Annotated in this window: 44 protein-coding genes and 1 pseudogene (2 of these 45 only partly in view); 28 read left to right on the plus strand and 17 right to left on the minus strand. The window is 56.7% G+C overall.

Features of this window, described 5'->3' with window-relative positions:
• Both AC0V60_RS01785 and AC0V60_RS01790 read right to left on the minus strand, forming a co-directional pair.
• Positions 1-2,267: the 5' portion of a M16 family metallopeptidase gene (locus tag AC0V60_RS01785; RefSeq protein ID WP_486176841.1), read on the minus strand. It extends 601 nt beyond the left edge of the window; only the first 2,267 of its 2,868 coding nucleotides appear in the window; its start codon is at positions 2,265-2,267; its stop codon lies off the left edge, out of view.
• A 110-nt stretch (positions 2,268-2,377) separates the two neighbouring features.
• Positions 2,378-4,591, minus strand: coding sequence for an acylase (locus AC0V60_RS01790; protein WP_486176842.1), 2,214 nt, complete (start codon positions 4,589-4,591; stop codon positions 2,378-2,380).
• A gap of 167 nt (positions 4,592-4,758) precedes the next feature.
• Between AC0V60_RS01790 and clpB the strand changes: the two genes are divergently transcribed.
• On the plus strand, positions 4,759-7,335 hold the full coding sequence (gene clpB / locus AC0V60_RS01795; RefSeq protein ID WP_486176843.1) for an ATP-dependent chaperone ClpB: 2,577 nt from the start codon (positions 4,759-4,761) through the stop codon (positions 7,333-7,335).
• A 107-nt stretch (positions 7,336-7,442) separates the two neighbouring features.
• Here the strand turns inward: clpB and AC0V60_RS01800 are convergent, their stop codons facing one another.
• Positions 7,443-10,523: a TonB-dependent receptor domain-containing protein gene (locus AC0V60_RS01800; RefSeq protein WP_486176844.1), complete on the minus strand. Its 3,081-nt coding sequence runs from the start codon at positions 10,521-10,523 to the stop codon at positions 7,443-7,445.
• Positions 10,524-10,967: 444 nt separating this feature from the next.
• A complete protein-coding gene (locus AC0V60_RS01805) occupies positions 10,968-13,991 on the minus strand; it encodes a TonB-dependent receptor domain-containing protein (protein ID WP_486176845.1) in 3,024 nt (1,007 codons plus the stop codon).
• A gap of 540 nt (positions 13,992-14,531) precedes the next feature.
• Here AC0V60_RS01805 and AC0V60_RS01810 point away from each other — a divergent pair.
• The 7 genes and pseudogenes from AC0V60_RS01810 to AC0V60_RS01840 all read left to right on the plus strand — a co-directional run bounded on the left by AC0V60_RS01810 (position 14,532) and on the right by AC0V60_RS01840 (position 22,375).
• Positions 14,532-15,704 (plus strand): acetyl-CoA C-acetyltransferase, encoded by a 1,173-nt coding sequence (locus tag AC0V60_RS01810; RefSeq protein ID WP_486176846.1) that lies wholly within the window; start codon positions 14,532-14,534, stop codon positions 15,702-15,704.
• Between the two features lie 27 nt (positions 15,705-15,731).
• Positions 15,732-16,517 carry an SDR family NAD(P)-dependent oxidoreductase gene (locus AC0V60_RS01815; protein ID WP_486176847.1) on the plus strand — a complete coding sequence of 262 codons (786 nt, stop codon included), beginning with the start codon at positions 15,732-15,734 and terminating at the stop codon, positions 16,515-16,517.
• 92 nt (positions 16,518-16,609) lie between these two features.
• A complete protein-coding gene (locus AC0V60_RS01820; RefSeq protein WP_486176848.1) occupies positions 16,610-17,548 on the plus strand; it encodes an energy transducer TonB in 939 nt (312 codons plus the stop codon).
• A gap of 61 nt (positions 17,549-17,609) precedes the next feature.
• A complete protein-coding gene (locus AC0V60_RS01825; RefSeq protein ID WP_486176849.1) occupies positions 17,610-18,347 on the plus strand; it encodes an enoyl-CoA hydratase/isomerase family protein in 738 nt (245 codons plus the stop codon).
• 159 nt (positions 18,348-18,506) lie between these two features.
• Complete coding sequence (locus AC0V60_RS01830) at positions 18,507-20,771, plus strand: M3 family metallopeptidase (RefSeq protein WP_486176850.1); 2,265 nt, start codon at positions 18,507-18,509, stop codon at positions 20,769-20,771.
• A gap of 201 nt (positions 20,772-20,972) precedes the next feature.
• A pseudogene (locus AC0V60_RS01835) lies at positions 20,973-21,844 on the plus strand (crotonase/enoyl-CoA hydratase family protein).
• A gap of 54 nt (positions 21,845-21,898) precedes the next feature.
• Positions 21,899-22,375: a MarR family winged helix-turn-helix transcriptional regulator gene (locus AC0V60_RS01840; protein WP_486176851.1), complete on the plus strand. Its 477-nt coding sequence runs from the start codon at positions 21,899-21,901 to the stop codon at positions 22,373-22,375.
• A 65-nt stretch (positions 22,376-22,440) separates the two neighbouring features.
• Here the strand turns inward: AC0V60_RS01840 and AC0V60_RS01845 are convergent, their stop codons facing one another.
• The 7 genes from AC0V60_RS01845 to AC0V60_RS01875 all read right to left on the minus strand — a co-directional run bounded on the left by AC0V60_RS01845 (position 22,441) and on the right by AC0V60_RS01875 (position 29,984).
• Entirely contained in the window at positions 22,441-23,457 is a 1,017-nt protein-coding gene (locus AC0V60_RS01845) for a type II secretion system F family protein (protein ID WP_486176852.1), read from the minus strand.
• Between the two features lie 18 nt (positions 23,458-23,475).
• Complete coding sequence (locus AC0V60_RS01850; protein WP_486176853.1) at positions 23,476-24,447, minus strand: type II secretion system F family protein; 972 nt, start codon at positions 24,445-24,447, stop codon at positions 23,476-23,478.
• A 107-nt stretch (positions 24,448-24,554) separates the two neighbouring features.
• On the minus strand, positions 24,555-25,841 hold the full coding sequence (locus AC0V60_RS01855) for a pilus assembly protein CpaE (RefSeq protein ID WP_486176854.1): 1,287 nt from the start codon (positions 25,839-25,841) through the stop codon (positions 24,555-24,557).
• 3 nt (positions 25,842-25,844) lie between these two features.
• A complete protein-coding gene (locus AC0V60_RS01860) occupies positions 25,845-26,504 on the minus strand; it encodes a CpaD family pilus assembly protein (protein ID WP_486176855.1) in 660 nt (219 codons plus the stop codon).
• Between the two features lie 24 nt (positions 26,505-26,528).
• Complete coding sequence (locus tag AC0V60_RS01865; protein ID WP_486176856.1) at positions 26,529-28,256, minus strand: type II and III secretion system protein family protein; 1,728 nt, start codon at positions 28,254-28,256, stop codon at positions 26,529-26,531.
• Between the two features lie 23 nt (positions 28,257-28,279).
• Positions 28,280-29,395 (minus strand): Flp pilus assembly protein CpaB, encoded by a 1,116-nt coding sequence (gene cpaB / locus AC0V60_RS01870; RefSeq protein WP_486176857.1) that lies wholly within the window; start codon positions 29,393-29,395, stop codon positions 28,280-28,282.
• A gap of 109 nt (positions 29,396-29,504) precedes the next feature.
• Positions 29,505-29,984: an A24 family peptidase gene (locus AC0V60_RS01875; protein WP_486176858.1), complete on the minus strand. Its 480-nt coding sequence runs from the start codon at positions 29,982-29,984 to the stop codon at positions 29,505-29,507.
• 136 nt (positions 29,985-30,120) lie between these two features.
• On the opposite strand from AC0V60_RS01875, the gene AC0V60_RS01880 reads away from it, so the two are divergent.
• From AC0V60_RS01880 to AC0V60_RS01890, 3 genes are all read left to right on the plus strand, one after another.
• Positions 30,121-31,119 (plus strand): alpha/beta fold hydrolase, encoded by a 999-nt coding sequence (locus tag AC0V60_RS01880; RefSeq protein WP_486176859.1) that lies wholly within the window; start codon positions 30,121-30,123, stop codon positions 31,117-31,119.
• Positions 31,116-32,243 carry an NAD(P)/FAD-dependent oxidoreductase gene (locus AC0V60_RS01885; RefSeq protein ID WP_486176860.1) on the plus strand — a complete coding sequence of 376 codons (1,128 nt, stop codon included), beginning with the start codon at positions 31,116-31,118 and terminating at the stop codon, positions 32,241-32,243. The genes AC0V60_RS01880 and AC0V60_RS01885 overlap by 4 nt, the downstream gene beginning before the upstream one ends.
• A 67-nt stretch (positions 32,244-32,310) precedes the next feature.
• Positions 32,311-32,487, plus strand: a complete 177-nt coding sequence (locus AC0V60_RS01890) for a YegP family protein (RefSeq protein WP_486176861.1) — start codon at positions 32,311-32,313, stop codon at positions 32,485-32,487.
• A gap of 66 nt (positions 32,488-32,553) precedes the next feature.
• Here AC0V60_RS01890 and rnhA read toward each other — a convergent pair whose 3' ends face one another.
• Genes rnhA through ispH form a run of 3 tightly spaced genes read right to left on the minus strand, consistent with a single transcriptional unit; the run spans position 32,554 to position 35,012 of the window.
• On the minus strand, positions 32,554-33,015 hold the full coding sequence (gene rnhA, locus AC0V60_RS01895; RefSeq protein ID WP_486176862.1) for a ribonuclease HI: 462 nt from the start codon (positions 33,013-33,015) through the stop codon (positions 32,554-32,556).
• 30 nt (positions 33,016-33,045) lie between these two features.
• Positions 33,046-34,014 carry a homoserine kinase gene (locus tag AC0V60_RS01900; RefSeq protein ID WP_486176863.1) on the minus strand — a complete coding sequence of 323 codons (969 nt, stop codon included), beginning with the start codon at positions 34,012-34,014 and terminating at the stop codon, positions 33,046-33,048.
• A gap of 11 nt (positions 34,015-34,025) precedes the next feature.
• On the minus strand, positions 34,026-35,012 hold the full coding sequence (gene ispH / locus AC0V60_RS01905) for a 4-hydroxy-3-methylbut-2-enyl diphosphate reductase (protein WP_486176864.1): 987 nt from the start codon (positions 35,010-35,012) through the stop codon (positions 34,026-34,028).
• A 107-nt stretch (positions 35,013-35,119) separates the two neighbouring features.
• Between ispH and AC0V60_RS01910 the strand changes: the two genes are divergently transcribed.
• The 9 genes from AC0V60_RS01910 to tatC all read left to right on the plus strand — a co-directional run bounded on the left by AC0V60_RS01910 (position 35,120) and on the right by tatC (position 42,827).
• Positions 35,120-35,770, plus strand: a complete 651-nt coding sequence (locus AC0V60_RS01910) for a hypothetical protein (protein ID WP_486176865.1) — start codon at positions 35,120-35,122, stop codon at positions 35,768-35,770.
• A gap of 187 nt (positions 35,771-35,957) precedes the next feature.
• The gene (argS, locus tag AC0V60_RS01915; RefSeq protein WP_486176866.1) at positions 35,958-37,706 is read left to right on the plus strand and encodes an arginine--tRNA ligase; all 1,749 of its coding nucleotides are present in this window, start codon (positions 35,958-35,960) and stop codon (positions 37,704-37,706) included.
• Positions 37,707-37,755: 49 nt separating this feature from the next.
• Positions 37,756-38,496 (plus strand): SPOR domain-containing protein, encoded by a 741-nt coding sequence (locus tag AC0V60_RS01920; protein ID WP_486176867.1) that lies wholly within the window; start codon positions 37,756-37,758, stop codon positions 38,494-38,496.
• A gap of 118 nt (positions 38,497-38,614) precedes the next feature.
• A complete protein-coding gene (nagZ, locus tag AC0V60_RS01925; RefSeq protein ID WP_486179411.1) occupies positions 38,615-39,637 on the plus strand; it encodes a beta-N-acetylhexosaminidase in 1,023 nt (340 codons plus the stop codon).
• 53 nt (positions 39,638-39,690) lie between these two features.
• Positions 39,691-40,503 (plus strand): segregation and condensation protein A, encoded by an 813-nt coding sequence (locus AC0V60_RS01930; protein ID WP_486179412.1) that lies wholly within the window; start codon positions 39,691-39,693, stop codon positions 40,501-40,503.
• A complete protein-coding gene (scpB, locus tag AC0V60_RS01935) occupies positions 40,500-41,201 on the plus strand; it encodes an SMC-Scp complex subunit ScpB (protein WP_486176868.1) in 702 nt (233 codons plus the stop codon). Before AC0V60_RS01930 ends, scpB begins: the two co-directional genes overlap by 4 nt.
• Positions 41,202-41,314: 113 nt before the next feature.
• Positions 41,315-41,551, plus strand: coding sequence for a twin-arginine translocase TatA/TatE family subunit (tatA, locus tag AC0V60_RS01940; RefSeq protein ID WP_486176869.1), 237 nt, complete (start codon positions 41,315-41,317; stop codon positions 41,549-41,551).
• Positions 41,552-41,591: 40 nt separating this feature from the next.
• Positions 41,592-41,999, plus strand: a complete 408-nt coding sequence (gene tatB, locus AC0V60_RS01945; RefSeq protein ID WP_486176870.1) for a Sec-independent protein translocase protein TatB — start codon at positions 41,592-41,594, stop codon at positions 41,997-41,999.
• 9 nt (positions 42,000-42,008) lie between these two features.
• Positions 42,009-42,827 (plus strand): twin-arginine translocase subunit TatC, encoded by an 819-nt coding sequence (tatC, locus tag AC0V60_RS01950; protein ID WP_486176871.1) that lies wholly within the window; start codon positions 42,009-42,011, stop codon positions 42,825-42,827.
• A gap of 15 nt (positions 42,828-42,842) precedes the next feature.
• On the opposite strand, the gene AC0V60_RS01955 is transcribed toward tatC, so the two are convergent.
• Both AC0V60_RS01955 and AC0V60_RS01960 read right to left on the minus strand, forming a co-directional pair.
• A complete protein-coding gene (locus AC0V60_RS01955; RefSeq protein WP_486176872.1) occupies positions 42,843-44,513 on the minus strand; it encodes an amidohydrolase in 1,671 nt (556 codons plus the stop codon).
• The gene (locus tag AC0V60_RS01960; RefSeq protein WP_486176873.1) at positions 44,513-45,412 is read right to left on the minus strand and encodes an NAD(P)-dependent oxidoreductase; all 900 of its coding nucleotides are present in this window, start codon (positions 45,410-45,412) and stop codon (positions 44,513-44,515) included. Before AC0V60_RS01960 ends, AC0V60_RS01955 begins: the two co-directional genes overlap by 1 nt.
• A gap of 88 nt (positions 45,413-45,500) precedes the next feature.
• Between AC0V60_RS01960 and AC0V60_RS01965 the strand changes: the two genes are divergently transcribed.
• From AC0V60_RS01965 to AC0V60_RS01990, 6 genes are all read left to right on the plus strand, one after another.
• Entirely contained in the window at positions 45,501-46,754 is a 1,254-nt protein-coding gene (locus tag AC0V60_RS01965) for a threonine ammonia-lyase (RefSeq protein WP_486176874.1), read from the plus strand.
• Between the two features lie 260 nt (positions 46,755-47,014).
• Positions 47,015-47,860: an arginyltransferase gene (locus tag AC0V60_RS01970; RefSeq protein ID WP_486176875.1), complete on the plus strand. Its 846-nt coding sequence runs from the start codon at positions 47,015-47,017 to the stop codon at positions 47,858-47,860.
• Positions 47,861-47,882: 22 nt separating this feature from the next.
• The gene (locus AC0V60_RS01975) at positions 47,883-48,704 is read left to right on the plus strand and encodes a hypothetical protein (RefSeq protein WP_486176876.1); all 822 of its coding nucleotides are present in this window, start codon (positions 47,883-47,885) and stop codon (positions 48,702-48,704) included.
• Positions 48,590-50,101 (plus strand): autotransporter assembly complex protein TamA, encoded by a 1,512-nt coding sequence (locus tag AC0V60_RS01980; protein WP_486176877.1) that lies wholly within the window; start codon positions 48,590-48,592, stop codon positions 50,099-50,101. Before AC0V60_RS01975 ends, AC0V60_RS01980 begins: the two co-directional genes overlap by 115 nt.
• A complete protein-coding gene (locus AC0V60_RS01985) occupies positions 50,101-52,149 on the plus strand; it encodes a translocation/assembly module TamB domain-containing protein (RefSeq protein ID WP_486176878.1) in 2,049 nt (682 codons plus the stop codon). The genes AC0V60_RS01980 and AC0V60_RS01985 overlap by 1 nt, the downstream gene beginning before the upstream one ends.
• Positions 52,106-54,352, plus strand: a complete 2,247-nt coding sequence (locus tag AC0V60_RS01990) for a translocation/assembly module TamB domain-containing protein (protein WP_486176879.1) — start codon at positions 52,106-52,108, stop codon at positions 54,350-54,352. The genes AC0V60_RS01985 and AC0V60_RS01990 overlap by 44 nt, the downstream gene beginning before the upstream one ends.
• 49 nt (positions 54,353-54,401) lie before the next feature.
• Here the strand turns inward: AC0V60_RS01990 and AC0V60_RS01995 are convergent, their stop codons facing one another.
• Positions 54,402-55,037, minus strand: a complete 636-nt coding sequence (locus AC0V60_RS01995) for a lysozyme (RefSeq protein WP_486176880.1) — start codon at positions 55,035-55,037, stop codon at positions 54,402-54,404.
• A 214-nt stretch (positions 55,038-55,251) separates the two neighbouring features.
• Here AC0V60_RS01995 and AC0V60_RS02000 point away from each other — a divergent pair, with 214 nt between their 5' ends.
• Positions 55,252-57,519, plus strand: a complete 2,268-nt coding sequence (locus tag AC0V60_RS02000) for a sensor domain-containing phosphodiesterase (RefSeq protein ID WP_486176881.1) — start codon at positions 55,252-55,254, stop codon at positions 57,517-57,519.
• Between the two features lie 92 nt (positions 57,520-57,611).
• Positions 57,612-57,671, plus strand: partial view of a helix-turn-helix transcriptional regulator gene (locus tag AC0V60_RS02005; RefSeq protein ID WP_486176882.1) — the 5' portion only. Its footprint extends 153 nt past the window's final position; the window shows 60 of its 213 coding nt (coding positions 1-60); the start codon lies at positions 57,612-57,614; its stop codon lies beyond the right edge, outside the window.

The following is a 57,671-nucleotide window of genomic DNA, read 5'->3' on the forward strand; positions in this document are numbered from 1 at the left end:
TGCGGTGAGTTCGGACGGTTGATGAGCACGATGCGCCCGCCGTCAGCCGCCTTTGGCATGGAAGAGAAATCTTTCTCACCCCTCGGGGTCGCCGGAGATTGCCAATCACCAAACGCTTCGTTCAATTGGGCGACAATGGTGTCGAGAGGCAGGCTAGAGATCACAAAGACCTCGCCATTGTCTGGACGGATCCATGTGTCTTTGAATGCCACCAAATCGTCGCGGGTGATGCTCTCAACACTCTCAAGCGTTTCGACACCTCCGTAAGGGCTGTCTGCGCCGAACAATTCGACACCAATCGCGCGGCGCGCAATTCCTTGCGGCGAACGCATTTGCTGACGAATACCAGTGATGGTCTGCGCCTTGACGCGGGCAAGGTCGCTTTCGTTGAAGGCAGGGTTCTGAATGATGTCGCCAAACAGTGTCAGCGATTCAGACAGGTTCGACGACAGCGCGGAAAGCGTGAAGCTTGACCGGTCATCGCCGCCGCCCTGGCCAATGGTGACGCCCAGCTTCTCGCGCTCTTCAGCGATCTGCTGGCTGCTGAGAGTGGCGGTGCCTTCGTCGAAGAGGCCCAACGCGAGGTTTTCGACGCCGCGCTTGTCTGCGCTGTCCGAAGCCGAGCCCGCGTTGAACGACATCGTCACATAGGTCGCAGGGACCGCATCACGCTTGGCGTAAGTGACCTGCATTCCGTTAGCCAGGGTTGCACGCTCGACGTCAGGGAAGTCGAGTGATGGCACCGAGGCGATCTCTGGTGCTGGACGCTCAAGCGACACTGAGATCGTATCAAGGTCGGCTTCACGGTCACGCACGGTCGCTGCACCGCCTGCGGTGACGCTGGAGGCCTCTTGATAAGTCGCATCACGCTCACCCGGTTCAAGAACCAAAGTGAAGGCAGGCTTTGTCATCCATTTCTGCATGGCCGCCTTGATCGTCTCAGGCGTAATCGAGGCAAGCAATTCCAATTGCTGTTTGGCAAAGCCGGGATCGCCAGCAAGAACTTCGCCGCGGGCAAGAGCCACAGCCTTGCCGCCAAAGCCGCCAACCTGCTCAAGCCCGCGAATGGTGCCAGCCAAATTGCTGGTCGCTGCACGGTCTACCTCAGCCTGTGTGGGCCCGGTTTCCACATACCAATCGACAAGCTGCTTCAACCGCGCTTCGAGTTGGCGTGCATCCACACCGTCTTTAAGAGTGGCACTGACATTGATGATGCCGACGCGTTGGAAGTCGAAATTGCCAGCCGAAACACCGACCGCCAATTGCTCATCGCGAACAAGGATCTGGTCAAGCCGGCTTGAAAGCAGACCACCAAAGATCTGTGTACCCATGTTAAGGGCCGCCAAATCTTCAGAGGTGATGCCAGGAGCTGGCCAATACATGCTGATGGAGGTCGCGGCGACCTGGTCTTTCATGACTGTGCGAATTGGTTCTTCGAGGTTAGGGATCGCCGCCGCCGCTGGTGTGTTCACAGCGCCGCGCGGAATTGCGCCAAACCATTTCTCCACCAGAGGGCGCGCCTCGTCAGCGGAGATATCGCCGGCAAGCACGATCGTCGCGTTGTTCGGGCCGTATTTTTCGCGGAACCAATCTTTCACATCGTCAAGCGTTGCCGCCTCGATGTCAGCCATCGAGCCAATGACAGAGTGCTGATAAGGGTGGGCATCAGGGAAGATGGTTTCAAGAATTTCATAGAACACAAGGCCGCCGGGACGGTTATCGTTTTGGCGCTTTTCGTTTTGGACAACGCCGATTTGGTTGTCGAGCTTGCCCTGTGTGACCGCTCCCAGAAGGTATCCCATGCGGTCGCTTTCAAGCCACAATGCTCGATCAAGAGCTGGGCGAGGGACTGTTTGGAAGTAGTTGGTGCGGTCGAAATTGGTCGTGCCGTTGAAATCGGTCGCGCCCATTTCCTGAAGGTATTGGAAGTAATCGTTCGGCGCGTTTTCTGAGCCATTGAACATCAGGTGTTCAAACAGGTGAGCAAAGCCGGTGAGGCCCTTAGGCTCATCCTTGGAGCCGACGTTGTACCAAACAGCCACCCCGACGATTGGCGCTTTGCGGTCTTCGTGAACGATAACGGTGAGGCCGTTTTCAAGTTCAAACTTCTCAAACGGGACCTGAACTTGAGCCACAAGCTCTTGGAGGTCGTTCTTAGGTTCAGCGCTCGCCGCGCTTGTATGGTCATCGGCCAGAACCGGGGTCATTGGGGTTGCAATTGCAACACTGAGCGCAGCGAGACTCGCTGCGGCGTGACGGAGTTTCATATTTTCAGTCCCTTCATATTATCAATGCGCAAAAGATCATGTCTGGTGAGAGCTCATGTTGAGAGCAGCCTGAACAAAGGCAAAAACATGTATTGGCCCCGAAAACCAGATTACTTTGCGTTTGTGATGACCCTCGTGCTTTGCGCATTAGCGCGTACGTCCTCTTCGAAAAAGTGTACAGGCTTCAATTCGTGATCGACGTAGAGCTGCATTTGATCGGTGAAATGCTTTGAATTTGGGCGAGTTGTGGCAGCGCCGAAAGGTTGGACCGAACGAGACGTCACCTTCCCTCCGTCCGCTGGCCATTCGACCCATTGAATAAAGCTGTCGCCGTGTACGAGGCTGAGGCGTCCATCATCGTCCACCCGCCAGATGGTGGAGGCTCGCAAGGTGTCTGAACCGCCATCAAGGGGCAGATCCACATCGCCCTGACGAAGGCGCAACAGCTCACTCATTGGCGGGTCGAGCCGCCCGAAATGCTCCATCAAATGGTCAAAGGCCTCTTGCAGTTTCTCTGCCACATCGGGCACCGGCGTATTGTTGTATTCCGCGCCCATGTAGCTGATGATCATGAGGAGGGCGATGGAATCTGCGGGGCCGTTATTATCAGCGGTAAAGTCCCATTGCAGCATGAGATCGCGCGCTTTGGCGACGTCGCCTTCCGCTTCTAATGCTTCCAACGCATCGTAGAGCAGATCCACATAATCGAGCCGCTCGTAAGCGGTGTCATATTTGATCCGCTCCAAGGTCGCGCGGTCCAGCACTTCCGCCTCGCTCATCAGTTTGTACGCGCGGTGCGAACGGTTGGTCTGTTTGCGCTCTACACCCATCGCCGCAGAGAAGTCGTCCGGCGACAAATCGCTGCCCTCGCCAGCAGCAGTGAAAGGCTCATTGTTTGAGTTGTAGAGCCAGCCAGACGCTGGATTGACGAGCTTGGGAATACGTTCATACTCGACGCTGCCCTCCCAGATCAGATCAGAGCGTGACCCATCCAAAACGCCGCGCCAGTTTGCCCCCACATCCTCGGGCCGGTTCGGGATCGCCGCATTGTAAACATAGGCGATATTACCCTCGCGGTCGGCATAAATGAAATTGGTCGAAGGAATAGCCATTCGCGCAATCTGCGTTTGCCATTGCTCGAAGGTGTCCGCCTTGTTGAGGCGGTAATAGGCGTCTAGCTGTTCTGCCTTTTCCATGCCGCCATACCGGACCGCGAAAAAGCCGTTGTCGTTCTTGATCACTGGACCGTGATGCTGGCTGCGATAGACCGTTCGGCTGATAGGCAGGGTTACCGGCCCCATTTTAACGGGGAGAATAACGTTCTTCTCTTCAAGGTAATACCATTCATCGTCGAGCTTATAACTGTCGCCCGCTGCGTTCATTTCCAGCTTGTAGACATCGGTCATATCCGGGCGATTGACCGTGTTGGTCCAGCCAAGGTTTTCATTGTGACCAAGAAAGGCGAAGGGCGATCCGGGGAAATTTGCGCCGGTAAAGTGCCAGCCTTCGCCCGATTGCACGCCCAGCTCATACCAAGCGACCCCGCCGCGCAGGGGCTGGTGCGAATTGGAAATGAGCGTGGTTGGCCCGCCTGTCTTTTCGGGGCGAACCGCCCAGGCGTTAGAGCCCAGATGGTCTGCATGCTGGCCTGTGGGCAGAACAAGGTTCGGGTGCTCTTTTGCGTCAGCCAAATCTTCGCGCATTTGTTCCGCTGGCGAATTGGGGCGGGGGAAACCGGGAATATCGGGGCCAAACTCTTTGCGTAAAGGTTCGCCCGCCACCAGCGGACCGATAACATTGCCAAGGCCGTAGAAGAACGGCTGGCGCAGCACAAAGCCCGCTGCAATATCCTCGCCGTTCACCGGGAATAGATTGCCAAGCTTCACCTCATCCGCATTCTCTTTAGCGTATTGATTAAGGCCTGCTGCGTAGCCTTCAAGAAGAGCGCGGGTGTCGGCTGGAAGCTTCTGAAATTCGCGGGCTGCGGTCTCGCGTGCGCCGATCAAATGGTAGACGTAATCGACCTGCGCCCCGTCTTGCCCAGCGATCGCGCCATAGCGCCCTTTGGACATGGCAACCACGTCTTGCAGTGTGAAGAAGTCATCTTCTGCATGCGCAATCGCGACCCCGTAAGCGACGTCTGCATCAGTCTTGCCGTAGATCATCGGTACGCCGTATTCGCTGCGGACGATCTCGGCTGAATACTCACGGTATTCAGGCGCTGCACTTTGACGCGCTGCAAAGGGCTCCCATGTGGCCAAGAATACAAATGTCGTGAGCAAAAGTGCGATCACACCGAAGGCGCCGCGCTTGATCCATTTCATGAACTGTATTTTCCCTCTTCTCTCAGGATCGGACAATTGCTGGCGGTTTACAGTTGGTCAAGCGCGCTTGTGGGTCTGAGCGAAAAAACGGGGGCTTGCAAAGATTGGAACAGTCACCCACCTACTCATGTAACACACCTGTGAGCAAATCACTTTAGGGACCTGACATGAACCTCGATAAATTCACTGACCGCGCGAAAGGCTTTCTCCAAAGCGCTCAAACGGTTGCCATTCGTATGAATCATCAACGGATCACGCCGCTGCATCTATTGAAGGCACTCCTCGAAGATGAGGAGGGCATGGCAGCAGGGCTTATTCAGCGTGCTGGAGGAGATGGAAAGCAAGCGGTGAGCGGGGTGGATATTGCGCTGTCCAAAATCCCGATGGTAACGGGATCTGGCGCGCAATCGACGCCCGGGATGGACAATGACCTTGTGCGCGTTCTGGACGCCTCTGAAACCTTGGCGGATAAGGCTGGTGACAGCTTCGTGACGGTGGAACGCATGCTTACCGCGCTCGCCGCGCAGCCAGAGGCGACGGCCAAAGCGATGAAAGCGGCCGGCGTCACTGCGCAGGGCCTCAACACCGCAATTGAAGACCTTCGCGGCGGGAAAAAGGCTGACAGCGCAAACGCTGAGAGCACATATGATGCGATGGATAAGTTCGCCCGCGACCTCACCAAAGCGGCGCGGGACGGTAAGCTTGATCCTGTTATCGGGCGCGATGAGGAAATCCGCCGCACGATCCAAATTTTGGCCCGCCGGACCAAGAATAACCCCGCGATTATTGGTGAACCCGGCACAGGTAAAACCGCGATAGCCGAAGGTTTGGCGCTGCGCATCGCCAATGGTGATGTGCCCGATAGCCTCAAGGGCCGCACGCTGATGAGCCTGGATATGGGCGCGCTTATTGCGGGCGCAAAATATCGCGGCGAATTTGAGGAGCGCCTCAAATCCATCCTTGACGAAGTGCGCCATGCAGATGGGAATATCATCCTCTTCATCGACGAGATGCACACGCTGATCGGGGCAGGGGCCTCGGAAGGGTCGATGGATGCCTCAAACCTCTTGAAGCCTGCTCTGTCGCGCGGCGAGCTCCATTGTATTGGTGCAACCACGCTCGATGAATATCAAAAGTACGTCGAGAAAGACCCCGCGCTCCAGCGCCGGTTCCAACCGGTCTATATCGAAGAGCCCACGGTCGAAGACACCGTGTCGATCCTTCGCGGGATCAAAGACAAATATGAGCTCCACCACGGCGTGCGCATCACCGATGGCGCCATTGTCGCCTCGGCCAAGCTTTCGGACCGCTACATCCAGAACCGCTTCCTTCCCGACAAGGCTATCGACCTTATGGATGAGGCCGCATCGCGCATAAGGATGGAGGTTGAGTCCAAGCCCGAAGAGATTGAGACCCTCGACCGGCGGATTATTCAGCTTAAGATCGAAGAGAGCGCGCTTGCCAAAGAGGATGACAATGCCTCCATAGAGCGGCTTGAGAACCTCCTCAAAGAACTGGCGGAACTGGAGCAGGAGTCTTCCGAGCTCACAACCCGCTGGCAGAATGAACGCGATAAAATCGAGGCAGAAGGCCGCGTGAAAGAAGAGCTCGATGCAGCACGCCTTGAACTGGAACAGGCGGAGCGTTCCGGAGACCTCGCCAAAGCGGGTGAGCTTTCCTACGGAACCATCCCGGCGCTCGAAAAGCAGCTAGCCGAAGCCGGTGACCTCACCGAAAACGCGCTCCTGCGCGAAGAAGTGACCGAAGAGGATATCGCATCCATCGTCAGCCGCTGGACCGGCATTCCTATCGACAAAATGATGGAGGGCGAGCGCGAAAAGCTGCTCGAAATGGAGAGCATCCTTGGCAAGCGTGTGATCGGTCAGGTGCCCGCCATCGAAGCGGTCTCCAAAGCCGTTCGCCGCGCGCGCGCCGGATTACAGGATCCGGGGCGGCCCTTGGGCTCGTTCCTGTTCCTCGGCCCAACCGGTGTGGGTAAAACCGAGCTCACCAAGGCGCTGGCGGAATTCCTTTTCGATGATGATCAAGCGCTGGTCCGCATCGATATGTCAGAGTTTATGGAGAAGCACTCGGTCGCCCGTCTGATCGGCGCGCCTCCGGGCTATGTTGGCTATGATGAGGGCGGGGTGCTCACCGAGGCGGTGCGACGCAGGCCATATCAAGTGGTCCTGTTCGACGAGGTCGAGAAGGCGCACACCGATGTCTTCAACGTGCTCCTGCAAGTGCTCGACGATGGGCACCTGACAGATGGGCAGGGGCGCAAGGTCGATTTCTCGAACACACTCATTATCCTGACCTCGAACCTGGGCTCGCAGCACCTTGCGAACCTGCCCGACGACGGCAAAGTCGCCGATGTTGAGGAGAAGGTGATGGACGTGGTGCGCGGGCACTTCCGGCCGGAGTTCATCAACCGCCTCGATGAGATCATCCTCTTCCACCGCCTTGCGATGGAGCACATGGCGCCCATCGTCAAAATCCAAGTCAAGCGCGTGCAGAAGCTGCTGGATGATCGCAAGATCACCCTTGATTTGAGTGAGGCGGCGCTTCGGTGGCTTGGCCGGGTGGGCTACGATCCCGTTTACGGCGCGAGGCCATTGAAGCGAGCGGTGCAAAAGTACCTGCAAGACCCGCTGGCTGAAATGCTGATCGAGGGCAAAGTCTCAGACGGCGTGACACTCAAGATTGATGAGGGCGACGGTGAGCTTAAGATGGAGGCTGTCTAAGGCTTTCGGCAGCAAGCGTTGGACCTTGCTGCAAATTTCCTAGCGCCAACAAAAAAGGGCCCCGGTCTCCCGGGGCCCTTTCTTTATCGCTATCTAACCTTGTTAGATTAGAATGATTTGGTGACGCTCGCAGAGAAGGTCCGACCGAATGCATCGTTGATGCTTCCGGGATAGCAGAACCCTTGGAAACGCTGACACTGACGGTCGAATGCGTTGGTAACAACAAAGTTGAAACGGAAGTCATCTTGCGTTTCAAAGAACACGTTGAAATCAACAGTCACGAAATCGTCCAGTTCATCGATGAAGCGGACATCAATGCCCTGCTCCTGACGGTCGAAGAATGCCTCGCCGACATAGTTGATGACACTACCGAGACCCCAATTGCCGTTCGTGTACTGAGCACTGAACTGTCCAACCCAGGTTTCGTCGCCAATTTCACCGTCACTGCGTTGCGGAGCAACACCGGTGATGTCGACGACGCGGTCGAGAACAACCTGCAAACTACCCCGGGTCGCCAGGCTACCCGGCAGACCAAGGCCATCAAGCGAAGTGCTGTAGAGCATTTCGGCCTGGATGCCTTCGAAGCTGATGGACTGACCGTTTACGAAGCCGGTTGTCACGCCTGGATTTTCCGGATCTGCGATAACTTCACCGTTCGCGTCACGTTGGATCAGCGAGCAGAAAGAGTTGCCGTTCGCAGGATCGCTTGCGTCAAACACAGGGTTATCGAAGCACGATGCGTTAATCGTCGCAGCAGTCAGGTTCGCGATAGGCGACGAAATTTCGATATTCACGTAGTCAACCGTGAGCGAAAGACCTGGGACGAAGCGTGGACGCAAAATTCCGCCGATGCTGTAGCTTTCCGCAGTCTCGTTGTCGAGGTTCGGGTTACCACCGGTTAGGATCGGAATTGTAGCAATCGCAGCCTGCTGTGGTTCCGAAATGTTCGGGAATGCAGCATCGAATGCAGCGCAGTTTGCTGTCCGGATTGCCGGATCCGGCGCACCTTCGGCATCGCCCGGCTCGCACAAGTCGGCGATCGCTGCGAACGCGTTCCCCTGTGGGGAGAACAGTTCAGTGATCGCAGGTGCACGGAACGAGCGTGTGAAGTTACCGCGGAATTCGATGTCTTCGATAGGAGCGAAGCTACCGCCAGCTGCCCAGGAGAAGAAACCGCCGTTCACAGTGTTATCGACGTAACGACCACGGCCATACACGTTGGCAGAGTGGAAGATGAAGTCGTTTTCAGGAGTAATCAGCGGAACGAAGAGTTCGCCGAAGACTTCGTCGACGTTGAACGACCCTTCAACAACAGGAATTGCAACAGCGCGGCCACGGCCAAGCTGTTCAAATTCCGATGGGAAGAACCCGCCCGATTCATCACGGTGCTCGTACCCGACGTTAATGCCAACATCGTTACCGAACAGTTCGAACAGAACACCGCCGACGTTAGCGTTGAACACTACTTGCTCCAGCGTCGAGCGAGTTGCGTTTTCTTCGATCACGTAAGCGATGGCCTCAGGTGAAGCCTGGAGCCCAAAGAAGTTGAACGGTACACACTGCGCATCCGCAATCGGATTGACAGGGCTACCAGGTTGGACGGGGTTCTCTACGTCGCCCAGGTTGGCCGCGCATACGATGTTGCCTCCACCATCGACAGCAACGTTCGTTGCGTTCACAAAGTTTTGCTGATTGATGTCCTGACGGTTATCGGTGACTTCCGTCTGGCCATAGGTGAACGATGCTTCCCAGTTCCAGCCGTTGCCGAGCAGTTCGAAGTCGCCTTTCGCGCCAAAAACGCCGCGAAGCAACTCGGTTTCAGCAAAGCCGGTAAGGTCGGCAAAGCCAACGTTCGCACGCGAAATTGTGAACGAGTCAACGCCAGCTCCTTCGAGGACACCGCGAGCCTGATCGTTCAGGAACGGGTTGTCGATCGAGAAGGTAAGCGCGCTTGAACCACCACCAAAGAACGGCGAGTTGAAGGTTGGCTGCTGAACGAGTTCATCAGCCCGTGCATCATAATACTGCAATTCGGTGAAGAGGTTGATGTTCTCGGTAATGTCGTAGTTTGCGAAGATATTCGCACCGAAACGACGCAGATCCGATGTCAGCTGACCAAAGTCCACAAACTGGAAGCCGTCACCGCCAAAGGCACGGACACCTGATGTACCGCCAGCCAGTGTGAGCGGACGTTCACCGACCAGGAACGGCACAAGGTCGCCGCTAGGGGCAAATTCAAACGCCTGAGTGCCGCTTGGTGAACCAAAGCCAACACCGATTGGACCACCGAAGATTACGCCGCCATTGGAGAGCGGGAACAGGTTTGTCCCGAAGAACGGAACCTGCGGTGCAACACCGTCATCGCCGCCTGTGTCGAGAGGAGCGCCCGCAGGCTGGATGCGGAAAACGCTGTCGATCGTGTTTGGTTCAAGTTCCACATTGTCGCGGAAGAACTGACGCTGGTTCTGAAGAATACCGTCAGTTTCGGTGTAGAACGACGAAAGCTGAATGTGACCGCGGCCATCGGCAAAGCTTGTACCGTACACGCCTTCAAGACGGTAGGAGAAGCCATCACCCTCTTCAGTGATTGTAGATGTACCGGTCAGTTCAAGGCCTTCATACTCAGAATCGAGCACAAGGTTGACGGTGCCGGCAATCGCGTCCGAACCGTACACAGGAGCACCGGCGGTCGAAGCGATGTCTACGCGCTTAACCAGTGCAGCAGGGATGACGTTAAGGTCGACCTGCAGACCCGGGGCTGCTGGACCGAAAATCGTTGGCGTGTTGGATGAGACCACGCGGCGACCATTAACAAGCGTCAGCGACCGGTTTGTACCGAGACCGAAGATGTTGATGAAGTTCACGCCCTGACCAAAGCCAGCTTGAGCCCCGTCCGGGGTAACAGAACCGCGAATGATTGGGAGATCGTTCAGTGCATCGGCAACGTTGATGAAGTTACGCTGCTCAATGAATTCGTTGGTGATCGTAACGGTTGGCTCAGTCGCCTCAAGGTTCGGCAGACGAATTCGCGAACCGGTAACGGTGATGGCGCCTTGACTTTCAGCTGCCTCGTCAGTGGTGACAATGGCCTCATCGTCGTTGTCCTGAGCGAATGCCGGCGAAGCGGCCAGCGCAAATCCGACCGCAAGTGACCCTGCGCTCAGACGGAGTTTTGTCGAGATTTTCATTTAATGCTTACCCTTAATCAAAGCATACAGACGCAGACGCGCCAGTATCATTTCGCCGATCGAGGTTGGCTTTTGCCGATGTAGGCGAGCATCGCCCCGATCACTCTGACGGGCGTACTGCCAACGGATCGAACGATCCGTTCATAGAATCGTTCGCCACGCGCTAGCCAGTCAGTCCCTGAACTTGGGGTTAAGCTAAGCACAGGGATTTGGAAGGGGAGCGCAAAGTCCGCGCGCAATAAATGCAAAGACGTGTCACTAGAATGCAACAGTGAAATTCACGTCAATGCCGCCACTTTTGACAGGGATTTTGCGGCGGCTTGGGGAAGCCGATCGCCGCGAGAAGGCGGCGTGCGTGTAGGCTTTGTCTGTTTTTCAAAGACAAAAGAAAAACGGCGGGCGTTTTCACACCCGCCGTTCTCAATTTTGGATATCCGCTTTTCTTTACAGTTCAGCGCTGAAGCCGAAGAAGAAGAAGCGGCCGGTGTCGTACACACCTGGGTAGGTGTTGCCGTTACCGTTGGTAGCCGGACCAGCTGAGATCGACACTGGGAAGTTGTCTTCGAACAGGTTGTTGACGCCTGCGCGTGCAACAATGCCGTCGAACACTTCATACCGGACCGCAAGGTCGAAGTAGTTCACAGCGTCGAGCGAAAGCTCAACCGGTGATGGCGTTGCTGAGTCGTTGTCAACACCGCCGAAGTGACGCCACGTTACGTTAGCAGTCAGACCTTCGAGCGGGGTTTCCCAACCCATCAGGACACGGTGACGATATGTCGCCGTTGGCTGACCACATTGCCCTGCAAACTCACCTTCACACTCAATGACATCCGCGCCGGGGAACGGCGTGAAGTCAGATGAGAAGAGGTAGGTTGATGCGTAGTTGATGTCGACAGAGCCGGCACTACCGATGTCGAACCCGTAGTTGACTTGGAAGTCGAGACCATCGGTTGCGATCGATGCAGCGTTGACGTTGGTCAGCGTGAAGCCGATGCCAGGGCCACTTGGGTTAAGTGAACCTGCTGCGTCGCGCTGAATCAGATCACAGAATGTATCTGCGCCAGTTCCAAGGCAGTTGTCGAGGATTGTTTGCGCACCAAGACCAGCAACGATTGCGTCTTCGATATCGATGTCGAAATAGTCAACCGATGCATTGAAGCCAGGCAGGAACGCTGGTTGGAACACAGCACCAACGGTGAACGTGTCCGAGCTTTCCGGATCAAGCTGCGGGTTACCACCGAAGAGACCTTGGGTTTGACCCGAGATCACGTCTGGAACGGAACCGAACTGAGCAGCGGTGACGCCGGTGTTGGCACATGCTGCAGCTGACGCCACAGGCACTGCACCAGAGCACGGATCGAAGATACCGTTACCGTTTACGTCGGTACCGGCTTGAGCAAGGTCAGGAAGACCAGTGCTTTGACCGGTGAACAGCTCAACCACGTTTGGTGCACGAACTGCGCGCTGGAACTGACCGCGGAACGAGAAGTCCGGTGTCGGTGCCCAGGTCAGTTGGAAACCATAGGTGTCGGTTGAGAAGCTGTTCGAGGTGCCGTTACCATCAACCGAGTAGTCAGAGTAACGATACTGCGTGCTGAAGACGAGCTCTTCGAAGAAGGGCTTGCCAGTGACCAGTGGAAGCTGAAGCTCGGCAAAGAACTCGGTGACTTCGACTGCACCAGAGACCGGAAGGGTCGGACCACCAACGCCGGTGAAACCGCCGTCTGGTTGCTGGCTGATTTGGTCAGGTGTCGCGTTCAGAGTGTCTTCGCGGTATTCAACACCAACGAGGAAACCAACGCCAGCATCTTCCGCCCATGGCGATTGAATGCCGAATTCGCTGAGGTCTGTCTGCACAGTTCCGCCAACAACCAGCTGATCGGTTTCACCAGTGGTGATACCGATGCCTTGGATGAAGTCGAGCGACTCTTGAGTCACAAGGCTTTCACCGGCCGGGCCGCGCTGGAAGATGTTGTAAGGCACACAGCCGCCTGATGGATCGATACAAACAGCGTTGCCATCTGCGTCGGTCGTCACACGCAGAGCCTGGTCAAGGTTAGCGATGATGAAGTCGTTGGTTGATGTGTCTTCATCACGAGTTGCTGAGTACTGACCGAAGACTTCGTAGTCGAAGAATTCTGCAAAAGTACCACGAGCACCGCCAACAATACGGAACGCACGGTTTTCAAGACGTGAGTTACGCTCGCCGCCTTCGACGTTACGGTGGGTTGCAGTGATGCCGCTGATGATCTCGTCGTCAGCGATCTGCTGAGCAGAACACTGAAGAACTTCAGTCGCGAACGAACCACCGTTAGCAAACAGCGGATCTTGGATCAGCGGGTTGCCGCAGTTTACGCTACGCTGGAAGAAGCCGAACGAGGCGGTTGGTGCGATTTGCGCATCCGAAACAACGTCGGTGTAGCTCACGTCACCAAACAGTTCGAGACCCTCAGTAACTTCATAAGTCGCTTTGGTGTAGAACTGGAACTTCTCAGAAGGACGCTGGAAGAAGTTTTGCGGGCCAAAGTTAAAGGTCTCTGGCGGGCCACCTTGGAACGGTGTGAACTCACCGGTTTCCTGTTGGAAAACGTCGGTTCCACCGAAATCTGCGACGTTATTAAAGCGGCGGAAGTTCGACGAACCGATACAGCCAAAGCCGTTTGCCGAGAATGCACCGGTTGATGCACCAAGCGCACAGCCCGAAGCGGTACGATCGCCTTGGCTGATTTCATTACGGTTTTGGTAAGCAAAGAAGCCGGTTACGTTACCGCGGCCATCAGCAAGGTTGGCACCGAAGGTGACAGATGCGCTGATTTCTTCGCCGTCGGTTACAGAACCTGGGATCGGTTGCTGTGCAGCTGCGAGGACTTGCTCGAACAGATCACGGCCGTTGCCAGACTGAGCAAAACCGTACTGAGCGTCGATTGCAACGCCTTCGAAGTCGTCTTTAAGGACGAAGTTTACAACACCTGCAACAGCGTCAGAGCCGTAAACAGCCGACGAACCACCGGTGAGAACTTCGACGCGCTCAACCAATTGGGTCGGAACGAGGTCAAGGTTAACCGCGATCGAAGCTGAATCGCCGTATGGCAGGCGGCGGCCATCGATGAGGGTCAAAGTACGCTGTGCACCAAGACCACGAAGGTCAAGCTGTGAAGTACCAGTTGCACCGTTCGACTGGTCAGCGGTTTGAGCTGCAGAAACCTGCGGCAAAGTGTTGGTCAAGTCTTCGATGTCGACCACACCGCGAACGGTAATCTCTTCGGCATCAACAGCCAAAACCGGGCTAACCGATTGAAGGTTAGGATTGACGTTCAGACGTGAACCCGTGACGAGGATTTGATTTTCCTCTTCAGCAGAATCATCTGTCGTCACGTCTGCGTCCTGCGCGAACGCAGGTGACGCAGCCAAAGCAAGACCGATAGCAACGCTACCGGCGCTCAGACGTAGTTGCGTAGATTTTTTCATTTGGTTTTCTACCCCTAATGACAGCCTGTGTCGCTGCTCTTCCAATGAAAGCAACGAACCAGTCCAACACTGACTGAATATGACCCATCATGTTCTTGTTGATTGAGGCATACTCTGTCTTACTTAAGACGGATAATGCATGCGTTAGAGACGGATTTCCCCGTTCACAGCTAAGCTGCCTAGCGTATAACATTACCGTCCCTGAGGCGGATTTGGCTCATACGCAGGCAGAATAAAAGGGTTGTGCCTGCCTGCGCTCAACAAAACATAGCTGTGTAGCGTGATTGCAACACACCATTTTACAAGTCGGCGATGACACGAGTTTCCGGCGCGCTGAGCTGTGAAATGCGAGCGTTCCGGCAACTTTGAATGCACCGCTATGATATGAGCGATCATCTAAGATGTGATCACGCGGGCCGGGAGCTTATGCGGCAAGGCTGGCAAAAACGCTAAGAATGCTTGCTTGATTCCCTGAATGCCCACTGCAATAGACGCGTTGCAAAATACAACGTTTACGTAAACGGGAAGGATACTCTGATCATGGCCACCGCATATATCGTCGATGCCGTTCGCACCGCTGGAGGCCGCCGGGGTGGCCGTCTTGCAGGGGTTCACCCAGTGGACCTGCTGGCCAAAAGCCTTGATGCTGTCGTTGGCCGCAGCGGAATTGACCCGAGCGCAGTCGATGACGTGGTCACAGGCTGTGTCAGTCAAGCTGGCGAGCAGGCTGGTCAAGTGGGCCGCATGGGCGTGCTTGCCTCCAAACTGCTTCCTGAATCGACCCCTGCCGTTTCGATCGACCGTCAGTGCGGCTCTTCACAACAAGCGATCCAGTTCGCTGCTCAAGCGGTCATGTCGGGCACACAAGACGTTGTCATCGCCAGCGGCGTTGAGAGCATGACCCGCGTGCCCATGGGCACGAATATGACGCTCCATATGAAAGAGGGTCTGGGCAATTACATGTCCGACGGCGTGAAGGACAAATATCCGAACGTCCAGTTCAGCCAGTTCATGGGCGCTGAAATGATCGCCAAAAAACACGGCATGACTAAGGAAGAGCTCGACGCGTTCTCTTATAATAGCCACCTCAAAGCCAAAGCAGCCGTAGAGGCAGAGGCCTTTGCCAGTGAAATCGTGCCCGTCGAAATCGAGACGCCAGAAGGCACCGAAATGCACACGGTGGACGAAGGCATCCGCTTTGATGCAACGCTCGAAGGCATTGCAGGCGTCAAGCTGATCGACCCTAACGGCATGGTGACTGCGGCCAGCGCAAGTCAGATTTGCGACGGCTCATCGGCGGTTCTGGTTGTTTCGGAAGAAGCTCTTAAGCGCTACGACCTCACGCCGATGGCGCGCATTCACAACCTGACCGTGACCGCTGGCGATCCGGTGATCATGCTTGAAGAGCCGCTGTTTGCGACCGATAAGGCGCTGGAGCGCGCCGGCCTCAAGATCGACGATATTGACCTTTACGAAGTGAACGAGGCGTTTGCCCCTGTCCCAATGGCTTGGCTTAAGCACACGGGCGCTGATCCTGAGAAACTCAACGTCCACGGCGGCGCGATTGCTTTGGGTCACCCGCTGGGCGCATCGGGCACGAAGCTGATGGCGACGCTGGTCCACGGGCTTAAGCGCCACGGCAAGAAATACGGTCTTCAAACGATGTGTGAAGGCGGCGGCGTTGCCAACGTCACCATCATCGAATCTGTTTAACTTGGATCCCCTAAGAGAGGAATACTAATGGAAGTTTCAGCCAACACTCCCGCCGTCGTCACCGGCGGTGCATCAGGCCTTGGTGCAGCAACCGCCCGCGCGCTCGCTGCTAAAGGCGCAAAAGTCGCCATCTTCGACATGAACGAAGAAAAGGGCGAGGCCATGGCTGCCGAAATCGGCGGCGTGTTCTGCAAGGTCAATGTGACCAGCGACGAAGACGTGGACGCAGGTTTTGCAAAGGCACGCGAAGCCCACGGCCAAGAGCGCATCCTTGTGAACTGCGCAGGCATCGGCAATGCGATCAAAACCGCCAAACGTTCACGCGAAGACGGCTCGATCAAAGAGTTCCCGACAAGCGCTTTTGACTTCGTGATCCAAGTGAACCTCGTCGGCACCTTCCGCTGCATTGTTAAGTCCGCTGCTGGCATGCTGACCCTCGACCCAATGAGCGAGAACGGCGACCGCGGCGCAATCGTCAACACCGCCTCTGTTGCTGGCGAGGACGGCCAAATCGGTCAGGCTGCCTACTCAGCATCGAAAGCGGGCGTGATCGGCATGACTTTGCCAATCGCCCGCGATCTGATGAACGAAGGCGTTCGTGTGAACACGATCCTTCCTGGCATCTTCGACACGCCGCTTCTTGCAGCAGCACCGCAGAATGTGCGCGATGCTCTGGCAGCATCTGTGCCGTTCCCTAAGCGTCTGGGCCTTCCTGACGAGTACGCAAAGCTTGCAATGACCATGATCGAAACAGGGTACTTCAACGGCGAAGACGTGCGTCTCGACGGCGGTATCCGTATGGCACCGCGTTAAGCGTCAAAAGAATTGCTCAAACGAGCTATTGCAAGAGAATGGGCTCCGTGACTACCATGTCACGGGGCCCTTTTTCTTAGGAGCGATTTGATATGCGTTTGCCGGTTCTTGGCCTTTTGGTGGGTTCTGCTTGTTTAACTTTGGGATCGCCAAGCTTTGCAAACAAAGAACCTGTTATCCTCGAACCCTCTTCCAATTGGAATGTGGACTTTGGCGCAACGAGATGCCGTCTGTCGCGCACATTTGGCGAAGGGGACAATATGCATATCCTCTTCATTGATCAGCATTATCCCGTAGCCCAGGCCGGTGTGACAATTGCAGGCCCAGCACTCCGCCGGTTCCGGAATAGGCAAGAGACACTGCTAACCTTTTCCGACGAAATCGAACCGCGCTCCACCGAACCGTTCACTGGAGATTTGAGTTCTATTGGCCCTGCACTTATCTATTCGAATCTTGCTTTCCACGACACTCCGCTTGTGGTTGTGAATGCGGAAGAGTTGCAAACGGCATCGCCCGAGGAGCGAGCGTCCCTGTTGCAGGAGGCTGCGCGGGAAGACCAAAGGAGCGCTCAACTTGACATTGCATTTGGCGCAAAGATCGAATTTATCTCATTCCAACAAAGAAGCCGTAAAGTCAGGTTCCAGACCGGATCGTTGGAGGAGGCGTTTAAGGTGCTGAACACCTGCACTCAGGATATGATCCGCGAATGGGGTTTTGACCTTGAGGAGCAATTGACCGCGACTAAGCGCCCAGTGTTCAACAACGTTGCGAAGGTCGTACAGCGCATTCAGGCCGCGTATCCCCGCAAGGCGCTGCGCAAAGGGGAGAGCGCGATTTTGCGCTTGCGCGTAACGGTCGATGAGGCCGGACAGGTGACGCAGTGCGTGCTGGACGAGGCCACTCAGACCACTTCTCTCGATTCGTCCGCGTGCCGGGAGATGAAGCGCGCTGAGTTTGAACCGGCGTTGGATGCAAGCGGCCAGCCCATGCGTTCGTTTTACGCGACGACGATAACCTACCGAATCAATTAGGCTTTCTATTTGCTCCACCTCGGCATAGGTTCTCTTGCAAAGAGATGCGGGAGAGTGCTGTATGAGCGATCCAATTTTGCGCCAAGATTTTGAGGGCTGGACAAAGCTTACGCTGAACCGGCCCGATAAACTGAATTCGCTCAATGTGGAAATGTTCGCGCTCCTTCGCAGCCATATCGAGAACCTTGCGCAATCGACCGGCATCGGCTGCGTTGTCATCCAAGGGGCGGGTAAGTGCTTTTCGGCTGGCCATGACCTTGGCGGGATTTCCGAAGGCGAAAGCCCGCCGTCCAAAGGCTGGCATTCCGAAACGCTGCGGATGCTTGAAAAGCTGCCCATTCCCGTCGTCGCGGCGGTCCATGGCCATTGCTACACAGGCGCGCTCGAAGTCGCTCTCGCCGCGGATTTCATCATCGCCAGCGACACCGCGCGTTTTGGCGACACCCATGCGAAATTTGCGCTCACCCCGGTGTGGGGCATGAGCGTTAGGTTGCCGCGCAGGGTGGGGATTGCGACCGCAAAACGGCTCATGTTTACAGCCGAAATGTTCGGGGCTGAAGAAGCCGTGCGCATTGGTCTGGCGGAATACTCCGTGCCGCAAGAGGGCTTCGATGCGGAAGTCGAACGGCTGGCTACACAAATCGCGGCACAAAGCCATTTCTCCCACGCCGCCAACAAGCGCCTGCTCGACCGCGCCGACGGCAAGGCCGCTGATGAAGCTCTCATCCGCGAATGGATGGAAGGCGAAGGACGCGGCCCTGATACGGATGATCGGATCAAGGCAGTGATGGGCAAATAGGCCCGTTTCCACTTTGCCAGCCTATCCCGCATCCGCCATTCAAGTTGCGTCCAGCAAAGCAACATTATAACAGCCCCGCAGCTAAATAGTGCGCAGCGACATCTTGCAGCGCGCTTACTGCCTAAATCATAGGCCAAATAACAGAGAGGTCGCCCTATCATGTCGCGCACATTCGCTTCGCTTGCCGTTTCCGTTTCTACCTTTGCTCTGGCCGCCTGCGCGACCACGGGACAAGACGGCGGGGGCTACACCGCCACCATCGCTGATGCGAAACCCATTCCGCATTCGGCACCAGCTGTCGTTATTCCCGAAGGCACCGGGTATTTCGCCTCTGACAGCACGCTGCCATTCCTCGCGCCCGATTTCACCAAGATCAGCGAAGATGATTACGTGCCCTCATTTGAGCAGGGCATGGCGATCCAAGCAGCCGAAGTTCAGGCGATTGTGGAAAATCCGGCAGAGCCAACCTTTGAGAACACTATCGTCGCGCTTGAGAAATCGGGCGAGATGCTGGGCCGTGTGGCACGCGTGTTCTTCCAACTCACCGGAACCAACACCAATGACCGCCTCGATGCGATCAACACTGAGATCAGCCCCAAGCTGACCGCGCACGGTGATAGTATCACTTTGAACCCACAGCTGTTTGCCCGCGTTAAAACGGTTTACGACCAGCGCGCATCGCTTGGCCTCGACCGTGAAGACAGCAAGCTTCTGGAAAGCACCTATGATGGCATGGTTCAGGCAGGTGCGCTTTTGACCAATGCACAGGTGGAAGAAGTCAAAGCGATCAATTCGCAGCTCTCCACGCTGACCACCGAATTTGGCCAAGAAGCGCGCGGCGCCATGGCAGACCAGCCGGTGATCTTTGACAGCGCCGATGACCTTGCAGGGCTTTCGGAAGGCGATATCCGTTCAGCTGCCGATTTTGCAAAGAGCCTTGGCCACGAAGGCAAATATGCAATCGCGCTTCAAAACACGACGCAGCAACCGCTTATCCCGGCGCTCGACAACCGCGCCAGCCGCAAAAAGCTGTTCGAGGCAAGCTATCACCGCGCCGATGGCAACACTGAGATCGACACCCGCCTGTTGATCGCTCGCATCGCAGAGCTGCGCGCCCGGAAAGCTGAAATTTTCGGACAGCCTGATTGGGCAACCTACACCATGTGGGACCGCATGGCTGAAAAGCCCAGCACAGCGCTTGGCTTTATGGAGCAGATGGTGCCCGCCCTTGCTGCAACACAGCGCCGCGAGGCAGCGTTGCTCAATGAGGCAATCAAAGCGGATGGCGGCGATTATGAGGTAAAGCCATGGGACTGGTATCGTTATGCGAACCAGATCAAGGCTGAACAGTTTGACCTCGATGAAGACGCGGTCATGGAATATTTCGTCCTTGATAAAGTGCTCGAAGACGGCGTGTTCTACATGGCTGAGGAGCTTTACGGCCTGACCTTTAAGCGCCGCACCGACCTGCCCGTCTATCACGAAGATGTGTGGGTCTACACCGTGTTCGAAGCCGATGGCTCGGAGCTTGGCCTGTTCTATTTTGACCCGTTCCAGCGCCCATCCAAACGCGGCGGTGCGTGGATGAGCAATTTTGTGCCGCAAAGCTATATGCAAGGCACAAAGCCGGTCATCTACAATGTGCTCAACATCCCCAAAGCGCCCGAGGGCGAACCGCAACTGGTCAGCTTTTATTGGGTGAACACCGCTTTCCACGAATTCGGTCACGCGCTGCATGGGTTTTTCGCCGATCAGAAGTATGTGAGCCTTTCAGGCACGGCGACCGCGCGCGATTTTGTGGAGTATCCAAGCCAGGTCCACGAGATGTGGATGACCTGGCCAGAAGTGCTCCAGAATTACGCGAAGCACTATGAAACAGGCGAGACCATTCCCACCGAGATGGTTGAGAAGATCGAAGCTGCGTCCAAATTCAACCAAGGCTATGACTTTGGCGAAGTGGTGACGTCGGCACTGCTTGATATGAAGTGGGCTGCGCTTTCCAAAGAAGAGGCAGCCGCCCTTGATACGCCGGAGAAGGTGACCGCGTTTGAGCGTTCATCGCTAGAGGAATTGGGGCTGGAGATTGATCTGGTGCCGCCGCGTTATCGCAGCACATATTTCAACCACATCTTCTCATCTCCTGCGGGTTATTCGGCTGGTTACTACAGCTATCTGTGGACCCAGATGCTCGATCACGACAGCCGCAGCTGGTTCCGCGCAAATGGCGGTCTTTCGCGCGAGGCGGGCGATCATTATCGCAAAACCGTGCTCAGCCGCGGCGGCACGATGGATTACTTTGAGATGTATCAGAATTTTGCAGGCCGTAAGCCTGACGTGAAATACATGCTCGAGGCGCTTGGCCTGACGGGTGGCGATGAAGCCACTGCCAAGGCGCAAGGCGAAAGTGCAGTGGGCGGCAATTAAGTCACCGCAATTCGAACCAGAAAAGACCCCGCCTGTGACCGTCACGGCGCGGGGTTTTTTGTGCCCGTCCTACATAGCGCCGGGCGAAATGGTGGCCTAAGCTGTCCCCTCCCATTTTTGCCAGTTTTGCCCTTCCACCGGGGCTCAAATCTTTTCTCCCCCTGAACAGTGTGCCAAGTGTGCCAAACAGGAGAGATTTCTATGAGCGAATACACGCAAATTCTGGTTGATAAGGCCGACGGCATTGCGACCATCACCTTGAACCGGCCGGAGAAAATGAACGCCTTCACCGGCACAATGGGTTCTGAGATCATCGCGGCGATGGATGACATTGATGATGATGATGATGTGCGTGCGGTGATCTTCACAGGAGCAGGCGACCGCGCGTTTTGCGCAGGCGCGGATCTGACACCTGAGGGGGAGGGCAGGTCTTCTCCGACGGGGCAGAGGTTGATAGCCTTTCCGATGAGCGAGTGCGCGATGGTGGGGGATTGGTCACCTTGCGCCTGTTTGACAGTAAGAAGCCGCTCATCAGCGCCTGCAACGGTGTGGCTGTGGGGATCGGCGTGACCATGCAGCTGGCAATGGATATCCGGCTTGCAGCAGACAGTGCGCGCTATGGCTTTGTGTTTGCACGCCGGGGCATCGTGCCAGAGGCAGCATCAAGCTGGTTCCTGCCGCGTCTCGTCGGCATCAGCCAAGCTCTCGAATGGTGCTATTCGGGCCGCGTGTTCGGCGCAGACGAAGCCAAAGCAGGCGGGCTTGTGCGCTCGGTCCATGCGCAAGGTGACCTCATGGGCGAAGCGCGCGCTATTGCCCGCGAGATTGCCGACAACACTTCTGCTGTATCGGTCTCGATGACGCGCGCGATGATGTGGCGCAATATGAACACCGATCATCCAATGGAGGCGCATAAGATCGACAGCCGCGCGATTTACCGCCTGTCTCGCGGAAAGGATGCGAAGGAAGGCATTGCAAGCTTCCTTGAGAAACGCGCACCTAATTATCCGGGCAAGGTCAGCGAGGACATGCCCGACTTCTACCCATGGTGGGAAGACCGTGCGTACGAGTAATCGCGAAAAACCGGCGGCTTGCACGCGGTTTGGTTTCATGAGAAACCGCATAGCATGACAACGGCCACCGACTTTCAGCTTTCAGACTTTCTGCCCTATCAGCTTTCCATCGCGTCCAATGCAGTGAGCGAGCTGATATCAGAGCGCTATCGCTCGCGCTTTGGATTGAAGGTAACCGAATGGCGGGTGATGGCGGTGCTTGGCGACACCTCAACCCATAGAGGCCAGCTGACCCAGCGCGATCTGACCGAGGCGACCTTGATGGATAAGGTGGCGGTTAATCGCGCCTGCAAGGTGCTCGAAGAACGCGGTCTGATTGCAAGAGTGGCCAATAAGAGCGACGGGCGCTCGCATCTGCTGGCATTGACCGCTGAGGGCAATGCGATCCATAGCGAGGTCATGCCAACGGCGCGCGCCGCTGAGCGGGAGCTTTTCGAAGGCTTTGATGAGGCCGAAGAGGCAGCCTTGCGCACCATGCTGGCAAAGCTGCGCGCACGGGCGGGGCATTTGGCGGATCACTCAGGCGATTAAGATCAAAAAGGCCGGCACGCCCGAAGGCTGCCGGCCCCTTTTGATGGTTGATGAAGGCTTTGGTCTTAGCCGCCTTCTTGCTGCGGTGTGATGAGAGCATCGGTGATCGAACAGGCCGCAGGGCCAAGGATCACGATGAAGAGCACAGGCAGAATAAACATGATCAGCGGAATGGTCATGATCGCAGGAAGACGCGCGGCCTTCTCTTCGGCGCGCATCATGCGTTCGTTGCGGAATTCCGCTGAAAGAACACGCAGAGCCGAGGCAAGCGGCGTACCGTAGCGTTCGGTTTGCACCATCGTCGTGACGACGCCTTTGACCGCCTCGAGATCGACTCTGTAAGCGAGGTTATCGAAAGCAATCTTACGCTCGTTCAAGAAGGAAAGCTCGATCGCGGTGAGTGCAAACTCATCGCCCAGCTCGGAATAAGCGCGGCCCAGTTCTTTCGCGACCCGGTTGAAAGCGGCGTCCACGGTCAGGCCAGCCTCAGCACAGATAACGAGCAAGTCGAGCGCGTCCGGCAGACCTTTCTGGATTTCAGTCGTCCGTTTTTTGGCGAGGTTCGAGAGGTAAATCTCGGGACCCTTATAGCCAATGAAGACGAAGGCTGCGAAGCCGAAGAGGTTTTTCAGCGAGCCTTCACCGAACTCGAAATAGTCGAGCCAATAGAAAAGAACAAAGCCGATGCCGCCAAACACGATCGGCAGGATCATCCTCAGGCCGATGACGATAACCGCCAATTCCTTGTTGCGTATGCCGGCATGGGCCAGCTTCTGCTGAACCGCCTCGATCTGGCTCTGCTCGAGGACGTTCATCTTGCCAAGGCTGTCTTTGACCTTGTCAGTCGTGTCAGTCCGGCGAACGAGGCTGGCGCGTTTGCGCGATCCACCGGTGACAATCCCGGCTTTCAACTCATCGCGGCGTTCTTCAAGCGATTTGACCCGCTTGGCCATGGGGTCCTTGATGGTAACGGCAGCATAAATCGCCATGACAACAGCGAATGCGGCCAGTCCAGCGAGGATGCTACCCACAAGGATAACATCGAAGCCAAGAAGCGTTGGTCCGGCTGGTTGATTAAGCATTGTTCAAACCCTCCCGGATCAAATTTCGAAGCTGACCATTTTGGCCATGATAAAGGCACCGATGCTCATCCAGATGAGCCCGCCGAGCCCTGCGATGATCAAACGGTCATCGACGAAGAACTGGCCCAGATAATCGGGGTTGATCGAATAGATGAGACCAAAGACGATGAAGGGAAGCGAGCCCACAATGTAGGCAGAAGCCTTTGATTCAGAGCTCATCGCCTTAATCTTGAGCTTCATCTGCGACCGTTTGCGCAGCACGTCGGCAAGGTTTGAGAGCGTCTCTGCCAAGTTTCCGCCGGTTTCGCGCTGAATGGCAAGGGTGATGGTGAAGAAGTTGAACTCCGGGATACCAAGTTTATCGCCGGCTTCCTGAAGCGAATCTTCCATCGTTTTACCGATTTTGATGCGCTCTACGACGCTCTTGAATTCGATACCGACAGGACCGGGAACTTCTTCTGCGACAACCTGCAAGGTTTCGGCCACCGGGAGACCTGAACGAAGGCCCCTAACCAGCAATTCGATCCCGTCGGGAAATTTCGTCACGAAAGCGTTGGTGCGCTTCTTGATCATAAAGCCCACCACCATATGCGGCAGACCCAGTCCAAAGACCGCGCCGACGCCAAGGGCGAGGGGAGCAGAGCCGCTTTGCAAAAAGAGGAGAACAGCAACGATCAGCGTCAAGCCAAGCGATGCGTAGATATATTGCGTTAAGTTCCAGCCTTTGCCGGTTCGCTCCAGCCGCATTTCAAGCGCTTCAATGCGCGAGGCAGAACCTGCGACGCGGTGCGACTTGGGTTTGCGGGCTGCGATGGCTTTCTTAAGCTGCGATTCCATTTTGGCATCGGCGCTGTCAGAGTGGCGAAAGCGCAGCGATTCAAGGCGCCGTTTCTGCGCCTTGCCAACGTTCGGCCCGGAAAGCAGAAAATAGCCCCCAACGATCGTCAGAAAGATCACTACTGTGATCAACAGGGTTTGCACTATGTCCATCTTGGTCCTGTCCTGCCCGTACTCGTTGCCATGCTTTAAGCTTGGTGGTTCAGCCTATGTGGCGGTGCGAAAGGGCAACCCTCTCACCGGCAAAAAAGGCGAATTGATTACTCTGCTGCCTCAGCTGCGACTTGCTTCTTGTCTTTTTTCGCAAGCAGCGATTTGAGATCAAAACCGCCAAGCAGCGATTTTTTCTCTTCGGTGATCGCAGCCAGATCTTCCTCACTTGCGCCCATAATGCGCTCAGCGATTTGATTGATCGTTGCGGTCGCCTTTGAGGTCTTATTGGCTTCTGTGAAGACCTGTCCCAGCTTTGCAGCGTTCGATGCCGCTTTGATGTCATAGGGAATTGCAAAGTCGATCTTGCGCTCAATAGAAGCTTCAAAATCGGACCTGCTGATCTCTGCGACGCCGGCTTGATATTTGTTGACCACCACCATTGGGTGAGCGTGCGCAGCATTGGTTTTCAGCCATGACAGAACGCGAATGGTGTCGCGGGCAGATGCAAGGGTGAGCTCGCATGTCAACACAACCAAATTCACATCTGCGAGCAGATGCGGAAAGTTGATCAGCATATTGCGCGGCAGATCAATCACCGTCATTTCAAAGGCTTGGCGGAACTCTTCCTCAAGCTGAACGAAGGCAGCGCCATCGGTCATCAGCGGCTGGCTGATCGGTGCTTCGGCTGAAAGGATCGACAGATTGTCATTGGCGCGGATCATGGCGCGTTCGATGAACAGACCGTCAATCCGGCTTGGATTGTCGATAGCATCGGTCAGACCGCGGCCTGGCTCCAGATCAAGCGCTAACGCGCCTGTGCCAAAGTGCACGTCGAGATCAAATAGAGCGGTTGGGGCCTTGTGGTGCTCGCTGAACAACCATGAAAGCGAGGTTGCAAGCGTCGATGAGCCTACACCGCCGCGGGTGCCGACAACTGCGGTTGATATGTGACGCTTCACACCTTCGACATCGCCTGCTTTTGGCGATGTGAAGACTGCGAGCGCACCGTTAAGTGCATCATGCACAGCTTGAGCGTTGAGCGGCTTCAAGAGGTAGTCATGAATGCCGCTTGCCAGCAGGTCGCGGTAGAGGCGCACGTCATTGACTTGGCCAATTGCGATCACAACCGTACCTGGCTCGCAAACTTCGGCCAACGCATTGATATCATTAAGCGGATCGCCGCTTTCTGAAAGGTCAACGAGAAGGATCGCAGGGCTTGCGCTTACGGAAAGCGATTGGATTGCGTTGCGCAGGCCGCCTTTGTTGCACTTTTCTGGCGGCCAGCCCATTTCGATTACGACAGGGCGCAGCACGTCGAGCGCTGCATCGTCGCAGATATATGCTGCGAAAGGATCGCGGTTGCCGGGAAGTCCCGATTTCCAAGGAGCGTTCATTGCTTAGTTTCCTCCGCCTTGGCCTTGAGCCTGTTGAAGACCGCCCGCGCCGGTTGGTTCAGCCTCGCGGAAGGTGGCAATGGCTTTGGTGCCGGTTGCGATCACGGTCTCACCAGTGCCGGATTGGCCTTCGAGAAGATCGTTGGGATCGGCGACCATCGCTGCCAAATTGCTGTTAATTGCGCAGCCGTAATTCTTGCTCGTTTCATTCTTGAAATTGCTGTCAGACTTGCCGTCCCAATTCGGGCAGTTTGGCACTGATGCGGTTGAGCGGGTGATAACGACGCGGGCTTGACCTGCGCCTAGCAGACCCGTTGTCGTTGGCGCTACGCCTTCCACAATAAGGCCATATCGGCCGGCAAGCTGATTGACCGCGTCTATCACAGCAGGGTTCGATGAGGGATCTTCCACCACAACACGGTCGCCGTAGCGAAGGTCCATCGTCTCAAACCAGCCATTGAGGCGCTGTTGTTCGGTGATCGGCAGGCCTGAGCGGCTTGTGTCGATATCAAGCGTGAAATTGGTGCGATCAACCACCGGCTGATTGACGGAATTCAGCGAGGTGTTTGTCTCGGTGAGCGGACCAGAGCTGCAACCTGCAAGACCAACGCCGAGTGCGAGGGTCACTGCGCCCATCAGCTTGTTTTTGTGTGTCATTTTCATCACGATAACCTTTTTGCTGAGGGCTTAGAGGCTGAAGCCGGGTGCGGGTGCATCGCTGCTGCCGCGCTTTCGATTGCTTTCGGCTCGGCGATCTTTCTTGCTGCCTTGGCGCGAGGGCACGATGGCCGCAGGATCGACGGTGCTGATTTCTGGGTTGGGTGCATCAGGTTCTGATGCCGTTGGGCCGGGACGACGCTCGCCGCTGACACCGCCGCTTTCCTTGTAGAGGAGCAATTGCTCCAGTTCAGTCGATGCGCGGAACCCGTCGGTTGGATAGCTGATGTCGCGTTCGTTCACCGGTTTGACGAGATACGGCGTCACAACGATCACCAACTCTGTTTCACCGCGGCGGAACGAGCGTGAACGGAACAAATTGCCAAGGATGGGCACATCGCCAAGACCCGGAGCCTTATCGAGCGAGTTTTGCGCGTTGTTGCTGAGCAGGCCAGCGATCATGAAGCTTTCGCCTGACCCGAGCTCAACCGTCGTCTCCGTGCGGCGGATGGTAAGGGCAGGGACCTGAAAGCCGTTCAATGTCACAGCGCCTTGCGATGAAAGTTCGGAAACTTCCGGACGCACGCGAATTGAGATGCGACCATTGGAAAGAACGGTCGGAGTGTAGGCAAGGCTCACACCAAAATCACGGTATTCAATCGCGACGTTGCCAAGCCCTTGCGAAATAGGAATGGGGAATTCGCCGCCTGCTAGAAAGGTTGCGGTTTCACCTGAAAGCGCGGTGAGATTTGGCTGCGAAATCGTGGTGATAAGGCCAAGACGTTCTGAAAGGTCCATCGCGCCAAGAACGTCGAGACCAAAGAGTTGGGCAAGGCCGCCGATTGTTGTACCAGCGCCAGCATTGGTGCCAATAGCGCTTCCAAGAACTTCTGCGAGCTGCGGAACGCCCTGCTCATCGACAACAATGTTGCCTGCAATATCACGGACAAATCGCTGTCCAGAAACTGTGCCTGCACCAGGGCCGACGCTCAATGGACCGCCGGTGTTAAACCCTGATTCGCCGGTGAGATCCCGGCCTGTACCAACGCCGCCACGAAAACCGCCCTGGGCGCCATCAATCGTTGTGACGTTGCCGCCAATTTCACGAACCAAGCTGCGGCTGACCTCGGCAAACTTAACCTGCAGGTTGACCTGAAGCGGCGTCGCCGTTTTGAGGCGGGTGATCACGTTCGTGTCCTCGCCGAGGAAGGCCGCCACGAGACGCTCTGCTTCCGCTGCGTCTTCGGGTGCGTTTACCGTGCCTGTCAAAAGCACAGTGTTGGTGCCCATCGTGGCCACGTTGACCTTGGCCTGTGGCATGGCGAGGGCAAGCATCTGGTCGATGCTGCCGATGTTGTTGCCTACACGAATGTTCGCAGAAAAGATTACATCGCCGCGTGCATTGCTTGCGTAGATCGTAGTCTCGCCGCCTGCACGGCCAAATACATAAAGCTGGCGCTGGGATTTGATCTGCACATCAGCGATCTGATCGTTTGCGACGAACACATCGGTCATGGTGCCAGGCACCGCGATCAATTCACCGCGACCAATTGAAAGCACGATCTCAGAATTTGGACTGACAACTTGCTGGGCTGTTGCTGTTCCGGTTGGCACAGCTGCCAGTGGCAGCGTGGCAATCCCGGCAAGCAGTGCTTTGCTAAGAAACTTGGCTTTCATCTTAGGGGCCCCTCTGGATTTCCCTGTGATCCCGGCAACCGAATTGGTACTGGGTGTGTTTGTGATGGTGTCGGCTCGCATGGCGTTTTCCTTCTTCGAGCGCGTTACCGGATCGTACTAAGCGCGGATGGAACGGTCTGACCGGCCTGGCCAACGCCATTGGTCACAGCGCCGTTGAACTGGCCTGATGCGCCAGCGACTGAACCGGCTACAGGCACCTCGTTGGTCGCTTTGCCGCGGGTCACGCGGACCGATGGTCCTTTGTGAACTGGCGCACCGTTGACCTTTGCTGCAACGCCTGGCGCTGCCGGTGTGCGTGCTGGTGCACGGTTGCGGCCGCCATCGTTCTGCGGCGGGATCGTCTTGCGCTGAAAGCGTGAAACGTCGCCGCCGGTTTGGAACGTCGATTTGCCTTCCACAGGGCGGCCCATCGCGGTGCGAAGAAAGCGCTCTTCTTCCTCAGGTGTCGCATCGGCTGGGATTTCAAGCTCGCCAGAGGCAATCGCACGCTCAAGTTCGGCCTGATTGTCCGAAATTGAACGCAGCACCAAAGTGAGTTCGCCGATGGTTTGAGCAACAGCCACTTTCTCAGCGATCTTCGGTGTCACCTCAAGAGTGACTGTACGAAAGGCGCGAACAACCGTTTTGCCTTCTGGGTCAGTGACTTGTTCGGTGGTCTGGTCGGTTGCAAGAACGCGAAGGTTACGAAGCACAGTTTCTGCTGCACGCAGGTCACGGCCTTCGCCGTCAACGCTTTGGGTAAGGACCATATCCACCCGGTCGCCCGGGAAGACGAAGCCAGCAACACCGGTCTTTGCAGAAACAGGAACCGTCACAGCGCGCATGCCTGGGCCAAGCGCGGCTGCTAGGAAACCGCGATCGCCGGGTCGTACAAGCGAACCTTGCGTGACCGGTTGACCAGCGGTGACAGGAAAACGCACGACTGTGCCAAGCAGTTGGCTCATGTCCGAATTGCCTTCAATGAAGTAGGCATCTTGAACGAGTTCTTCTGGCCATTGCTGATAGCCCATGGCGTCAGCCGTAATAATGGTGCCAGCAGGCAATGCGCGGTTTGCAACAAGGACTTTGTGTCCTGTGGGTTCAACCTGCGCTTCGGCGACGGGCGCTGCGTCACCGGCAAACATACTACGTGCAAGAAAGGCGCTGCCGATTGCGACAACCAATGCACCAAGCAGCAGAACCAGTTTCTTCCTATCCATGGCTAATTAGCCCCCTTCGTGAGCCCGTGACATAACGGGCGGGTATGATTGGAGTTCGTACGATCAAAGTAGTTAAGATCGGGTTTCCAGCCCTCACTCACCCGTGAGTTTATGCAAATGCCGGGATCTGGCTGAGGCGCGGAAACAACACCCAAAAGGCCCCGAATGCGATTGCGACGCCGTAGGGGATCGCTAGTTTCTCTTTTTGCTTACGGGCGGCATGATAAATCGCCATTCCAACCGTTAGCGCACCGCCAGCCAGCGCCATGACGACAAGCAGTTGTACAAAGGCGCCCGGCTCAATCCACAAGGCGAGCGCTGTCAGCAGCTTTACATCGCCGCCGCCCATCATCCCGAGAGCGAAAAGACCTGCGAAAAGAGCAAAGGCGGCAAGTGCAACGCCAAGCTGCATCGCGACGCCGGGCCAAAGCGTAAGGCCGCTTGCCCACCAGAATGCAGGTGCGCTCAGCGCAATCGCAAGGTTCAGCCAATTGGCGATAGTGCGCGACCGGATATCAGTGAAAGCGGCGTAAAGGAGCGCAATTGCCAAGGCAATCAGCAGTCCATATTGGACAGTGGTCATCAACATCTAAAGCCCCTTGAAATGGCCGTCACAAATTAGCGGGCAAGGCGTACAGACCTTGCGTCTTTGAAGAGGGTGTTACAGATGAGTGCTTACCAAATAGTAACCACGTTCAACGGCCTGGGACCGTCGCTTGCACCTCATGAACCAAGAAACAACTGAGCCAATCCTTGGTCCAATCAACAGGCGTGTCATCCCGCCAACTGCACGCGAGAGCACTTGGCTCCTTGGTGATGGTCACGAGCTGCGGCGGATCGACTGGCCGGGGGCAGCCCTAGAGGCCGCTGCGAGCAAGCGCGGTTCAATTCTGTTTTTGCCGGGGCGCGGTGATTGCTATGAAAAATATCTCGAGACGCTCGAAGAATGGCACCGCGGCGGGTGGCGGGTCACAGCGTCAGATTGGAGAGGGCAGGCTGGGTCAGGCCGTTTGGGCAAGGACGCCTACACTGGCCATATCGAAGACTTTTCGGTTTGGACCGACGATCTTGGCCATCTGTGGCAGCGATGGGTCGACGAAGTCCCCGGGCCGCATATCATCGCCGGGCATTCGATGGGCGGGCATCTTATCATGCGCGCTTTGGTAGACGGCAAGCTTCAGCGCGGTGTTTCGCCTGCCGCCGCTATCTTAAGCGCGCCAATGTTAGGCATGAAGGGACCGCCGGTGCCATTTTCGGTGCAAGCTCTCGCTGCCAAAATCATGACATGGGTTGGCGATCCGATGCGTCAGGCGTGGAAATGGAGCGAGAAACCCGGCCAATTGCCCGCTGACCGAATAAATCTGCTGACCCATGATCTTGAAAGGTATGCCGATGAACAATTCTGGCGGGACACTCGCCCGGAGCTGGTCATGGGTCCTGCCAGTTGGCGCTGGGTTGAGCGGGCTTATGCCTCGTGCCGGGTGCTGAACAGTGCAGGTGCAATGGAAGCGGTCAAAGTGCCTGTCTTTATTGCCTCAACCAGCCATGACCGATTGGTCAGCCATGCGGCCAATGTCCGCGCCGCGCAGCGCCTTGCGAACGGCCGACTGTTTGAACTTGGCGCAAATGCCCGCCACGAGGTGCTGCGCGAGACAGATGAAGTGCGCGCGAGCGTAATGAACGCAATTAGCGAATTCCTCGATGAGGTAGCTCCGCCTCAATGAACGAGACCCTCTACGACTTTGCGATCATCGGGGCAGGGATGGCGGGCGCAAGCCTTGCCCACGAGCTTGGCCCTTATGCCAAAGTGCTTGTCCTCGAAGCTGAAGATGTACCGGGGTATCACACCACAGGCCGGTCGGCGGCTTTTTGGGAAGAGTGTTATGGCGGGCCCGGCATCGTGCCGCTTACCTTGGCCTCGAAGGCCTACTTGCAGTCCGGCGGCTTCTTGCACAAGCGAGGCGCGATTTACGTCGGACGCTCGCAGGACAAATTGCAGCTTGATGACTTTGAAAAGCGTTTTGCTGGCACCGGGGTCTCTATCGAGCGGATAGGCCGCGAGCGCATTGCGCCGCGCGCTCCAGCGCTGCGCCCAGAATGGTGCGATGCCATATATGAGGAGGCCTGCGCAGATATTGATGTGGCCGCTCTTCACCAGCACTTTCTAAAAGGGAGCGGCTCGCGGCACGTTACTTATCAATACCGGGCCCGGGTTGGCGGGATCCAAAACGAAGCGGGCGGTTGGAGGATTGCAACAGAGGCAGGCGCGGTTCACCGCGCGGCGAAAATAATCAACGCTGCGGGTGCATGGGCTGATACCATCGCCAATCTTGCGAGCGTGCAGCCCTTAGGCATTACGCCCCTGCGCAGAACAGTGGCGCAGCTAAGAACCAGGCCGGCTGTGCCCAGCGATATGCCGTTGATTCTCGATATATCGGGCAATTTCTATTTCAAACCGGACAACGGGCGAATTTGGCTTAGCCCTCATGATGAAACCCCCAGTGATCCGTGCGATGCAGCGCCTGAGGAGCTCGACGTCGCGTGTGCAATTGATGCATTCGAGCAGGCGACCGATTGGAAAATTGAGGCCGTTGAACGCAAGTGGGCAGGCTTAAGGAGCTTTGCGCCGGACCGCCTGCCTGTCTACGGGCCTGACCCGGAAGTGCCGAACTTCCTCTGGTTCGCAGGACAAGGCGGGTTTGGCATTCAAACCGCGCCCGCCGCAGCGCGCATTATGGCGCGAGATATCGTCCTCGGGCTTGAAAGAGACGCGGCCTTGGGCACGGTTGATCCAAAAGTTTACGATCCCGCCCGGTTTTACGAGCGAAAAGCCGCGAGCGCACTCTAGCCAGATTAAATCCGATCTGTATGTTGGCGCATCTGAATTCAAAATCACATGAGAGGGCAATCAAACCATGGCTCACAAGTTTGAAATCTATAAAGACAAAGCGGGCGAGTTCCGCGTGCGCTTCAGCTACAACAGCGAAGTGATGTTCTCAACTCAGGGTTATTCGAGCAAGTCATCGGCGCAAAACGCGATCGACTCGATCAAGAAAAACGGCCCTAACGCACCGACTGAAGACAACAGCTAAGCTGCGGCCTCATTCACTTGATAAACGGGCGTGCCGGATAACGGTGCGCCCGTTTTCGTATCTGACTTAAGGATTGCCGCCCGCAGCAATCTTTTCTGCTGCATCGCTTGCCAGTTGGTCGACACGCTCATTTTCGGCATGGCCCGAATGGCCTTTGACCCAGTTCCAAGAGACCTCATGGCGCGCGCTTGCTTCGATTAATTCATGCCAAAGATCCGCATTGCGGACAGGTTTCTTGCTCGCATTGACCCAGCCGCGCTTTTTCCAGCCGTGGACCCATTTTGTGATCCCGTCGATCACATATTTGCTATCGGAATAAAGCTCGATAAAACACGGTTCGGTCAAGGCATTGAGACCCTTGATAACAGCCTGCATTTCCATGCGGTTGTTGGTGGTGTCCTCTTCGCCGCCTGAAAGCTCTTTTTCGTGAGCGCCCATGCGCAGCAGCGTGCCCCAGCCGCCCGGCCCCGGATTGCCTTTACAGGCACCATCGGTGAAGATTTCGACGCGTTTAGATGGCTTTCCCATGACGTGCTTTTACTGTCTGATGGTTAATTTTCAGGTAAATATATCGGCTGCATGTTCGCTATAGAAGCGCCAGCGAGCGACAAATTGCATCGGATCCTTGCAGGTGACAAGCGCATCGGCGGGTGTGTCGAGCCAATCCTCCGCTCGGCTTGCGACAAAGCGAATGGCCGCTCCCTTCGCAATTTCAGGGAAGGCGCTGCGTTCATCCGCGGTCAGTGGACGCATGGATTCGTAGCCTGAGAGCAAAGCCTGCCCTAACTCGGGCAAATAGCTGCCGTCCTCGTCAAAACACCAAGCCGCATGGGTTATCGCAAGGTCCAATGCCATGGCACCTGAACAGGCAAAGTAGAAGTCGATTAGCCCGGTAACCTTGCACCCCAGCATCAAGGTGTTGTCAGGGAACAGGTCTGCGTGAATTTGCGCATGAGGCAGGCCTGATAAATCCAGCCCCGCCGCGCGCCGCGCAGGCTTCAAAATAGCGGGAAGCTGCGGATGGATATTTTCGAGGTTTTCAATTCCGCATTTCGCGAGGCATTCGAGGTTTTGAGCAAACCCCATCGTATTCTCGCGCGATAGGACGAAGTCCCTGCTTGCTGCGTGCAGATTCGCTAACGTTTCGCCGACCGCATAGCTTTGACCGGCCTCGGGCTTTGTCGGGGAGACGCCGGGAAGAAACTCGATCAGCGCCACAGCTTTGTTATCCAGCATTCGGAACGCGGCGCCGTCATGATCGTGAATGGTGCGCGGAACCGGGCAACCTTTTGCAGAAAGATGGTCGAGCAGCCCGAGGAAATACGGCAAATCCTCAAGCTCAATGCGCCGCTCATACATCGTCAGTATGAACCGGGCACCTTCGCCGTCCGCTCCGGCGGTGTCGATCAGCCAATTGGAATTGGAGACGCCTTCTGCAATCCCCTTGGCCGACAATAATTCGCCAACCGGGTAATGGCTGATAAGCTCAGCCAATTCTTCAGCGCCAAGGTGTGTGTAAACGGCCAAGGGATTGCTAGTTATTCGGTGAGTTGGCGAGGCAGTTTGAAGACCATTTTCTCTTCGGTGTGCTTAATTTCGCGCTCAGCAATGGGGCGCAGCTTGGCAAGCGCGTCGACGACCTCGCGCACCAGAACTTCAGGAGCCGATGCGCCAGCGGTCAAACCAATTGTTCCCACACCCTCCAGCCAAGCCGGGTCGATTTCATCAGCCCGCTGGATCAATTTGCCAGGCGTGCCAAGGCGCTCAGCCACTTCGACCAAACGAAGCGAATTGGACGAATTGGGCGCGCCGACAACAAGCACGAGGTCACAGTCGTGCGCCAGCTCTTTCACCGCTGCCTGACGGTTCGATGTGGCGTAGCAAATGTCTTCCGCTTTGGGTCCGCTGATATTGGGATAGCGCCATTCAAGCGCGTTGATCACCTCGCGTGTGTCATCAACCGACAGCGTGGTTTGCGTAAGGTAGGCAAGCGGCTGATCACTATCGAAGGGAAGCTTGTCGACGTCCTCGATATTCTCCACCAGTGTCATCTGGCCGGGCTCCACCTGGCCCATCGTGCCAATCACCTCCGGATGGCCTTCGTGACCCACAAAAATGATGTGCCGGCCTTTTTCGAGCTGTCGTTCAGCCTGACGATGGACTTTTGAAACCAGCGGGCAAGTCGCATCGACATAGATCATATTGCGCCGCTCAGCTTCGGCGGGCACAGCTTTTGGGACGCCGTGCGCGCTGAAAACGACGGGCGCATCTGTCGGCACCTCGTCCAGTTCCTTAACGAAAATTGCGCCTTTGGCCTTCAAGCCTTCGACGACATATTTGTTGTGAACGATTTCATGGCGAACGTAGACCGGCGCGCCGTACCGCTCGAGCGCTTTCTCAACGATTTCAATGGCGCGGTCGACACCTGCGCAAAAACCGCGCGGCGCAGCAATCAGCAGATTGAGCGGTTCAGCTGACAATTGGCCGCCGCCATTTGCAGCGTCATGAGTTATGGGCGCATTCATATAGGACCCTCTAGCGCTTTGCTGCGTGGCTCGCTAGGGGCATAAATGCGTTAGGACAAATGGCGCTCTGAGCGCTGAATATGATTTTCAAGGGATCACGGTTAAAAATGACTCATCGCAAAACCGCAATTACCGCGCTTGTAGGCGCAGCCGCGCTCGCTGGTTGTGCTGGCGAAGGTGATCTTGTGATTGATCAAGGGGTGGGGGTGACTTCGGTTTTGTCATCATGCCCTGATATTGGCATCCCTGATTTTACCGGTGATGTGACCGTTTTCCGCACTGAAGGCGACAAAACGCAAAGCAATCTTGATGTCACCGCCGCGATGACCAACCTTCGCACCACTTGCGATGATACAGGTGCCAAAGTGTACTCAGAAGCGAGCTTCGATGTGCTCGCGCGGCGGACCGATGCGCGGGGCAGCCGCACTGTGACGCTCCCTTATTTTGTGACCGTATTGCAAGGTAGCAGCGCGGTTGTGACCAAACGAATTGGCGAGGTCTCGGTGACTTTCGCTGACGGTCAAGACCGCGCGCGGGCATCGGCGAAAGCGGGTTCGTTTATTGACCGCGCGGCGGCGACCTTGCCTGAGGACATTCGTGAACGCATCACTCGTAGGCGGCGAGCAGGGGACGCAGATGCGGCGCTTGATCCGCTCTCGGCACCGGAAGTGAAGGCCGCTATCGAGCGCTCACGATTTGAGATGCTGGTCGGCTTCCAGCTTACCGAATCGCAGCTGGCCTACAACGCGACGCGTTAGTTTTCATTTTTGCCCGTCCGGGCGAACACCTGGCCAGACGCCCTTCGCATCGTTGCGGATTGGCTGCGAGCGGCCCACTGCCTTTGCGACACCTTTGCGACACCTTTACTCCGTCTCTGGGAACCTTGGGGCACAGTGACCCTTTCCCTTTGCCCTTGCTCCCCTTTGCGCTAATTGCGCGTTCGAGATGACTGATATGCAAACTTTGTACACGGCCTTTGGCGGCACGGTTGAAACTGCCCTGAACGCTCTCGTCGCAGAGGGCACGCTTCCCGCAGGCACTGCGTTCAACAACGTGACGCTAGAGCCGCCGCGCGATCCTGCGCACGGCGATCTTGCGACCAATGCGGCGATGGTCCTTGCCAAACCTGCCAAAACAAACCCGCGCGCATTGGCCCAATTGCTGGCCGCCAAGCTTGAAACGGCCAAGGGCATCACCAGCGCAGAGATCGCGGGACCTGGATTTATCAATCTGAGGCTCGATCCCGAAGTGTGGATTGCAGAATTGCAGGCGATCACAAGTTTGGCCGACACCTATGGGCGTTCCGCAATGGGCGAAGGCACGCGGGTCAACGTCGAATATGTGAGCGCGAACCCCACTGGCCCAATGCATATGGGACACTGTAGGGGCGCTGTGGTGGGTGATGCGCTGTCAAGCTTGCTCGAATTTGCAGGCCACGATGTTACCCGCGAATATTACATCAATGATGCAGGCGGGCAGGTCGATACGCTCGCGAAGTCTGCGCATCTGCGCTACCGCGAGGCGCTGGGTGATACGATCACCATTCCGGAAGGGCTTTATCCCGGCGACTATTTGATACCTGTAGGTCAAGCGCTCGCAAAAGAGCTGGGCGATGTCTACAGGGATGCGCCGGAGGAAGACTGGCTCCCATTGTTCCGCGAGCGCGCAGCCGAGCAAATGATGCTGCTCATTAAATCGGACCTGGCGCTTCTTGGTATCCACCACGATGTCTTTGCATCAGAGGCCGAATTGCACGCCACTGGTAAGCCGGATCAGGCAGAGAAATGGCTGCGCGAACAGGGTCTTGTCTATGATGGTGTGCTAGAGGCGCCTAAAGGCAAGGCTCCGCCTGAAGATTGGGAGCCGGTCGAGCTGCCGCTTTTTCGCTCCACCAAATTTGGCGATGATCAAGACCGGCCGATCAAGAAATCGGACGGCAAATGGACATATTTCGGCGCTGACCTTGCCTATCACATGCAGAAGGCGGAGGGCGCTGATGAACTGATTGACATCTGGGGGGCGGACCACGCCGGGACGGTTAAGCGGATCAAAGCAGCCGTTGCCGCACTCTCGGCAGGCAAGGGCAAGACCACCCCATTTGACGTCAAATTGGTTCAGATGGTTCAGCTTATGCGCGGCGGTGAACCTGTAAAAATGTCAAAGCGTTCGGGCAATTTCATCACTATCGCCGACATGATCGGCGAGGTGGGCAGGGACGTGGTGCGCTTCACCATGCTCACCCGCAAACCCGAGGCGCAGATGGAATTTGACTTCGCCAAGGTGGTCGAAGCATCCAAAGACAATCCTGTCTGGTACGTGCAATACGCTCATGCACGGATCAAATCGACTTTACGCAAAGCATTGAAAGAAGAGGGTTTTACACCTTCACCCGACGATTTATCGGGGCTTGGTGATGAGGAAATCGCGCTTGTCAAACGCGCCGCGCAATTCCCGCGCGAGGTGGAGGCTGCGGCCAAAGCGCGTGAACCGCACCGCATCGCTTTTTACCTCTATGACTTGGCAACTGACCTTAATGCCTTCTATTCTTTGGGTAACACCGATACGAAAAAGCGGTTCATTGTGAAACACGATGCTGCTTTGTCGCAGGGCCGCCTTTTCCTTGGGGAAGCTATCGGGCAGGTTATTCGCAATGGTCTGCGCGTGCTTGGCGTGGAGGCAGTGGACAAAATGTAACGGAACCGGCGGAAGAATATGCTGGTAGTCCGGGGGTAATGGGCCTGAGATGATCAACGCTGAATATAACGAAGTTGAAGGTGCTGACGCAGAATTGGACCTGTCTGCGGACGACAGCCTGCCATGGCTTGAAGCGGATGATGAAGACGATGGCACTGGCGGGGTCGACCATACGCAGATCATCGTTCTTGCCATCATCCTGCTCGGATTGCTCGCGGTCGCTGTCGCAACAGTTTTGCTGGCCGGCGGTAAAACGTCAGGCGACGCCGAGGTTGCTGATGGCAGCGTGATCGAAGCTCCCGAAGGCCCCATTAAAGAGCGCCCCGATGATCCCGGCGGCAAAGAATTCGCAGGCACTGGCAATGTTGCGCCTGTCGTTGGCGAAGGCGGAACGCCCGCTGGCGTCATGAACACCGATGGCAATACGGGCGCTGGCGGAGGATCAGGTGCTGGGTCAGCAGGCTCCGCGGCTACTGCCAGTTCAGCGGCCAAAGGGAGCGCGTCGGATTCTGGTGCGGGCGGCAACGAGGCCTCTGGCGCTGCTGCACCGCGCGGCGGGATTGGTGTGCAACTCGCCGCCTATTCATCGCGCGCCCGCGCTGAGCAAGGGTGGAATGAGATCAGACGCCGCACTAGCGCGCTTTCAGGCATGCGTTACCGCATCGAAGAGGGTGTGGTTGATATTGGCACCGTTTACCGCCTGCAAGCGGTTGCAAGCGACGTCGCATCGGCTAACAAATTGTGCGCGAGCCTCAAATCCGATGGCATTGATTGTCAGGTGAAACGCTGATCTTCGTGGTCCGATTTGGGGCAAGAATGCGGTTTCCCACCGTGTTTCCCCCTGAAAAGGCCACAATGGAGCGTTCGGATGCTTGCCTCAGGGGCCGCTCGCTGCAAATCTAAGCCCTATGGTTCCAGCGATATTCGGATGTTCAGGTACGGCACTCACAGCAGAAGAGCGCGCGTTCTTCCTCGACGCTGATCCGGCGGGATATATCCTGTTCGGGCGCAATTGTGAGACGCCGGAGAAATTGCGTGCCCTCACCAATGAGCTTCGAGCGTTGCACGGGCGCGATGATCTGCTCATCTCGATCGACCAAGAGGGCGGCCGCGTAGCACGCCTTCGCCCGCCGCATTGGGCCGCCTACCCATCGGGCGAAGCGTTTGACCAGCTGTATCAAGTGGCGCCTGCGAGCGCGATTGAGGCTGCAAGAGCAGGCGCAAAGGCGATGGCGCTTGAGCTTTCCGCCATGGGGATCACGGTCACCTATCACCCGCCGCTTGACGTGCGTCAGCCGGGTGCCACCGACGCCATTGGCGACCGTTCGCTTGGAGGTGAACCAATGCAAGTGGCAGCCATTGGCCGTGCGATCCTTGATGGGCTTGGCTCTGGCGGCGTGACCGGCTGCATCAAGCATATGCCGGGGCACGGGCGGGCGCTGGTGGATTCGCACAAGGAGATGCCGCGCGTTGATGCAAGTGCTGAGGAACTGGAGGTCGATCTGGCTCCGTTTCGGTCGCTGGGTTCCGCGAGGCTGGGTATGACCGCGCATTTGTTGTTCCCGGTCTGGGACGACGCGCTCCCCGCAACACTGTCGCCGACGATCATCCGAGATGTAATTCGTGGGAACATCGGGTTCGATGGCCTGCTTTTGACCGACGATATCGACATGGAAGCGCTGGATGGCACCGTGCCGGAGCGCGCCGAACGAGCCATTGCCGCTGGCTGCGACATCGTGCTCAATTGCTGGGCCAACATGGGCGATATGCAAGGTATCTGCGAGCGCGTACCCGGCATGAGCGAAGCGGCGGAAGGGCGATTGGACCGCGCTCTTGAAGGTACAATTGTGGCAGACACGATTGCTGAGGAAGCAGCCGAGCTTCTGGCCAAGCGCGATGAGCTGCTGGCTCTCACGGGAGAGGCTGCATGAGCCCTCCTATAACGACCGAGAACGAAGAGGGCTTCATGCTCACCGGTGGCAGCATGAATGCCGTGGAACCCGGTGCTATTATGCCCGATGGCTGGGATGATGATCCTGCCAAACAGGGCGCGAAGCCGGGCGAGGAGGCGCTTTATCTGGAGCTTGATGGGTGGGAGGGACCGTTAGACCTCTTGCTTGACCTTGCAAGGCGGCAAAAGGTTGATCTCAAACAAATCTCGATCCTCGCGCTGGTTGATCAATATCTTGCCTATATCGAGCGTGCGCAGGACTTGAGGCTGGAATTGGCCGCCGACTATCTGGTGATGGCCGCATGGCTTGCCTTTCTTAAGTCCTCGATGCTTTTGCCCAAAGACGAGCAGGAAGATCCCAGCCCCGAAGAGCTAGCGCTGCGTCTCCAACTGCGCCTTCAGCGTCTGGGTGCGATGCGCGAGGCGGCAGCGCGCCTTATGGGCCGTGACCGGATCGGCCGAGATATATTTGTCCGCGGCGCGCCAGAGGGGCTGCGCACAGATCGCAAGGTGCTGTGGAAGTCCGATGCGTTTTCGCTAATCCAAGCATATGGCCAGGTCAAAGCGCGCACTGCGCCGCGCATTTATCACGTCTCGGACCGTCCGGTGATGACGCTCGACAGCGCGCTTGACCGGGTATCGGCGATGCTTGGTGTAACGCTCGACTGGATGGATATTCGCGATTTTCTCCCCAAACACGCAGAACCGGCACTGCGTAAATCGGCGCTGGCTTCCAGCTTTGTGGCAGCGCTTGAATTGACACGTTTGGGCAAGGCGGAGCTTGAACAGGAAGGCGCGTTCGAGCCACTGCGCATTCGCCGTCTTAAAGAGACAGCTGACGCATGATGTTCGAGGAAGCGGATGAACCCGATGAAATCGAACGCGGCCTTGAGGCGACCCTTTTTGCTGCCGAAGAACCCCTCAGCGTCGATCAACTCTCGGCGCATTTGGGGGACTGCGACAAGGATGTCGTGCGCGACGGCCTAAAGGCTCTTGCGCACCATTACGAAAAGCGCGGTGTCCATCTGGTGGAGCGAGGCAAGCGGTGGCATTTTGAAACCGCGGCTGACATGGCGCACCTGCTCAGGCGCGAGAAAGAGCAAGTCCGACGCCTCAGCCGCGCGGCGACCGAAGTGCTCGCAATCATCGCTTATCACGAACCGGTGAGCCGCGCCGAAATTGAATCGATCCGGGGCGTTCAGACCAGTTCTGGTACGCTTGATGTGTTGATGGAGGCAGGCTGGATCAAACTTGCAGGACGGCGCGAGGTGCCCGGACGCCCGGTGATCTACGCAACAACGGCTGCATTCCTCGATCACTTTGGCTTGTCTTCACGGCGCGATTTGCCGGGAATAGATGAGCTTCGCGCGTCGGGACTGCTTGACCCGGTCGATGAAGCTTTTGAAGACGCCATGTCAAAGGATGACGATGTCGATGCCTCTGAGCACGATCCACAAACGCAGAATTCGGAAAAGACCACACCCGCATCGCCGGACAGCGTTACTCGCGGGCCTGAAGAGCCTTCTGGACCTGAGGATAGCTGAAATGAGGGCCTGAATCGCGCTCTGAATCGCGGTCTGACTGGCGCGATGGCTCGCTTGCTCCTATATCGGTTGCATAAACCTCCCTTGCAAAGGGCAATTAAGAGAGAAGTCTTATGTTTGGCCAAATCGGTATCTGGCAAATCCTCATCGTCGCTCTGGTCATCTTGGTCCTGTTTGGGCGCGGACGTATTTCCGAAATGATGGGTGACTTTGGCAAAGGGATCAGCAGCTTCAAGAAGGGAATGACCGAAACCGAAGAGGCCGCCGAAGAGACCAAAGGCCAGATCGAAGCACCTGCAAAGGACGTGAAAGACGCCAAGACCAGCGAAAAGAGCGAAACCTCCAGCTAATTCAAACGCGCAAGTTTAGCGCATTTAAGAGCCCCCTTTCATGTTTGACATCGGCGCAGCAGAGCTTTTGGTGGTTATCATCGTCGCGGTCCTTGTGATCGGGCCGAAAGATATGCCCCTAGCCATGCGTCAGGCAGGCCGCTGGATCGGCAAGGTTCGCCGCGTTTCCTCTCATTTCCGCACAGGCGTCGATGCCATGGTTCGCGAAGCCGAGCTTGAGGATATGGAGAAGAAGTGGAAGGCGCAGAACGAGGCGATCATGAAGCAGTCTGCCGCTGATGTGGAAGCGGCTAAGGGCGAGCCTGTTATGACGGGGCCTCCGCCTGTTGCAGACACGCCGGTTCCTGATGCTGAAAGCGCAGCCAAAGACACCGCGAAAACCGTTGCGCAGGCACCGACACCCCAAAAACCAGCCGCGACCGATAAACCGGCAAAGCCTGAAGGATAGGCTGCGGTTATGGCTTTTGAGATCGACGATATTGACGAAACCAGAGCGCCGCTGCTCGATCATTTAATTGAGCTGCGCAGCCGTTTGGTGCGCGCAATTTTTGCGCTGCTCATCGGCTTTGGTGTGTGCTTTTATTTTGCGGACCCTATTCTGGGCTTTCTCGTTCAGCCACTCAAAGATGCTTTCCCCGATGGGGAGGGGCAATTGATCTTCACCAAGCTGCCCGAAATCTTCTTTGTCGAGCTCAAAATTGGCCTGTTTGCAGGGTTTATGGTGAGCTTCCCCATAATCGCCAATCAGCTTTGGGCATTTGTTGCCCCCGGTCTTTACGCGCAGGAAAAGAAGGCGTTTTTGCCGTTCCTTATCGCGACGCCGGTGCTGTTTATCGGCGGTGCGGCGCTCGCTTATTATGTGGTCATGCCGCTTGCCTTCCTGTTCTTCTTAGGCTTTGGCGGGGAGGCAGGCGGCTTGCAGGTTCAGGCGCTGCCCTCAGCGGGTGAATACCTTGGCCTTGTGATGCAATTTATCCTCGCATTCGGGCTGACGTTCTTACTGCCCGTTTTGCTCATGCTGCTGCACCGCGCCGGAATTGTGACGCGCGCGCAATTGGTTGCCGCAAGGCGCTATGTGATTGTTGGGATCGTGGCATTAGCGGCGCTTGTCACACCGCCTGATCCCGGCACTCAGGTCATTCTCGCCGTGCCCCTGTTGGTGCTGTTCGAAGGGTCGCTTTTGCTGATGCTGTTGCAGGATCGTTCTAAGGGCAAAGAAAGCCCCGAGGATGAAAGCGAGCAGACCGGCGAAGACAGCGAGCAGCCTGCGCAATAGGCAGAGCCCTAGGGGCTATTTGGCGAACACACGCTTGCCTGCAAGGTAGACCTCGCGCACTTCGGTTTCCCTTATCTGCGTTGGAGATGAGAACATCGGGTCGCGGTCCACGAACAGGAAATCTGCACGCTCACCAGGCACCAGCCGCCCAAAACGCCCATCGGCAAAGCCGGCATAGGCAGCATCTGCAGTGAAAGCGGCGAGGGCCTGTTCGCGGCTCACGGCTTCATGCGCGCGCCAGCCGCCAAACGGATTGCCGTTCTCGTCTGTGCGGCTGATGGCGACGGCTATCCCTGCGAATACATCGGCGGGCTCAACCGGCGCGTCTGATCCAAAAGCGATCTGGCCGCCCGCCTCGATAATGCTCTTCCAGGCGTAAGCGCCGCCCAGGCGGTCTTCACCAAGCCGCGCCTCTGCCATAAACATGTCACTCGTCTGGTGAAGCGGCTGCATCGAGGCGATGGTGCCATGGTCGCCAAAGCGGGGAAGGTCAGCCGGATCGACGATTTGAGCGTGTTCAATACGCCAGCGGCGGTCGCCCTCGTAGCTTGTCGAAAGCTCAGCAATCGCCAGGAGCACATCGGAATTGGCCGCATCGCCGATGGCGTGCACGGCGGTCTGGAAATTATCGAGCGCTGCGCGGCTCATCCGGTTGCGCAATTGGGCAGGAGAGGTGATCGCGATGCCGCGCGTTTCGGGCTCATCATGATAGGGCTCTTTGAGTGTTGCCCCGCGCGATCCCAGCGCGCCGTCGACATAAAGTTTAATGCCGTTGAGGCGCAGCTTATCATCGTAAAGCCAGGGTGTGGGACCGGGCCCTCCGATAAGCTCCATCGCCTCTGGGCTATTGGCGTAAGACATGATGCGAATGTTGAGCTCGCCATTGTCTGCGGCTCTGCGGAACGTCATCCAATCGACCACCGGCGTGCCCATGTCCGCGACTGCCGTAATCCCATTGGCGAGCAGCCGCGCCTGCGCCATGGCAAAGGCGGCATCGCGGTCTTCGGGGCGGGGCGGCGGCACGCTTTCACCGACCAGAGACTTCGCTGCGTCAACAAATACGCCTGTTGGTTTCCCACTGGCGTCGCGGATGATCCGCCCGCCCTCGGGGCTCTTTGATGCAGAAGTGACGCCGGCCTTTTCCATCGCTGCGCTGTTCGCCCAATTGGCGTGATTGTCCGCGCGCTCCAGCCAAACGGGGCGGTCAGACACTACGGCGTCGAGCTCAGCAGCGGTTGGAAAGCGGCCAAGGCCCCATTTCTCCTGGTTCCAACCGCGCCCCAAAATCCAAGGGCGACCCGGATTGGCCTCAGCAAATGCAGCCACTTTGGCCAGCGCTTCTTCGAGGCTGTTTGTGCCGGATAGGTCGAGCGTAAGGGCGGCGAACCCGATATCCATCACATGGACGTGGGCATCAATCATGCCCGGAAGCATCACCTGACCCTCACCATCCATCGCAAAGTCGATGTCTTCGGGCCGCTCTTCTCCGCGCGTGAGAACGTGGGTGATTATGCCGTCATCGTTGAATACAATCTCGGTAAAGCGTTTGACCTCGCCCTCTTCATCAATGGTAACGCCATCTATATTATAAATCAATGTGTTAGCTTCGGCCGGAGAGGCGCTGAGGGCCAGGCTTGCGGCAAAAAAGAGGGAAGTTGCAGGTAGGAGTGCAGGGAGGTATTTCATCAACTTACTGCCTTGGGAAGACGGGTGATCAGGGCGCTTGTGTCGCGGCGATTGCCGCCTGAGTTTTGGACCTCAGCATAGAATTGATCGACCAAAGCGGTGATGGGGGATGACAGGCCGAGGCGTTTTGCCTCATCAAGGGCGTAGCCCAAATCCTTGCGCATCCAGTCAATGGCAAAGCCGAAGTCAAATTCGTCTTTGGTCATGGTCGCCCAGCGGTTGTCCATCTGCCAACTTTGCGCAGCGCCACCGCAAATGGCTTCATAGGTTTTGTCGAGGTCGAGCCCAGCGCCTTGTGCAAGCCGAATTGCTTCGGATAACCCGCCCAAGACCCCGGCAATGCACATCTGGTTCGCCATCTTGGCGGTTTGGCCAGCGCCGGTTGGGCCGACATGGACAATCGACTTTGCATAGGGCTCCATCACGCGGTTAGCGCGGGCCATCGCGTCATCTGATCCGCCGCACATTATCGCAAGCTGACCGTTTTCGGCGCCCGCCTGGCCGCCGCTTACCGGGGCATCGACAAAATCAATTCCCTTAGCAGCGCTAGTCTCGCCCAGTGTACGGGCGATATCAGCTGAGGTCGTGGTGTGGTCGATGAGAAGCGAGCCTTTGTTCATCGTTTCCAAGACGCCGTTCGGGCCGGTGGTGACGCCGATCAGATCATCATCAGTGCCAACGCATGTGCAAACGACATCGGCGTCTTTTGCTGCGGATGCAGGCGTGTCTGCAAAGTCTATATCGAGCCCTTCGGCTGCCCAAACCTTGCGCCAATTCTCGGCTCGCTCAGAGGAACGATTATAGGCGGTGACGTCAAGTCCGGCGCGCGCCAAATGGCCCGCCATTGGCCCGCCCATAACACCAAGGCCAATAAAGGCGATTTTCATGCTCTTACTCATGGGGTTCACGCCTAATAGCTTTGCTACACAATTGCCAAGGCAATCACGGTTGCTCATGTGAAAGCGAAGGCTTAGTGGCGATTGCGATATGAATGCACCAAACGCAAGCCTCACCGCAGGGCCTACGCCTGCTGATCTGACCCTTGAAGACATCCGTGCAGCAGCTGTGCGGATTGATGGGGCGGTGGTCAAAACGCCGATGATGCATTCAATTACCCTGTCTGAGATTACGGGGGCTGAGGTTTGGCTGAAGTTTGAAAACTTGCAGTTCACCGCAGCTTATAAAGAGCGCGGTGCGCTGAATGCGCTTTTGCAGCTTACCGATGAGCAGAAAAAGCGCGGCGTGATCGCCGCATCTGCTGGCAATCACAGCCAGGGTCTTTCTTATCACGGGACACGCCTTGGTGTGCCGGTGACGATTGTGATGCCGCGCACCACACCCACGGTGAAAGTGATGCAAACGGAAAGCGTCGGGGGCAATGTTGTGCTCGAAGGGGAGACCTATGACGATGCCTATGCCCGTGCGTGTGAGCTGAAGGACGAGCGCGGTCTGACATTTGTGCATCCGTTCGATGACCCGCATGTGGCCGCGGGCGCGGGCACTGTTGCGCTTGAGATGCTGGACGCCAAGCCTGATCTGGATTGCCTGGTAACGCCTATTGGCGGCGGCGGTTTGATCTCGGGCATGTCAACGGCAGCCAAAGCCCTTTCACCCGATTTGGAGGTCGTAGGGGTTCAGGCCGGACTGTTTCCGAGCATGTTTGCAAAGCTCAAAGGCGAAGACCGTGCTTGTGGCGGGGACACCTTGGCCGAAGGGATTGCGGTGAAACAGCCCGGCGAGTTTACGAGCCAAGTAATAAAAGATCGGGTCGATGATATCCTGCTTGTGGGCGAACCCGTCCTCGAAAAGGCGGTCGCTTTGCTGCTCCAGATAGAGAAGACTGTGGTGGAAGGCGCAGGCGCAGCAGGGCTCGCTGCCGTTTTGGACAATCCTGAGCGGTTCGCAGGCAAGAAGGTTGGCCTTGTCCTGTGCGGCGGCAATATTGATACGCGGCTTCTTGCCAACGTCCTTCTGCGTGATCTCGCCCGCCAAGGCCGCCTTGCACGCCTAAGGGTCACTTTGCAGGATCGCCCCGGGGCGCTGTTCAAGGTGATGCGCCTGTTTGATGAGCATAATGTCAACATCATCGAAATCTATCACCAGCGCATTTTCACCACGCTGCCTGCCAAAGGGCTGATCACTGATATCGAATGCGAAGCGCGCGATGCACAGCAGGTTGAGCGATTGGTGCAATCGCTTCGCGGGGCCAAATATCACGTTGATGTTGTCGAACTGAACTGATTCGCAAGCACTTTTGAGAACGTGGTGGCGGTATCAAGACGGGCAGTGCAAACCGTCCCACTACGCTACGTGTCCGATTGCGGTTCTGTAACATCGCTCCGAAGTGGTGTCTAATTACGTTCAGTCATGTGCAAATTAAGACAAAATCCACCATGATTTTTGGTTAAAGGTCTTTTACCGGCCAGCGCAAATAGGCATAAGAATATCTTAACGGCGTAATTGCCGATTCCACTTTTCGCTAAGAGGACGAAGCCAGACCTGTGACGGCCCCTATCCGCTTCCCCCGTTTCTTTGTGACCAGCCCTGCGCCATGCCCTTATCTGCCCGGGCGTAATGAGCGTAAGGTTTTCACAGAGCTTAAGGGCGCGCATGCGGATCAGCTTAATGAAGCGCTTGGCCGGATCGGTTTTCGCCGCAGCCAGACAGTGGCCTATCGCCCAAGCTGTCTTGATTGTCAGGCCTGCGTGTCCGTGCGCGTTGTGGCCAATGAGTTTAAGCCATCGAGCACTCAAAAGCGCGAGCTTCGGCGCAACCGCGATCTTATCGTGACCGAGTGCCGTCCTTGGGCGACTGATGAACAATTCGAACTGCTGACCAAATATCTCAGTGTGCGTCACCCCGATGGCGGTATGTCGACCATGGATGAGATGGACTATGCCGACATGGTCGAGCACACCCCTGTCTCAAGCTCTCTTGTGGAATACCGCGAGCCTACCGAAACTGGTGAACCCGGCCGCCTCGTCGGGGCTTGCCTGACGGATCGTCAAGGCGATGGCCTTTCGATGATCTACTCCTTCTATGACCCTGATCAAAGCGAGCGTGTGGGTCTGGGTAACTACATAATTCTCGACCACATACAGCGTGCGGCGCAAACCGGGCTTCCCTATGTTTACCTTGGTTATTGGGTCGATGGTTCGCCGCGCATGCAGTATAAAGTCCGCTACCGTCCGCTCGAACAACTGACCCGTGATGGGTGGCGCCGGATGGGCGAGGAGGAGCAGACCCGGCTAATCGCCGCAGCCACCGCTCCGCGCGGCGAAAAAGTTGGAACAATGTCGGGTGCCAGAGGTAAAGACGGTCAGCCTGTCAAATTCTCTGCGAGCTGAACGATAATTGCGAAATCTCAGAGTGAAACTGGTCCTTAAGTTGGGCCTCTGTGCCGCGTTGCTTGCATCTGGCTCTGGAGCAGCCGGACAGGAAAACGCGTCTGCGCAAAATACCGCATCAAACCGCGACCCCAAAGTCAATGCGCAAACTCTCGACGATCTCATCCCGCAAAGCGCGCAGGATAATGCAGAGGATTGGGCGTCATCCAGTGATGTCCTGCAGGGTACAAATGAGCCTTCAGAACCGGAGCCTCTCATCCCGGCCCCTGAGGAACAGCCTCTCGATGGTTCTGCGGACACTTTCGACGTCGATGCCGCGCTGGCCGAGGCTGAGCTTCCCGAACCTGAGAGACTGTCAGTCGACCCCGAGCGTCCATCGTTTGCTGATATTGATGCTCCAACCCTGGTCGATCTGCCCGATTTAGCGCAGGTCGATATCAGCGATCAGCTGATGCTTGCCTTTCCCGCGCAAGCGGATCTTTTCCCCGAAGAGAGCGAATTCATAGCCCGCTTCCGTGCGTTATCAGCGATTGAAATGCTGGGCACAGGGGAAGATACGGTTCCTCAACTGGCAGCAAGAGCGCGCTCTGATGAAGAGCTGCTCAATTCACTGCTGCGCAATTATGGCTATTACGATGGCGAGGTGATCCGCCAGCTTTCGGGGGAAGGCGCGGGTTTGCCGATCAATCCCAGAGCAATAACGAACCGGCCGTTGACCGTGATCCCCGTGTGCGCTTCGATGTGCTTCCGGGGCCGCGTTATACCTATGGTGCGGTTGATCTTGGACCTCTTGGCCGGCTTGATGATGCTGAAAAAGCGCCTTTGCTTGGCGCCTTTGGCATAAGCCCGGGTGATCCTGTTTATGCCGATGCCATTGTCGCCGGGGAAGCCCGCCTGCGTTACGCGCTGGGGGAAAGCGGCTATCCGTTTGGCATTCTTAGCCCGCCTGAGCTTCTCATTGATCATTCCAGAGATCAGGGCGATCTAACCTTGCCGGTGGATCCGGGCGGACGTTTTGCGTTTGGCGAAGTGATCAGCGACGACCCGGAATTTCTCTCAGGACGCCACCTTGGGCGGATTGCCCGCTTTGATCCAGGAGAGCTTTACCAAACTAGCCTTCAATCAGATTTGCGCAGAGCCATCTTGGCAACCGGGCTCGTATCGTCCGTTGTGATAACCCCCCGCGCGGTCTCTGCGCCTACGGATGGGGCCGATGGTGAAGTGGCTCTGGATGTTGCAATCGAACGGGCTCCTTTGCGCACCATTTCCGGCGCTATTGGCTTTGGTACGCAGGACGGGTTTAAGCTGGAGGCGGGGTGGGAGCATCGCAATTTGTTTCCTCCTGAGGGCGCGCTGCGATTGCGCGGAATTGTGGGCACACGCGAGCAATTGGCGAGCGTCACCTTCAGGCGCAGTAATTTTCGTGACCGTGATCAAATCTTGACCGTCGATGCTTTTGCCAGTGCGATTGAAACAGAGGCAGTGGATGCACGAACTGTTGCGTTTCAAACCTCGTTTGAGCGCATCTCTAACCTTTTGTTCCAAAAGCCTCTGAGTTGGCAGCTTGGGGCGGAGGTGTTGTATTCCGATGAACGCAACCGGGTAACGGATGGTATAGAGCTGCCTCGTCAAGAATATCTGATCGGCGGTGTGTTTGGCCGCGCTACTCTTGATGGGAGCGATGATCTGCTCGACCCGCGCGAAGGGTACCGCCTCACGTTTTTCGCAGAGCCCGAGGTGTCGCGTACGCTCGGCGAAGTTTCACCCTACCTGCGCGCGCGCTTTGATGCGAGCTACTACCAACCGGTGGGCTCTACGGTGATCGCGGGGCGAGTTGCCGCTGCAACTGTGGTGGGGGCTGACCTGCTTGATGTTGCGCCCTCACGGCGTCTTTATTCAGGGGGCGGCGGATCGGTGCGCGGGTTTGGCTTTCAGGCCATCGGTCCGCTCAACGAATTTGATGAGCCTGAAGGCGGGCGCTCGCTGGTCGAGGCGGCTATCGAGGCACGTATCGCGACCGGCTTTCTCGATGGCGCTCTTGAGGTCGTCCCGTTTTTCGATCTGGGTACGATCTCGAGCGAGGCTCGCCCTGACTTCGATGTTGTAAGGGCCGGGGCAGGAATTGGCGTGCGTTATAAAACCAGCTTTGGTCCAATCAGGGTCGATGTTGGCGTACCGTTGAATCCAGCGCCAACAGATGCGCCGGTGGTGGTTTATGTAAGCCTGGGGCAAGCTTTCTGATGGTGCAGAGCAGCGATACCAACGAGACTGAACCTGCGGCCAGCGCGCCTTCTTCGAGGAGGCGTTGGGCCAAACGCTTTGGCTGGGCGATCGCGATTATTCTTGCGCCTTTGGTTTTGGGGGCTCTTTTCCTTTCATCCCCGATTGGAAAGCGGTTTGTGGCTGATCAGATCGCGGCGGCTGCGCCTGCCTCTGGCCTGCGTATGGAAGTCGGCCGGATCGAAGGGGATATCTTCGCCCAGGCCGTGCTTCACGATGTCGTGCTCAAAGACCCCAAGGGGACGTTTCTGACGATCCCGGAAGTTGAGATTGATTGGCGGCCTCTCGCATGGCTGTGGAGCGGCGTTGATATTCGCGAATTGTCCGCGCGCCGGGGCCGAATGGAGCGATTGCCTGAACTTTTGCCCGGCGATCCAGACGCGCCGCTCTTGCCTGATTTCAATATTCGGATCGACAACCTTGTTGCCGAGAACTTCAAATTAGCGCCCGGACTTGCAGGCGACGAAGAGCAGCAGGCCAATATCGCTGCGCAGGTCGATATCCGCACAGGGCGCGTTCTTGTGGATGCCAGTGGCACCTTTGGGCCTGAGGACCGCATTGCCCTCCTGCTTGATTCAGAACCCGGCGGTGACCGATTCGATCTATCGCTCGATTATCAGGCCGCAAGCGATGGACCGATCGCCACGATTGCGGGCCTTGATCAAGCCTATGATGCGCGCATCAAGGGGGAGGGCGGCTGGCAAAACTGGTTAGGTCATGCGCTGGTAAGGCGTGTCCCTGGAGGTTCCGAAGACGATGAAAAGCCTCAATTGTCCTCACGCGTTGCGGCGTTTGAGCTGACCAATTCAGGGGGCCAATTTGGTCTTTTGGGGATGCTCACGCCGGAACTGGTGGAAGGCTCGGCATTGGCCCGAACTCTTGCCGGCGGCACCGCCATAGCTGCTAATGGCACCCTAGAAGAGAGCGTTTTTGACGGGCAGCTGACAGCAATCAGCAATACGCTTGATTTGCGCGGACGCGGCGGAATTGATTTTGCGGGTAACCGGGCGAATGAGTTTGGGGTTAGCGTTTTTCTGCGAGATCCCAATTGGTTTGCCCCGGCCGTCACCCTTGAAGGCGCGCGGCTGACAGCGACGCTCGATGGTCCGTTTGCGGATTTGGAGTTTGAGCATGCGTTGGATATTCAAACTCTCGTAGCAGGCGAAACGATCACCATTTCGCGCCTCGCGCAAAACGCGACCGGCAGTTTTGATGGCGAAACCTTCCGGCTGCCGCTCAATGTGCGAGCTGAGCGCGCCAAGACCGGCAATTCGGCGCTCGATGCCCGGCTGATTGGCGGAAGTCTTAGCGGGATGTTGACGCTGGTCGGGGGCGAGCTTGCCGCTGACAACACCCGCATCGCATTTCCCGGTTTGGCAGGCGACCTAACCCTTCGCGGTGATCTTACAGAAGGCGTTTTCGCGCTCGCTGGACCAATACAAGCTCGCAATCTTGCGCTTGAAAATGTTGGAACAGTGACCGCAAATGCAAAGCTCCTGGCAAAATTCGGCAGCGCGCTCCCATGGAGCGTGCGCGCCAATATAGCGGGGGTTGCAAGCCGGTTCGATAATGCGTCGATTGCCAATATCGCAGGCGAAACCTTGCGTTTTAAAGGCAGCTTTGGCGCGGGGGCGGCCTCTCCTATTGTGGTTCGAGATGTATCCTTGGACAGTGACCGCCTGAATGCACAGCTCGACACGCGGATTGCTGGAGGGCGAACAAGCCTGGCGGGGACCGGCGCCCATACACAATATGGTCCGTTCACTTTCGATGCGTCGCTGAGCTCGGATGACCTGCGCGCGGACCTCACCCTTGCCGATCCTTATCCAGCGGCAGGGCTGAGTGACGTGAGGCTCGGCATTGCGCCAAGCGATGACGGTTTTTCTATTGATGTAGCAGGCGGATCACTGCTTGGTCCGTTTGAAGGCGCGCTGGCTCTTCAATTGCCTGAAGGCGGGCCAACCCGTGTGGCGACCCAAAACTTGCAGAATCTTCAAGAGCGAGGTTGACGGCGCTCTCACGATAGGCGGGCAAGGTATCACTGGCGATCTTTCGATCAGTGGCGGCGGCCTAAGCGGCAATGTCTCTCTTGCACCGAGCTCTAGCGGCGCACAAACATTTGACGTTGCGCTCAATTCTAAAGGTGCCGTTTTTGGCGGCGATTTGCCTTTAAGATTGGAGCTGGCAGATGTGAATGTGACCGGGTTGATCGACGGCAACACCAGCCGCATCGAGGGTCAAGTGTCAGGCAGAGGCTTTGAATATGGAGCGCTGAAACTCCACGCTTTTGATGCAAGAGCGAATATTGTCGATGGGCGCGGGGATGTGCAGGCGTCCATCGCTGGACGGCGCTCTGACCGGTTTCAGCTGAAGCTCGATGGCGATTTCTCGCCTGATCAAATCGCTCTTATCGCGCAAGGACAATACGGCGGCCGCGCAATTACAATGCCGCGCCGGGCTGTGCTCACCGCGCTGGATGAGGGGGGATATGCGCTTGGGCTCACACAAATTGGCTTTGCTCGGGGCTTTACCTTGCTGGAAGGACAATTGGGCGGAGACAGCACCCGGATTGACGCGCAATTTGCCCGCATGCCGCTGCGCCTTGCCGACCTTGTCGGGGCGGACTTTGGTTTTGGAGGTCTCCTTTCAGGGACGGCGACATACACCCAGAACCGGAGTGCGCCCGCGAGCGGCAATGCGCGGCTAAAGATTGACGGATTCACCCGCTCGGGCCTTGTCTTATCCTCTCGTCCAATCGACGTTTTTGCGGTTGCCAATCTGTCGCCGAGCGCATTGTCGCTCGGCGCCCGCCTGACAGAAGGAGGAGAACGGCTCGGCCGGATCGACGCGCGCATCGCCAATCTGGAAGGTGGCAGAGCGCGGGGCCAGCCTTTGGGCGGCCAGATCATGAACGGAAGGCTTGATGCAAAGCTTGGGTATGACGGCGCCGCACAGGCGCTTTGGAGACTTCTTGCGATTGAGGTGTTTGACCTTACCGGTCCATTAAGCGCCGAGGCGCGCGCTTCAGGCACCTTGAGCAGTCCCCGTATAACAGGCGAACTTTCAAGCGATAATTTACGGCTTCAAAGCGCGGTATCAGGTACAGATATCAGCAATGTCTCCGCCAAAGGCAGGTTCGATGGCTCGCGCCTCGAGTTGACGGGAATATCGGGGGAGACCAGCAACGGCGGGACAGTGACCGGCAGCGGAACGGTCGACCTTGCCGATATCTCCAGCGCGCGGGGCCCAAAGATCGACATTAAGGCGGCGGCAAATTCTGCACGGTTGCTCAATGCCAATGGGCTTGAGGCCACTATCACTGGTCCTTTGCGCATTGTTTCAGACGGCGTTGGCGGAGCGATTGCGGGCAGGGTTACGATTGACCGCGCCAGCTGGGCCCTTGGCGTGGCAGCAGAAGATATGCGCTTACCAAACATCAACACGCGCGAGATCGGCAAGGACGAGTTTGGCAACGCTGCCGTCTCTTCCGGCAATGCGAGCTGGCGTTATCTGGTCGATGCCAAAGCGCCATCACGTGTTGCGGTCGATGGGCTTGGGCTCGATAGCGAGTGGGGCATAGACATCGCTCTTCGCGGCACGGTTGATGATCCGCGCATAGGCGGCGAGGCCCGCTTAGTGCGGGGCGACTACCGCTTTGCAGGTACGCGCTTTGAACTTACGGAAGGGCGAATTGACTTCGACGCAAACCGCCCAATTGACCCGCGCCTTGATATCGAAGCCCAGGCCAGCGCCGATAACGCCGATGTCACGATTGACATAACCGGCAACGCGCAGACCCCGGAGATTACCTTCTCCTCTGTGCCAGCATTGCCTGAAGAAGAAATCCTCGCAAGGCTGTTATTTGGAGGCTCGGTTACATCCTTGTCAGCAACAGACGCGATCCAATTGGGCGCAGCGCTCGCGGCTCTACAAGGCGGCGGAAGCGGGCTCGATCCCATCGGAACCTTGCGCCGCTCCATCGGCCTTGATCAGCTTCGTATCGTTAGCGCAGATCCCGCGCTTGGACGCGGCACGGGTGTTGCGCTTGGCAAGAACCTTGGCCGGCGCGTTTATGTCGAACTGGTCACTGACGGGCAGGGGTACAGTGCGACGCAGGTGGAATACCGAATAACCAGCTGGCTCGCTCTTTTGGGAAGTGTCACGACAATAGGCCGCGATAGCGTCCTGGCTGAAATCAGCCGCGACTATTAGCGAGACAAAGCGGGGCCTGTGGGCTCATAGTTTGGCTTAAGTTTTCAGCTTAGGGTTTTGCATAAAGTTTGGCCTCCTCTCGCCTTCTGTTGACGAGACCTTTCAGCACTCTGCCACCCGCTTTGTTCCAGCGCGCGAATTCAGCCGCTGCGCCGGAGAAATTACCCGCCTTGTGCTTGCGTGTAAGGGTGGCTCTGCTGATGGCGCCTGTGTTGTAATGGAAGCTTACCATTGCATCGAACTGGTTTTGCGTGGTTGGCACGGTCCCAATTGCACGCGCCACCTCTGCTGCATAAAGCGCTAGATCGTCGGCGAGGCGTGTGTCGCACTGAGCCTGTGTCCAGACTGTTTCCGGGCCAATGCGTTCATCGGTTTCAAAACCCTTGCCGGTGGCTCCCCAACCGATGGTCCATGGCTCTGCGCCTGTCCCGGGGTCGGGATAGGCCTCGACCATGCCGTCGCGCCGTAAATTTGCGCAGCCTTCAAACCGTTTAATAAGCGAAATACCTTGGGGGCCGATTGTCTTTGTGGAAGCTGTCAAAGGCTCAGAGGTGCGGGGCAAATTTGCATCGAGTGCGTCGTCGAGGTCCACCACCTCGGATTGACGAAATTTGCGACCCATGAGTTTGCGCACAAGGTCAAAGATCGGTTTTCGGGTCGGGATTTCAGAGGAAACATCAGACATAACAACTACCTCGCAGGGGGATTTGTGAACAACGAGGTAAAGTTATTAGGCACAAAAAGTCGCAGTAGGAAAATAGTCATTTCCCAATTTGCATAAACGCCTGCTCAGTAATTCTCCTTAGAAAGAAAACGGTCACTCCTACGATAAATCAACTCTGCCTCTTCTAGATACGTTATCGGGGATCAAAGAAAGAAGAGAGCTTCCTCGAAATATCATGAGCTTTTCTCTGTCTGAAATTGAAGAAGAACGCTTGGCTTCGCTCCACAGCCTGCAACTGTTGGATACCCCTCCTGCGGCAATGTTTGATCGCATAACCAATTTGGCCTCGGTCATTTTCGATAGCGAGATCGCGGTAGTCTCTCTGATAGATGCAGACCGACAGTGGTTCTTGTCTCGCCGCGGATTGCAAGTGTCGCAGACGCCCAGAACCCATGCATTCTGCAATGTTACTATTGCGCAAGGATGCGAATTGAACGTGCCGGATGCCTGCAGAGACAGGCGCTTTGCAAAAAACCCCTTAGTCACCGGCGCGCCCCAAATTCGCTCATATTTGGGGCAACCCGTGCGCAGTCCTGAAGGCTATCTTATCGGTACACTTGCGGTGATAGATTCATCGCGTGACAAGTTCGCCAATGCGGCTCGCAAGAAGCTCGCTGTTCTTGCAGGGATCGTCGAAGATCTGATGCGAGCGCACAAGCAGACCATCGAAATGACTGAAATGGCGGAGCGCGAGAGGGCAAAGCATGATGCTCTAGAGAAAGCCAATCGGATATTTGTCACCGCTGAAAAGGCAGCTAGAATTGGGTCGTGGGAAATAGATCTGACGACTATGGAGCTCACGTGGTCCGAAGGCGTCTATGAAATGTACGGCATCCCCAAGGGGCAGAAAGTCACAGTCGATGATGCTGTCACTGCCTATGCGCATGAAGACCGTGAGCACGTAGCCGCATTGGTCGATGCTGCGGTGACCAAAGGGGAGCCGTTTGAGTTTGAGGCCGGCCTACTGGACCGCGGTCATCTTGTTCGGCGAGTGCAGTCTCGCGGAGAGTGCATCAAGGGCGATTCAGACAATCCAGATCGTCTCGTCGGTGTGATCCACGATATCACTGAAAGTCACCACGACAAAACGGCTCTACAACGCGCGGCCGATTATGACCGTCTGACCGATTTGCTCAACCGCAACGCATTTGACCGGATTTTGGGCGAAAAGATCAAGGAGCAGGGCGCAACGGGCAAATGTCTGGCTGTGCTCTTGCTCGATTTGGACGGCTTCAAGGCGATCAATGACACTTTTGGTCATCTGGTTGGCGACATGGTGCTCGAAGAAATCAGCAGTCGGCTGCGCAGGTCAATCCCAGACGATGTTGTGATCGCCAGATGGGGAGGAGACGAATTCGTGTTCATTCCCCCCTTGGGCTCGGGCCGGGCGGAGATAACAGCGCTTTGGGATGTGCTGTCAAAGACCATTCACAAACCCTTCGAGATATCCGGCCGCCAGCTGGTTCTCCACGGAACGGCTGGCGTGGAAATTTGCGATGAGGTTGTGGGAGGCCGCGAAATCGTGCGCCGGGCCGATCTTGCCATGTATTCCGGCAAGAAACGCGCAAGCGGCACTTTATGCTTCTATGATTCAGCGCATGCCCAGCGGCACACTGCCAAAATTCAGGCCGTCACCGAAGTTCGCGAGGCGATTGAGGGACGCAGGATGTTCGCCGCCTATCAGCCCATTGTCGATCTTCTGACAGATGAGATGGTTGGCCTTGAAGCGCTGATGAGGGTTCGCACGCGAAAAGGAGATGTGCTCACAGCTGGCAATTTGATGCCAGCAATTATTGACCCTCATGTCTCGCGCGAGATCGGTGAGGCGATGGTGGCTAACATCTGCTGCGAGCACCAGAAAATATGCACTAAAATGGGCAGGCTCAGCTACATCAGTCTGAACGCGAGTGAGGCAGACCTGCTCAGCCAAAACTATGTTCCCAACCTTTTAAGCCAGCTCTCCAAGACCGGGCTTGATCCTGCCTCAATGACCCTCGAAGTCACTGAGACGATGCTTATGGTGAATGATGACGACGCAGCGCGAAAGGTTCTCACGGACCTCAAAGACGTGGGAATGCAGATCGCGCTGGATGATTTTGGGACCGGGTTTTCATCACTCACCCACTTACGCGATTTTCCCATTGATATCGTCAAAATTGATCGCAGCTTCGTGCGCGTCATAGGTTCTGATCACCAGTCCCGCCTTATTGTTCAGGCGATGATTGCGATGGCGCAAAGCCTTGAAATTCAAGTAGTGGCAGAGGGTATCGAAACTCAAAGACAGCGTGATCTTCTAGCCTTCATGGGATGCCGCTATGGGCAAGGCTATCTGCTAGGGCGCCCGCAACCCTTTTCCCGGTTAATGCCTCGGGTGCCGCAGAAACCAAAGTTGAAGAACCCGACAGGGCCCAAGGTGACTGACCTTACGCGGGGTGCTGCCTAAGTGCGCTTGGGTGACAAGAACTCTTGACTGACAAGAGCTCTTTACAGTAAAGACCTCTTTACAGGCACGAATCGCCGTAGGGAGCTCTAGGGTTGGAAAACCGCGTCAAAGATCACCGTGAAAAGCACAGCTGGAGCCAGGGCGAACTCGCT

Source organism: Erythrobacter sp. S259 (assembly GCF_057364965.1).

Excerpts from the sequence above, each read along its gene's own strand:
- AC0V60_RS01790 (WP_486176842.1), bottom strand. The coding sequence starts at position 4,591 with ATGAAATGGATCAAGCGCGGCGCCTTCGGTGTGATCGCACTTTTGCTC.
- clpB (WP_486176843.1), top strand. The coding sequence starts at position 4,759 with ATGAACCTCGATAAATTCACTGACCGCGCGAAAGGCTTTCTCCAAAGC.
- AC0V60_RS01800 (WP_486176844.1), bottom strand. The coding sequence starts at position 10,523 with ATGAAAATCTCGACAAAACTCCGTCTGAGCGCAGGGTCACTTGCGGTC.
- AC0V60_RS01805 (WP_486176845.1), bottom strand. The coding sequence starts at position 13,991 with ATGAAAAAATCTACGCAACTACGTCTGAGCGCCGGTAGCGTTGCTATC.
- AC0V60_RS01810 (WP_486176846.1), top strand. The coding sequence starts at position 14,532 with ATGGCCACCGCATATATCGTCGATGCCGTTCGCACCGCTGGAGGCCGC.
- AC0V60_RS01815 (WP_486176847.1), top strand. The coding sequence starts at position 15,732 with ATGGAAGTTTCAGCCAACACTCCCGCCGTCGTCACCGGCGGTGCATCA.
- AC0V60_RS01820 (WP_486176848.1), top strand. The coding sequence starts at position 16,610 with ATGCGTTTGCCGGTTCTTGGCCTTTTGGTGGGTTCTGCTTGTTTAACT.
- AC0V60_RS01825 (WP_486176849.1), top strand. The coding sequence starts at position 17,610 with ATGAGCGATCCAATTTTGCGCCAAGATTTTGAGGGCTGGACAAAGCTT.
- AC0V60_RS01830 (WP_486176850.1), top strand. The coding sequence starts at position 18,507 with ATGTCGCGCACATTCGCTTCGCTTGCCGTTTCCGTTTCTACCTTTGCT.
- AC0V60_RS01840 (WP_486176851.1), top strand. The coding sequence starts at position 21,899 with ATGACAACGGCCACCGACTTTCAGCTTTCAGACTTTCTGCCCTATCAG.
- AC0V60_RS01845 (WP_486176852.1), bottom strand. The coding sequence starts at position 23,457 with ATGCTTAATCAACCAGCCGGACCAACGCTTCTTGGCTTCGATGTTATC.
- AC0V60_RS01850 (WP_486176853.1), bottom strand. The coding sequence starts at position 24,447 with ATGGACATAGTGCAAACCCTGTTGATCACAGTAGTGATCTTTCTGACG.
- AC0V60_RS01855 (WP_486176854.1), bottom strand. The coding sequence starts at position 25,841 with ATGAACGCTCCTTGGAAATCGGGACTTCCCGGCAACCGCGATCCTTTC.
- AC0V60_RS01860 (WP_486176855.1), bottom strand. The coding sequence starts at position 26,504 with ATGAAAATGACACACAAAAACAAGCTGATGGGCGCAGTGACCCTCGCA.
- AC0V60_RS01865 (WP_486176856.1), bottom strand. The coding sequence starts at position 28,256 with ATGCGAGCCGACACCATCACAAACACACCCAGTACCAATTCGGTTGCC.
- cpaB (WP_486176857.1), bottom strand. The coding sequence starts at position 29,395 with ATGGATAGGAAGAAACTGGTTCTGCTGCTTGGTGCATTGGTTGTCGCA.
- AC0V60_RS01875 (WP_486176858.1), bottom strand. The coding sequence starts at position 29,984 with ATGTTGATGACCACTGTCCAATATGGACTGCTGATTGCCTTGGCAATT.
- AC0V60_RS01880 (WP_486176859.1), top strand. The coding sequence starts at position 30,121 with ATGAACCAAGAAACAACTGAGCCAATCCTTGGTCCAATCAACAGGCGT.
- AC0V60_RS01885 (WP_486176860.1), top strand. The coding sequence starts at position 31,116 with ATGAACGAGACCCTCTACGACTTTGCGATCATCGGGGCAGGGATGGCG.
- AC0V60_RS01890 (WP_486176861.1), top strand. The coding sequence starts at position 32,311 with ATGGCTCACAAGTTTGAAATCTATAAAGACAAAGCGGGCGAGTTCCGC.
- rnhA (WP_486176862.1), bottom strand. The coding sequence starts at position 33,015 with ATGGGAAAGCCATCTAAACGCGTCGAAATCTTCACCGATGGTGCCTGT.
- ispH (WP_486176864.1), bottom strand. The coding sequence starts at position 35,012 with ATGAATGCGCCCATAACTCATGACGCTGCAAATGGCGGCGGCCAATTG.
- AC0V60_RS01910 (WP_486176865.1), top strand. The coding sequence starts at position 35,120 with ATGACTCATCGCAAAACCGCAATTACCGCGCTTGTAGGCGCAGCCGCG.
- argS (WP_486176866.1), top strand. The coding sequence starts at position 35,958 with ATGACTGATATGCAAACTTTGTACACGGCCTTTGGCGGCACGGTTGAA.
- AC0V60_RS01920 (WP_486176867.1), top strand. The coding sequence starts at position 37,756 with ATGATCAACGCTGAATATAACGAAGTTGAAGGTGCTGACGCAGAATTG.
- nagZ (WP_486179411.1), top strand. The coding sequence starts at position 38,615 with ATGGTTCCAGCGATATTCGGATGTTCAGGTACGGCACTCACAGCAGAA.
- AC0V60_RS01930 (WP_486179412.1), top strand. The coding sequence starts at position 39,691 with ATGAATGCCGTGGAACCCGGTGCTATTATGCCCGATGGCTGGGATGAT.
- scpB (WP_486176868.1), top strand. The coding sequence starts at position 40,500 with ATGATGTTCGAGGAAGCGGATGAACCCGATGAAATCGAACGCGGCCTT.
- tatA (WP_486176869.1), top strand. The coding sequence starts at position 41,315 with ATGTTTGGCCAAATCGGTATCTGGCAAATCCTCATCGTCGCTCTGGTC.
- tatB (WP_486176870.1), top strand. The coding sequence starts at position 41,592 with ATGTTTGACATCGGCGCAGCAGAGCTTTTGGTGGTTATCATCGTCGCG.
- tatC (WP_486176871.1), top strand. The coding sequence starts at position 42,009 with ATGGCTTTTGAGATCGACGATATTGACGAAACCAGAGCGCCGCTGCTC.
- AC0V60_RS01955 (WP_486176872.1), bottom strand. The coding sequence starts at position 44,513 with ATGAAATACCTCCCTGCACTCCTACCTGCAACTTCCCTCTTTTTTGCC.
- AC0V60_RS01960 (WP_486176873.1), bottom strand. The coding sequence starts at position 45,412 with ATGAGTAAGAGCATGAAAATCGCCTTTATTGGCCTTGGTGTTATGGGC.
- AC0V60_RS01965 (WP_486176874.1), top strand. The coding sequence starts at position 45,501 with ATGAATGCACCAAACGCAAGCCTCACCGCAGGGCCTACGCCTGCTGAT.
- AC0V60_RS01985 (WP_486176878.1), top strand. The coding sequence starts at position 50,101 with ATGGTGCAGAGCAGCGATACCAACGAGACTGAACCTGCGGCCAGCGCG.
- AC0V60_RS01995 (WP_486176880.1), bottom strand. The coding sequence starts at position 55,037 with ATGTCTGATGTTTCCTCTGAAATCCCGACCCGAAAACCGATCTTTGAC.
- AC0V60_RS02000 (WP_486176881.1), top strand. The coding sequence starts at position 55,252 with ATGAGCTTTTCTCTGTCTGAAATTGAAGAAGAACGCTTGGCTTCGCTC.